Origin of the sequence: Streptomyces sp. CBMA123, assembly GCF_014596465.1 — a bacterium.
Taxonomy (GTDB): domain Bacteria; phylum Actinomycetota; class Actinomycetes; order Streptomycetales; family Streptomycetaceae; genus Kitasatospora.
This window is the reverse complement of sequence record NZ_MECK01000179.1, coordinates 1-56266: the sequence shown is the minus strand read 5'-3', so window position 1 is coordinate 56266 and position 56266 is coordinate 1. Positions and strand designations below refer to the sequence as shown.

General features: G+C 72.6%; 51 protein-coding genes, 1 pseudogene and 1 riboswitch (1 of these 53 cut by a window edge). Of the genes and pseudogenes, 19 read left to right on the top strand and 33 right to left on the bottom strand.

All coding sequences use genetic code 11. The features are described from left to right. From cydD to sigJ, 11 genes are all read right to left on the bottom strand, one after another. The coding region annotated (gene cydD, locus BG452_RS20850; protein WP_188305848.1) for a thiol reductant ABC exporter subunit CydD crosses the window boundary (this coding region is incomplete at its 3' end): on the bottom strand, positions 1–1321 show 1321 of its 2317 nt. 996 nt of the annotated region lie to the left of the window's left edge. Positions 1322–1325: 4 nt separating this feature from the next. Next, positions 1326–2363 carry a cytochrome d ubiquinol oxidase subunit II gene (cydB, locus tag BG452_RS20845; protein ID WP_188305847.1) on the bottom strand — a complete coding sequence of 346 codons (1038 nt, stop codon included), beginning with the start codon at positions 2361–2363 and terminating at the stop codon, positions 1326–1328. A gap of 24 nt (positions 2364–2387) precedes the next feature. Then, positions 2388–3932 (bottom strand): cytochrome ubiquinol oxidase subunit I, encoded by a 1545-nt coding sequence (locus tag BG452_RS20840; protein ID WP_188305846.1) that lies wholly within the window; start codon positions 3930–3932, stop codon positions 2388–2390. Positions 3933–4248: 316 nt separating this feature from the next. Beyond that, on the bottom strand, positions 4249–5610 hold the full coding sequence (locus tag BG452_RS47735; protein WP_317621153.1) for an EF-hand domain-containing protein: 1362 nt from the start codon (positions 5608–5610) through the stop codon (positions 4249–4251). Further along, positions 5603–6184: a Uma2 family endonuclease gene (locus tag BG452_RS20830; protein WP_317621152.1), complete on the bottom strand. Its 582-nt coding sequence runs from the start codon at positions 6182–6184 to the stop codon at positions 5603–5605. The genes BG452_RS47735 and BG452_RS20830 overlap by 8 nt, the downstream gene beginning before the upstream one ends. A gap of 259 nt (positions 6185–6443) precedes the next feature. After that, entirely contained in the window at positions 6444–7058 is a 615-nt protein-coding gene (locus tag BG452_RS20825) for a Uma2 family endonuclease (protein ID WP_317621151.1), read from the bottom strand. Positions 7059–7290: 232 nt separating this feature from the next. Next, the gene (locus tag BG452_RS47730) at positions 7291–8235 is read right to left on the bottom strand and encodes an LAETG motif-containing sortase-dependent surface protein (protein ID WP_188305845.1); all 945 of its coding nucleotides are present in this window, start codon (positions 8233–8235) and stop codon (positions 7291–7293) included. A gap of 175 nt (positions 8236–8410) precedes the next feature. Next, the gene (locus BG452_RS20815; RefSeq protein WP_317621150.1) at positions 8411–9922 is read right to left on the bottom strand and encodes a HAMP domain-containing sensor histidine kinase; all 1512 of its coding nucleotides are present in this window, start codon (positions 9920–9922) and stop codon (positions 8411–8413) included. 12 nt (positions 9923–9934) lie between these two features. After that, the gene (locus tag BG452_RS20810; protein WP_411292983.1) at positions 9935–10723 is read right to left on the bottom strand and encodes a response regulator transcription factor; all 789 of its coding nucleotides are present in this window, start codon (positions 10721–10723) and stop codon (positions 9935–9937) included. 349 nt (positions 10724–11072) lie between these two features. Then, a complete protein-coding gene (locus tag BG452_RS20805; protein ID WP_188305843.1) occupies positions 11073–11549 on the bottom strand; it encodes a carboxymuconolactone decarboxylase family protein in 477 nt (158 codons plus the stop codon). 158 nt (positions 11550–11707) lie between these two features. Next, complete coding sequence (gene sigJ, locus BG452_RS20800) at positions 11708–12598, bottom strand: RNA polymerase sigma factor SigJ (protein ID WP_188305842.1); 891 nt, start codon at positions 12596–12598, stop codon at positions 11708–11710. Between the two features lie 156 nt (positions 12599–12754). Between sigJ and BG452_RS20795 the strand changes: the two genes are divergently transcribed. Further along, positions 12755–13882 carry a nuclear transport factor 2 family protein gene (locus tag BG452_RS20795; protein ID WP_188305841.1) on the top strand — a complete coding sequence of 376 codons (1128 nt, stop codon included), beginning with the start codon at positions 12755–12757 and terminating at the stop codon, positions 13880–13882. A 47-nt stretch (positions 13883–13929) separates the two neighbouring features. On the opposite strand, the gene BG452_RS20790 is transcribed toward BG452_RS20795, so the two are convergent. Continuing rightward, positions 13930–14730 carry a GbsR/MarR family transcriptional regulator gene (locus BG452_RS20790; RefSeq protein WP_188305840.1) on the bottom strand — a complete coding sequence of 267 codons (801 nt, stop codon included), beginning with the start codon at positions 14728–14730 and terminating at the stop codon, positions 13930–13932. A 250-nt stretch (positions 14731–14980) separates the two neighbouring features. Between BG452_RS20790 and BG452_RS20785 the strand changes: the two genes are divergently transcribed. After that, positions 14981–15874 carry an alpha/beta fold hydrolase gene (locus BG452_RS20785; protein WP_223242501.1) on the top strand — a complete coding sequence of 298 codons (894 nt, stop codon included), beginning with the start codon at positions 14981–14983 and terminating at the stop codon, positions 15872–15874. Positions 15875–16049: 175 nt separating this feature from the next. Here BG452_RS20785 and BG452_RS20780 read toward each other — a convergent pair whose 3' ends face one another. Beyond that, a complete protein-coding gene (locus BG452_RS20780) occupies positions 16050–17759 on the bottom strand; it encodes a proline--tRNA ligase (RefSeq protein WP_188305839.1) in 1710 nt (569 codons plus the stop codon). 98 nt (positions 17760–17857) lie between these two features. Here BG452_RS20780 and BG452_RS20775 point away from each other — a divergent pair, with 98 nt between their 5' ends. Further along, a complete protein-coding gene (locus BG452_RS20775; protein ID WP_188305838.1) occupies positions 17858–18166 on the top strand; it encodes a hypothetical protein in 309 nt (102 codons plus the stop codon). Positions 18167–18271: 105 nt separating this feature from the next. Here BG452_RS20775 and BG452_RS20770 read toward each other — a convergent pair whose 3' ends face one another. The 3 genes from BG452_RS20770 to BG452_RS20760 form a co-directional block, all read right to left on the bottom strand. Further along, positions 18272–19234, bottom strand: coding sequence for a DUF2690 domain-containing protein (locus BG452_RS20770; protein ID WP_223242500.1), 963 nt, complete (start codon positions 19232–19234; stop codon positions 18272–18274). 496 nt (positions 19235–19730) lie between these two features. Beyond that, a complete protein-coding gene (locus tag BG452_RS20765) occupies positions 19731–20153 on the bottom strand; it encodes a hypothetical protein (protein ID WP_188305836.1) in 423 nt (140 codons plus the stop codon). 133 nt (positions 20154–20286) lie between these two features. Continuing rightward, entirely contained in the window at positions 20287–20430 is a 144-nt protein-coding gene (locus tag BG452_RS20760) for a hypothetical protein (protein ID WP_188305835.1), read from the bottom strand. Positions 20431–20489: 59 nt separating this feature from the next. On the opposite strand from BG452_RS20760, the gene BG452_RS20755 reads away from it, so the two are divergent. Next, positions 20490–20867, top strand: coding sequence for a nuclear transport factor 2 family protein (locus BG452_RS20755; RefSeq protein ID WP_188305834.1), 378 nt, complete (start codon positions 20490–20492; stop codon positions 20865–20867). Positions 20868–20984: 117 nt separating this feature from the next. Here BG452_RS20755 and BG452_RS20750 read toward each other — a convergent pair whose 3' ends face one another. The 5 genes from BG452_RS20750 to hisC all read right to left on the bottom strand — a co-directional run bounded on the left by BG452_RS20750 (position 20985) and on the right by hisC (position 26445). Further along, positions 20985–21611 carry a DUF5666 domain-containing protein gene (locus BG452_RS20750; RefSeq protein WP_188305833.1) on the bottom strand — a complete coding sequence of 209 codons (627 nt, stop codon included), beginning with the start codon at positions 21609–21611 and terminating at the stop codon, positions 20985–20987. A 13-nt stretch (positions 21612–21624) separates the two neighbouring features. Continuing rightward, complete coding sequence (locus BG452_RS20745) at positions 21625–22836, bottom strand: ABC transporter permease (RefSeq protein ID WP_188305832.1); 1212 nt, start codon at positions 22834–22836, stop codon at positions 21625–21627. Next, positions 22833–23630, bottom strand: a complete 798-nt coding sequence (locus tag BG452_RS20740) for an ABC transporter ATP-binding protein (protein ID WP_188305831.1) — start codon at positions 23628–23630, stop codon at positions 22833–22835. The genes BG452_RS20745 and BG452_RS20740 overlap by 4 nt, the downstream gene beginning before the upstream one ends. Before the next feature lie 2 nt (positions 23631–23632). Continuing rightward, positions 23633–25009, bottom strand: a complete 1377-nt coding sequence (locus BG452_RS20735) for an efflux RND transporter periplasmic adaptor subunit (RefSeq protein ID WP_188305830.1) — start codon at positions 25007–25009, stop codon at positions 23633–23635. Positions 25010–25359: 350 nt separating this feature from the next. Beyond that, positions 25360–26445: a histidinol-phosphate transaminase gene (gene hisC, locus BG452_RS20730; protein WP_188305829.1), complete on the bottom strand. Its 1086-nt coding sequence runs from the start codon at positions 26443–26445 to the stop codon at positions 25360–25362. Between the two features lie 355 nt (positions 26446–26800). Here hisC and BG452_RS20725 point away from each other — a divergent pair, with 355 nt between their 5' ends. From BG452_RS20725 to BG452_RS20715, 3 genes are all read left to right on the top strand, one after another. Continuing rightward, entirely contained in the window at positions 26801–27958 is a 1158-nt protein-coding gene (locus BG452_RS20725; protein WP_188305828.1) for a LacI family DNA-binding transcriptional regulator, read from the top strand. A 264-nt stretch (positions 27959–28222) separates the two neighbouring features. Next, complete coding sequence (locus BG452_RS20720) at positions 28223–29626, top strand: metallophosphoesterase (protein WP_411292982.1); 1404 nt, start codon at positions 28223–28225, stop codon at positions 29624–29626. A 281-nt stretch (positions 29627–29907) separates the two neighbouring features. Beyond that, the gene (locus BG452_RS20715) at positions 29908–30750 is read left to right on the top strand and encodes a hypothetical protein (RefSeq protein ID WP_188305827.1); all 843 of its coding nucleotides are present in this window, start codon (positions 29908–29910) and stop codon (positions 30748–30750) included. A 75-nt stretch (positions 30751–30825) separates the two neighbouring features. Here the strand turns inward: BG452_RS20715 and BG452_RS20710 are convergent, their stop codons facing one another. Further along, positions 30826–31785, bottom strand: a complete 960-nt coding sequence (locus BG452_RS20710) for a LysR family transcriptional regulator (protein WP_188305826.1) — start codon at positions 31783–31785, stop codon at positions 30826–30828. A gap of 143 nt (positions 31786–31928) precedes the next feature. Here BG452_RS20710 and BG452_RS20705 point away from each other — a divergent pair, with 143 nt between their 5' ends. Further along, positions 31929–32324, top strand: a complete 396-nt coding sequence (locus tag BG452_RS20705) for a VOC family protein (RefSeq protein WP_188305825.1) — start codon at positions 31929–31931, stop codon at positions 32322–32324. Positions 32325–32436: 112 nt separating this feature from the next. Here the strand turns inward: BG452_RS20705 and thiC are convergent, their stop codons facing one another. The 4 genes from thiC to BG452_RS20685 all read right to left on the bottom strand — a co-directional run bounded on the left by thiC (position 32437) and on the right by BG452_RS20685 (position 35948). Continuing rightward, positions 32437–34251 carry a phosphomethylpyrimidine synthase ThiC gene (gene thiC / locus BG452_RS20700; protein WP_188305824.1) on the bottom strand — a complete coding sequence of 605 codons (1815 nt, stop codon included), beginning with the start codon at positions 34249–34251 and terminating at the stop codon, positions 32437–32439. Next, a riboswitch (TPP riboswitch) is annotated at positions 34246–34382 on the bottom strand. (Overlaps the previous gene by 6 nt.) 167 nt (positions 34383–34549) lie before the next feature. Continuing rightward, positions 34550–34750, bottom strand: a complete 201-nt coding sequence (locus BG452_RS20695) for a DUF5326 family protein (RefSeq protein WP_188305823.1) — start codon at positions 34748–34750, stop codon at positions 34550–34552. Between the two features lie 181 nt (positions 34751–34931). After that, positions 34932–35600 carry a thiaminase II gene (gene tenA / locus BG452_RS20690; RefSeq protein WP_188305822.1) on the bottom strand — a complete coding sequence of 223 codons (669 nt, stop codon included), beginning with the start codon at positions 35598–35600 and terminating at the stop codon, positions 34932–34934. A gap of 30 nt (positions 35601–35630) precedes the next feature. Beyond that, positions 35631–35948: a cupin domain-containing protein gene (locus tag BG452_RS20685; protein ID WP_188305821.1), complete on the bottom strand. Its 318-nt coding sequence runs from the start codon at positions 35946–35948 to the stop codon at positions 35631–35633. A gap of 199 nt (positions 35949–36147) precedes the next feature. On the opposite strand from BG452_RS20685, the gene BG452_RS20680 reads away from it, so the two are divergent. After that, complete coding sequence (locus tag BG452_RS20680) at positions 36148–36528, top strand: phage holin family protein (protein ID WP_188305820.1); 381 nt, start codon at positions 36148–36150, stop codon at positions 36526–36528. A 92-nt stretch (positions 36529–36620) separates the two neighbouring features. On the opposite strand, the gene BG452_RS20675 is transcribed toward BG452_RS20680, so the two are convergent. Then, positions 36621–37043 carry an SsgA family sporulation/cell division regulator gene (locus tag BG452_RS20675; protein ID WP_411292981.1) on the bottom strand — a complete coding sequence of 141 codons (423 nt, stop codon included), beginning with the start codon at positions 37041–37043 and terminating at the stop codon, positions 36621–36623. A 431-nt stretch (positions 37044–37474) separates the two neighbouring features. On the opposite strand from BG452_RS20675, the gene BG452_RS20670 reads away from it, so the two are divergent. Further along, on the top strand, positions 37475–38044 hold the full coding sequence (locus BG452_RS20670) for an NUDIX domain-containing protein (protein ID WP_188305819.1): 570 nt from the start codon (positions 37475–37477) through the stop codon (positions 38042–38044). Positions 38045–38067: 23 nt separating this feature from the next. Here BG452_RS20670 and BG452_RS20665 read toward each other — a convergent pair whose 3' ends face one another. The 4 genes from BG452_RS20665 to pdhA all read right to left on the bottom strand — a co-directional run bounded on the left by BG452_RS20665 (position 38068) and on the right by pdhA (position 43571). After that, entirely contained in the window at positions 38068–39753 is a 1686-nt protein-coding gene (locus BG452_RS20665; protein ID WP_317621149.1) for a globin domain-containing protein, read from the bottom strand. Positions 39754–39997: 244 nt separating this feature from the next. Beyond that, positions 39998–41380 carry a dihydrolipoamide acetyltransferase family protein gene (locus BG452_RS20660; protein WP_188305851.1) on the bottom strand — a complete coding sequence of 461 codons (1383 nt, stop codon included), beginning with the start codon at positions 41378–41380 and terminating at the stop codon, positions 39998–40000. 5 nt (positions 41381–41385) lie between these two features. Next, on the bottom strand, positions 41386–42432 hold the full coding sequence (locus BG452_RS20655) for an alpha-ketoacid dehydrogenase subunit beta (protein WP_188305818.1): 1047 nt from the start codon (positions 42430–42432) through the stop codon (positions 41386–41388). Then, a complete protein-coding gene (gene pdhA / locus BG452_RS20650) occupies positions 42432–43571 on the bottom strand; it encodes a pyruvate dehydrogenase (acetyl-transferring) E1 component subunit alpha (protein ID WP_411292980.1) in 1140 nt (379 codons plus the stop codon). Before pdhA ends, BG452_RS20655 begins: the two co-directional genes overlap by 1 nt. Positions 43572–43735: 164 nt before the next feature. On the opposite strand from pdhA, the gene BG452_RS20645 reads away from it, so the two are divergent. After that, positions 43736–44182 carry an Lrp/AsnC family transcriptional regulator gene (locus tag BG452_RS20645; protein WP_188305817.1) on the top strand — a complete coding sequence of 149 codons (447 nt, stop codon included), beginning with the start codon at positions 43736–43738 and terminating at the stop codon, positions 44180–44182. A gap of 55 nt (positions 44183–44237) precedes the next feature. On the opposite strand, the gene BG452_RS20640 is transcribed toward BG452_RS20645, so the two are convergent. Then, positions 44238–44822 carry a TetR/AcrR family transcriptional regulator gene (locus BG452_RS20640; RefSeq protein ID WP_188305816.1) on the bottom strand — a complete coding sequence of 195 codons (585 nt, stop codon included), beginning with the start codon at positions 44820–44822 and terminating at the stop codon, positions 44238–44240. Positions 44823–45008: 186 nt separating this feature from the next. Here BG452_RS20640 and BG452_RS20635 point away from each other — a divergent pair, with 186 nt between their 5' ends. From BG452_RS20635 to BG452_RS20625, 3 genes are all read left to right on the top strand, one after another. Next, positions 45009–46277, top strand: coding sequence for a glycosyltransferase family 39 protein (locus BG452_RS20635; RefSeq protein WP_188305815.1), 1269 nt, complete (start codon positions 45009–45011; stop codon positions 46275–46277). A 168-nt stretch (positions 46278–46445) separates the two neighbouring features. Then, entirely contained in the window at positions 46446–48146 is a 1701-nt protein-coding gene (gene paaN, locus BG452_RS20630; RefSeq protein WP_188305814.1) for a phenylacetic acid degradation protein PaaN, read from the top strand. 167 nt (positions 48147–48313) lie between these two features. Beyond that, a complete protein-coding gene (locus BG452_RS20625) occupies positions 48314–49810 on the top strand; it encodes an FAD-dependent monooxygenase (protein WP_188305813.1) in 1497 nt (498 codons plus the stop codon). Between the two features lie 74 nt (positions 49811–49884). Here the strand turns inward: BG452_RS20625 and BG452_RS20620 are convergent, their stop codons facing one another. Beyond that, entirely contained in the window at positions 49885–50451 is a 567-nt protein-coding gene (locus tag BG452_RS20620) for a CGNR zinc finger domain-containing protein (RefSeq protein ID WP_188305812.1), read from the bottom strand. Between the two features lie 260 nt (positions 50452–50711). On the opposite strand from BG452_RS20620, the gene BG452_RS20615 reads away from it, so the two are divergent. From BG452_RS20615 to BG452_RS20595, 5 genes and pseudogenes are all read left to right on the top strand, one after another. Further along, on the top strand, positions 50712–52889 hold the full coding sequence (locus BG452_RS20615) for a protease pro-enzyme activation domain-containing protein (protein WP_188305811.1): 2178 nt from the start codon (positions 50712–50714) through the stop codon (positions 52887–52889). A 301-nt stretch (positions 52890–53190) separates the two neighbouring features. Then, a complete protein-coding gene (locus BG452_RS20610; protein ID WP_188305810.1) occupies positions 53191–54228 on the top strand; it encodes a hypothetical protein in 1038 nt (345 codons plus the stop codon). 184 nt (positions 54229–54412) lie between these two features. Then, positions 54413–54883 carry a VOC family protein gene (locus BG452_RS20605; protein ID WP_188305809.1) on the top strand — a complete coding sequence of 157 codons (471 nt, stop codon included), beginning with the start codon at positions 54413–54415 and terminating at the stop codon, positions 54881–54883. A gap of 3 nt (positions 54884–54886) precedes the next feature. Further along, complete coding sequence (locus BG452_RS20600; RefSeq protein WP_317621148.1) at positions 54887–55834, top strand: pyridoxamine 5'-phosphate oxidase family protein; 948 nt, start codon at positions 54887–54889, stop codon at positions 55832–55834. 245 nt (positions 55835–56079) lie between these two features. Then, positions 56080–56266, top strand: a pseudogene (locus BG452_RS20595) (hypothetical protein); the annotation flags it as partial.

Below are 56266 nucleotides of genomic sequence, written 5' to 3'. Positions count from 1 at the left end.
CGGGCCGGTGCAGCCGCAGGTTGTCGCCGATCGTCCCGGCGAACAGGTGGGGGTGCTGGGGCACCCAGGCGATCTGCCGCCGCCAGCTGTCCGGCTCCAGTTCGGCGAGGTCGTACCCGCGCCCGTCGGCGGCGGTGATCCGGACGGTGCCGGCCTCGGGGGCGGTGAGGCCGAGCAGGACGGACAGCAGGGTGGACTTGCCGGCCCCGCTCGGGCCGGTGAGGGCGGTGCTGGAGCCGGGGCGCAGGGTGAGCGCGGCGCCGTCCAGGGCGGGCCGGGCCCGGCCGGGGTGGCGGACGGTCAGGCCTTCGGCGGTGATCACGGCGCCGGTGAGGTCGGGGGCCGGGAGCGTCCCGGCGGCGGGCAGCGGGGTCTCCAGCACCTGGAAGATCTCGTCGGCGGCGGTGAGGCCCTCGACGCTGGAGTGGTAGAGCGCGCCGACCTGGCGGATCGGGAGGTACACCTCGGGGGCGAGGATCAGGATCAGCAGCCCGGTCTCCAGGTCGAGGGTGCCGTCGACCAGCCGGAAGCCGATGGTGACCGCGACCAGGGCGACGGACAGGGTGGAGAGCAGTTCCAGGGCGAAGGAGGAGATGAAGGCGATCCGCAGGGTGCGCAGGGTGGCCTTGCGGTAGTCGGCGGTGATCCGGGCGATGGTGGCGGCCTGGGCGCGGGCCCGGTTGAACACCTTGAGGGTGGGCAGGCCGGCGACGACGTCCAGGAAGTGGTGGGAGAGCCGGGAGAGGGTGTTCCACTGCCGGTCCATCCGGGACTGGGTGGCCATCCCGATCAGCACCATGAACAGCGGGATCAGCGGCAGCGTCCCGGCGATGATCGCGGCGGAGGTGAGGTCGGCGCCGACGATCCGCAGCAGCACGATCACCGGGACGACCACGGCGAGGGCGAGTTGCGGCAGGTAGCGGGCGAAGTAGTCGTCGAGGGCGTCGACGCCGCGGGTGGCGAGGGTGGTGAGTTCGCCGGTGCGCCGGCCCGCCAGGTAGGACGGGCCGAGCGCGGTGGCGTGGTCGAGCAGCCGGCGCCGCAGGGTGGACTTCACCCGGGCGACGGACCGGTGCGCGGTGAGTTCGGTGAGCCAGCCGACCAGCCCGCGGCCGACGGCGGTCAGGGCGAGCAGCACCAGCGGGGTGGTCAGTTCGCCGAGTCCGGCGCCGCGCTGGAAGGCGCGGACCACGATCTCGGCGATCAGGCTCGCCTGGGCGACCACCAGGGCCGCGCCCGCCCCGCCGAGCAGGACGGATCCGGCGAGGAAGGCACGGGTGGTGCGGGCGTGTCCGAGGAGTCGGGGGTCGACCGGCTTCACGGCGTCAGGCCTGGTCGGCCGGGGCGGCGGGCTGGGGGCCGGGGGTGTGCCCGGGGATGTGCTGCACCCCGATCCGCTTGCGGAACACCCAGTACGTCCAGCCCTGGTAGAGCAGCACCAGCGGGGTGAACACGGCGGCCACGATGGTCATCAGCTTGAGCGTGTACGGCGAGGACGCCGCGTTGGTGACGGTCAGGCTCCAGTCCGGGTTGAGCGTGGACGGCATGACGTTCGGGAAGAGCGCCAGAAAGAGCATCGCGACCGCGGCCACAATGGTCGCCCCGGAGAGGATGAACGCCCAGCCCTCGCGGCCGAGTTGGTTGGCCACCAGGGCGCCGGCCAGGGCCAGCACCGCGATCACCAGGGCGGCCAGGCTGCGGCCGTTGCCACTGTCCGCCTGGGTCCAGGCCAGGAAGGCGAGGGCGAGGACGGCGGCGGCCAGTCCGGCTTGGAGGGCGGCCCGGCGGGCCCGTTGGCGGATCTCGCCGACGGTCTTGAGTGCCGCGAACACCGCGCCGTGGAAGGTGAACAGGCTGAGCGTCACCAGGCCGCCGAGCAGCGCGTACGGGTTGAGCAGGTCGGCGAGGCCGCCGACGTAGTTCTTCTGCGCGTCGATGTCCACGCCGCGGACGATGTTGGCGAAGGCCACGCCCCACAGGAAGGCCGGGAGCAGGGAGGTCCAGAAGATGGCCTCCTCCCAGTTGCGCTGCCAGCGGGCGCCGTCGCGCTTGGCCCGGTACTCGAAGGCCACGCCGCGCACGATCAGGCAGACCAGGATGACCAGCAGCGGGATGTAGAAGCCGCTGAAGAGGGTCGCGTACCAGTCCGGGAAGGCGGCGAAGGTGGCGCCGCCGGCGGTGAGCAGCCAGACCTCGTTGCCGTCCCAGACCGGGCCGATGGTGTTGATCAGCACCCGGCGCTCGGCGGTGTTCCGGGCGAGCGGCTTGGTGAGGATGCCGATCCCGAAGTCGAAGCCCTCCAGGAAGAAGTAGCCGATCCACAGGACCGCGATCAGCACGAACCAGACGTCGTGGAGTTGCATGACCCTTGGTCTCCTTTCCGTGGCTCAGTACGCGAAGGCGAGCGGTTTGTCGGCGTCCTCGTCCTCGGACGGGCCGCGCAGCGAGGGGTCCTTGGCCGGGGGCCGCTCGGTCACCACCGGGCCGGCCTTGGCGTACTTGACCAGCAGCCGGACCTCGACGACGGCGAGGATCGCGTACAGCGTGGTGAAGGTGGCCAGGGCGCCGATCTGGGTGCCGACGCCGACGTTGGGGGAGACGGCGCTGGCGGTGGTCATCAGGCCGAAGACGGCCCAGGGCTGGCGGCCCATCTCGGTGAAGATCCAGCCGAAGCTGTTGGCGATCAACGGGAAGCCCATGGTCAGGATGCCGATCCGCCAGCTCCACTTGGTGAGCAGCGGGCCCATCTCCCGGGTCGGGGTGAGCATCAGCCGGGGCACCTCGGTCTCGCCGGTGCGGAACTCGGGGCGCAGGAGGAACTTCCGGCGGGTGGTCCAGAGGCCGATCAGGGCGGCGACGAAGGAGGTCATCCCGAAGCCGATCATGAAGCGGAAGCCCCAGTAGGTCACGAAGACGCTCGGGATGTAGTCCTTGGGGTCGCCGCCGTGGGCGGCGGCCTCGGCGGCCGCGGTGTCGTTGATGCCGGGGACGGACGAGCTGAAGTCGCTGTGGGCGAGGAAGGAGAGTATCCCGGGGACCTCCAGCTCGACCGAGTTGTGGCCCTTGCTGACGTCGCCGACCGCGAAGATCGAGAACGGCGCGGGCGACTGGGTGTCCCACAGTGCTTCGGCGGCGGCCATCTTCATCGGCTGCTGCTCGAACATGACCTTGCCGAGGGTGTCGCCGCTGAGCGCGGTGCCGGCGCCGAAGACCACGGCGAGCACCAGGCCGAGCCGCAGCGAGGTGCGCATCACGGCGGTCTTCGCGGGGTCGGCGGTCTCGGGCCGGCGCTTGGCCTTCCAGAGGTGGAAGGAGGCGATGCCGACCATGAAGGCGGCGCCGGTGAGGAAGGCCGCGGTCAGGGTGTGGAAGACGACGGTGAGGGTGGTGTTCTGGAACAGCACCTCGGCGATGTCGGTGAGCTGCGCTTTGCCGGTGGCCGGGTCGATCGCGTAGCCGGCCGGGTGCTGCATCCAGGAGTTGGCGGCCAGGATGAAGTAGGCGGAGAGCACGGTGCCCAGCGAGACCATCCACATGCAGGCGCAGTGGATCTTCTTCGGCAGCTTGTCCCAGCCGAAGATCCACAGGCCGATGAAGGTGGACTCGAAGAAGAAGGCGATCAGCGCCTCCATCGCGAGCGGGGCGCCGAAGACGTCACCGACGAAGCGGGAGTAGTCGGACCAGTTCATGCCGAACTGGAATTCCTGCACGATTCCGGTGACGACACCCATCGCGATGTTGATGAGGAAGAGCTTTCCCCAGAACTTCGTCGCGTGGAAGTACTTCTCCTTGTTCGTACGCACCCAGGCGGTCTCCAGCCCGGCCACGATCGCGGCCAGGCTGATGGTGAGCGGTACGAAGAGGAAGTGGTAGACGGTGGTGACTCCGAATTGCCATCGCGCGATCGTCTCGTGAGCGATTGCCAGTTCCACGTCGCCCTCTCTCCAACCCGGCCCCTCGACGGGGCTCTTCCGGACAAACTTCATCTGTAGCCGTAGACCGTTGCTCAACCACGCAAGCTTGTCCGCTTGTGAACGTGAACACGTTCACAAGCACAGTATCCACCATCCTTACGGGGGAACCGCAGGTGGGGTCGTGTTGACATGGGGTGACGGTGCGCACAGTCTGCGGGGCGCACGGGGGCACGACAAAGATCCCGGCCGGGCGACGGGGGCCGGGATCTTGGCCGAAGCGGCGCTTGACAGGCGCCGCGGCCGGTTGACTACGGGCCGGTGCTCCTCCGGTCGGCTACGGCCGGCCGAGCAACTGGGCGCCCGAGGTGGAGTCGGCGCGGGCCGTGAAGAACTCGGTGAAGCCGCGCAGGAACTCCTCCAGCGTGATCCGCCCGTCCCCGTCCGTGTCCAACTGGCGGAACCCGTCAGACAGTTCCACCGGGTGCACCCGCGGACCGCCGAACACCGCGCGGTACTCGTCGAACTCCAGGAAGCCGCTCCCGTCGGTGTCCGCCGCGGTGAACACCGCCCGCAGCGCGGGCAGCAGCCCCCGCTCCAGGTACGCCTCGTCCCGGTCACAGCCCGCCAGGGTCGCCGCCGTGAACTCCTCCCGGCTGACCTTGCCGTCCCCGTTGGCATCCATCACCGCGCGCAGCTGCTCCCACCAGCCGTCGAAGGCCCCGTACACCCGGGCCTCGGCGGCCTCGTCCAACTCCAGCTGCCAGCACACGTTGTGCGCCATCGCCCGCAGGTCGTGCACGGTGATGAAGCCGTCCCCGGTCTGGTCCAGCACCTCGCGGAAGAACCGGTCCACCCGGGAACCGCGGGCGTCCCGGCGCTGCGGGCGCAGCCGGGACGGCCGGGCCCGCTCCTCCGGGGAGCGGTAGCGCATCCGCTCCGGCAGCCGCGGCACGACCAGTCCGGCACCCCGGTGCAGCACGACGGACAGCAGCGCGCCCCACCTCGTCCGGGCCAGCCCGAACCGTTCCCGCACCACCGGCGGCAGGTCCGCCACCGTCAGCTCCCGGATCACCCGGGCGACCAGCGCCCGGACGACCCGCCAGCCGGCGTCCCCGAGGAACCACAGCCGACGCGGCCGGGGAGCCTCGCGCAGGATGTCGTTCAGCAGGTAGCGGGCCGCGTCGTTGAACTCCAGCTTCCGGGCGTACCGGGCGAAGTAGCCCGGCAAGTCGGCCGCGGTCTCGGGGAGTTCCTCCTCCGGCAGCTCGAAGACGGCGATTGTCTCCCTGAACTCCCGGTACGCCAGCTCCAGTTGCCCGGCGTCGTAGCCGTCCCCGCCGAGCCGCCGCATGGCGACCACGCACTCGAACAGCGTCAGCAGCACCCACGCCCTGGTCGCCGGCTCGCGGGCGTCGTACGGCTTCCCGTCCGGCATCGTCCCGCTGATCCGCTTGTGCGCCCGGTCCAGCCGCGCGACCTCGCGCCGCAGCGCCTCCCCGTCCTGGTAGAACAGCCGCCGCCCGCTCCCCAGGGTGTGCTCGACCCGCCGCCACGGATGCGCCCGGTACGTCGAGTGCTCGTGCATCCCGGCCCCCACCGCCGGATCCGCCGCCTGGAGGACCAGCAACCGCCAGGCGACCAGGGAGATGCGCCACTCGGAGAGGTCGCGTTTGAACGAGACGGCGGGGTCAGCCACGTCGCTCACCGGTGATCTCGGGACCGATCACGAAGCCCTTGGCGGGGCCTTCCGGGATCACGGCCTCCTTGCCGTACGGGATCCGGGTCGACGAAGCATAGGCACGGCGCTCCCGGTCCGGGCTGGTGAGGATGGTGACGGCGCCGCCGTCGTCGTGGTCGTCGATGATCACGTAGACCGGGATGCCGGCAGCAGCGTAGGCACGACGCTTGAGAACATGGTCGCGCTTGCGGGCCTCGGCACCTGGTGAGACGGTCTCGACGACCATCGATACCCCAGAGGCCAACACCCCCACGCCTTCGGGGTGCTCGATTTCGTCGACGTCGTCCGGAGCCACGAAGACGTCCGGGATGAACACCTTGAGATCGGCGATCACGTTACCGTCCTGCGCCGGCCCGTAGCCGGTTCCGCTCAGATGAGCGTACAGAGCCCGGCCCAGCCGCCGGTTGACACTGAAGTGGCGAACCCCGCCGGTGGGTGACAACGTGATCGTCCCCTCGATGATCTCCGCGCGGAAGCCCTCGGGCACATCCATGGACTTCCATGCCTGCCACAGCTGCTGGTCCAGGTTCACGACGGTCTCCTCGACAACGAGTGCGCTCACGAGACACCTCTTTCCCGTCCAGTGTGGGATCAGCCCGTGCGAGCTCGCACAAGCAACGGCTGCACGGTCGCACACGACCGAGGGGCCGACCGGGTGAACGGCGCCAGGTTCACCCGATCGAGGCGTTTGGCGCCCGGAAACGCCGAGCCGCAGGGCGGGCCGGGAGCGGGCTTGCCCTGCGGTGGCGGGGTGAGTTGGCCGGGGTGACGGTGACCGACGGCTCGGCGGGTCAGAGCCGGGGCTCACCGGTGATGTCGGGGCCGATCACGAAGCCCTTGGCGGGGCCCTCCGGGATCACGGCCTCCTTGCCGTACGGGATCCGGGCCGAGGAGAGGTACTCCCGCCGGTCGGGGGCGGGGCTGGACAGGATGGTCACGATGCCGCCCTCGTCGTAGTCGTCGATGATCACGTACACCGGAATGGCGGCGGCGGCGTAGGCGCAGCGTTTGAGGACATGGTCACGCGTACGGGCCTTGGCGCCCGGCGAGACGGTCTCGACGACCAGCGGGATTCCGGATGCCAGCAGCCCCCACCCGTCCGGATGTTCGATCTCCTCGTCGTCCTCGGGTGTCACATACACGTCCGGAATGAACACCTTGAGCCCGTGGATGACGTTGCAGTCGGTTCCCGGTGCCCACCCGGACCCTTGGAGGTAGCCGACAAGGGCCGCGAGCAGCCGCCTGTTGATGCGAGCGTGGCGACTGTTGCCGGTGGGTGACACCGTCAGGCTCTCCTCGTCGATGATCTCCACGCGGTAGCCCTCGAACTCGTCCGAGGACTTCCACATCTCCCACAGCACCTGGTCACGGTCCACGACGGTCACCTCAGCAACGAGTGCGCTCACGAGACACCTCTTTCCCGTCCAGTGTGGTCAGCCCGTGCGAGCTCGCACAAGCAGCGGCTGCACGGTCGCACACGACCGGAGGGTCGGCCGGGTGAACGACTGGAGATTCACCCGATCGGGGCGTTTGCCGCCCGGGAAAGCGAAACCGCAGGGCAGGCCGGGGGCCTGCCCTGCGGTGGCGGGGTGCGGTGGGGTTCGCGTCCTCCTCCCGAGCGGGCGCGAACCGGGTGGGTCAGGAGGTGGAGCGGCCCGGCTTGCGGCGGGAGACGTAGAGGGCGGCGGCGCCGAGGCTGAGGGCGGCGGCGGAGCCGAGGGCGAGGTAGGGGGTGGCCGGGTTGGAGCCGGTCTCGGCGAGTTCGGTGGCCGAGCCGGTGGTGGCGGCCTTGGTGCCGGTGGTCGCGGCGGTTCCGGTGGTCGAAGTCTTCGCCGTGGTGGCCGACTTGTCCGTGGTGGTAGTCGTGGCGACGGTGGTGTCGGCGACCGGGGTGACGGTGACCGGCTGCTCGGCGGGCTTGTCCGCCGGCTGCTCGGCGGGCTTGTCCGCCGGCTTCTCCGCGGGCTTGTCCGCCGGCTTCTCGGCCGGCTGCTCGGCGGCGGCCTTGGCGTCGGCGAGCGCCTTGTCGGCGGTGGCCTTGGCGGCGGCCCGCTCCGTGACGCGCTCCTGGGCCTCGGTCACCCGGGTGAGCGCGGTGATCCGGGCGTCGTCCAGGTCTCGGTTGGCCTTCTTCACCGCTTCCTCGGCCCGGGTCTTCGCCGAGCGGGCGGCGTTGGCCTCGTCCATCGCCTTCGTCAGCTGCTGGCGGGCCTTCTCGCGGTCCGCCTCCGACGCCTTGTCGTACGCGGTCATGGCCTTGTGGACCTCGTCGTCGGCGGCGGTCGCCGCCTCGGTGGCCTTGGCGGCAGCGGCCTGGGCCGCCTTGAACGTGGCGGTGAGGTCTGCCGGGGGCGTGTAGGCCTCGAACCTGGCCTTCTCCTCGGCCGCGTAGGCCTTGGCCTCCTGGTACGCCGTGGCCGCGTCGGCGGCCGCCTTCTCCAGGGCGGCGATCGATCCGGTGTCGTTCCGGGTCTGCGCCGCCGGGGCCGACTCCGCGAAGGCGGGTGCCGCGGAGAGCAGGGCTGCGGGCGAGATCACGGCGGCGACGAGGGCGGCCGAGACCAGCGAGCGGCGGAGTTTCACAATGACCCCTTTCGGGTCGAAAAGGAAAGCAAAGACCGTTGCAAGGGCGTCTCTTGACGCTCCGACAGCGCCGATCATAGGCACACGGATTCTTAACCCTCCATGCCGACTTCCGGCAGGGAAAGGGGGGTCGGAATTGCTTGGTTCGCTGCGGAATTGACGAGTCGACAAAGACTCAGGAAACCCGGTCGCCGTTCGTGGGCAGTTCGACCCGGAACGTGGCGCCGGCGCCCGGGGCGGTGTCCAGGGTGAGGGTGCCGCCGTGGGCGCGGGTGAGGGCGGTGGCGATGGCGAGGCCGAGTCCGCCGCCGCCGCCGTTGTCGCGGCTGCGGGAGGCGTCGACCCGGTAGAAGCGGTCGAAGACCCGCTGGGCCTGTTCCTCGGTGAGGCCCGGGCCGGCGTCGGCGACCTCCAGCAGGCAGATCCCGCCGGGCCCGCCGCCGACGCCTATCCGCACCGGGGTGCCGGGCGGGGTGTGCTTGACGGCGTTGCCGACCAGGTTGGTGACCACCTGACGCAGCCGTGCCTCGTCGCCCAGGACGGGCGCCGCACCGGGTGCGCCGGTGCCGGCCGGGCCGGTGAGGGCGACCGGGCGGCTCGGGTCGAGGGCGGTGAGGTCGTGCAGGGCGTCGGCGGCGAGGGTGCGCAGGTCCATCGGGGCGAGGTCGAGCGGGCGTTCCTCGTCGAGCCGGGCGAGCACCAGCAGGTCCTCGACGAGGGTGCCCATCCGGACGGCCTCGCTCTCGATCCGGGTCATGGTCCGCTTGACGTCGGCCTCGGTGGGCAGCGCGCCCATCCGGTACAGCTCGGCGAAGCCCCGGATGCCGGCCAGTGGGGTGCGCAGTTCGTGGGAGGCGTCGGCGACGAAGCGCCGCATCCGGGCCTCGGATTCGGCGCGGGCCGCGAAGGCGGCCTCGATCTGGGTGAGCATGCCGTTGAGCGCGACCGACAGCCGTCCGACCTCGGTACCGGGGGAGAGTTCCGGCATCCGGTGCGACAGTTCGCCGGCGGCGATCCGCGCGGCGCCTTCCTCGATCCGCCGCAGCGGCCGCAGTCCGGCCCGGACGGCGAAGAAGCCGAGTGCGGCGATCAGCAGCAGGACGCCGCCGCCGATCGCCAGGAAGGAGGTGCTCAGCCGGCCGACGGTGGCGTCGATGTCCTCGCGGGAGACGGCGACCATGACGTAGGTCGGGTTGGTGACGGGTGAGGTGAACGCGCCGGTCCCGGGGGTGGGGGTGCGCGGCGCCTGGATCGGCAGCACCAGGACCCGCCAGCTGTGGCTGTCGCGCTGGTCGGGCAGGTCGAAGGGGGTGTCGGGGGCGGTCTGGGTGGGGTCCAGGCCGGCCAGTTGGGGTGCCGGGTCGCTGTCCGAGACGGGCTGGCGCAGGACCGTCTGGACCTTGCCGTCCGCGGACAGCCACTGCACCAGGTACTGGCTGGGCAGGCTGATCCGGCGCCCGGAGACGACCGGCTTGCCGGTGCCCGGCGCGCTCACCTGCATCGGCGCCTTGCGTGACAACGGCACGCCGTAGCGCTGGAGTTGCTCGTCCAGCTGCTCGACTAGCTGGTTCCGTACGGCGCCCAGTACGAAGGTGTCGCTGACCACGAGCCCGGTGGTCACCAGCACGAGCGCGAGGACCAGGAGCCGCGCGCGCAGTGACAGCCGGGAGGTGAAGCGGGTGAACACGGGCTGGTCCGGTCAGCCCTGCGGGGGGCGGCGCAGCGCGTAGCCGATGCCGCGCACGGTGTGGATCAGCTTGGGGCCGTGGGCGGGACCGGAGTCGAGCTTGCGGCGCAGGTACGAGATGTAGGACTCGACGATGGAGAGGTCGCCGCCGAAGTCGTAGGCCCAGACGTGGTCGAGGATCTGCGCCTTGGAGACCACCCGGCCGACGTTGGCCAGCAGGTAGTGGAGCAGCTTGAACTCGGTCGGGGAGAGCGCGACGGGGGTGCCGGCCCGGGTGACCTCGTGGGCGATCGGGTCGAGGCTGAGGTCGGCCACCACCAGGCGGCCGTCCTCGGCGGGCCCGCCGGCCCGGCGCAGGATTGCCCGGATCCGGGCGATCAGCTCCTCCAGGCTGAACGGCTTGGTGACGTAGTCGTCCGCGCCCGCGGCCAGGCCCTGGACCTTGTCGCCGACGCCGTCCTTGGCGGTGAGGAACAGCACCGGCAGGTGGTCGCCGGGGTGTCCGTGCGCAGGGCCGGCGATCTGGCCCCGGCTGGTGCGCTCGCGCAGCTTCTCGACGACGGTGAAGCCGTCGAGGTCGGGCAGCATCACGTCGAGGACCACGAGGTCGGGCCGCTCGACGGCGATCAGCTCCAGCGCCTCGGTGCCGCTGGCGGCGGAGGCCACCCGGAAACCGGAGAACCGCAGCGAGGCGGCGAGCAGTTCGCGGATGTTCGGCTCGTCGTCCACGACGAGGAGGAATGCCTCGCCCTGGCCCCCGGCCACGGCGGGGCCGCCTGGTGTGGTGACAGTGCCTTGCACGGGGGTTTCGCCTCCCGGTCGGACGATGACGTTCAGCATGAGGCTAGCCCCCGGAGGCTACGCGGCATGGATGAATGTTGGATTAACACCTTAACGGTCGGTTTTTGGGCGCCAAGCCCCGAGGGGTGGGGCTCGGTGGTGTGCGTACGGGCCGCTCGACGCCCGCGGCGGCGCGGGGACGGCCGGGCGGGATTCCGTCCGGCCGTCCCTGCGTCTCGGACCGGCTGTCCCCGTGCCCCGGACCGGCCGTCCCCGTGCCCCGGACCGGCCGTCCCCGTGCCCCGGACCGGCCATCCCCGTGCCCCGGACCAGGCGGTTCCCGCGCCGCAGGCCGGGTGGGCCGGCCCGCTCAGTGCTGGGCGAACTGCCCCGGCCGGTAGTCGCCGGCGGGCTGGCGGACCATGACGTTGCCGCGGTTGAACGCGTTGATCAGCGCGATCACGCAGACCAGCGCCGCGAGCTGCTCCTCGTCGTAGTACTTGGCCGCGTTCGCCCAGGCCTCGTCCGTCACCCCGCCCCCGTCGGCCAGCCGGCTGCCCTGCTCGGCCAGTTCCAGGGCGGCCCGCTCGGCGTCGGTGAAGACGGTGGCCTCGCGCCAGGCCGACACCAGGTTCAGCCGGGTCGCCTCCTCCCCCGCGTGCACGGCGTCCTTGAAGTGCATGTCGACGCAGAAACCGCAGCCGTTGATCTGGCTGGCGCGCAGCCGCACCAGCTCCTGGGTGGCGTACGGCAGCGTCGAGTCCGCCAGCGGCTTGTGGGCGGCGATGAGGTGCTTGTAGACCTGGCTCATGACCGGGCTGGCGAAGGCGTTCAGTCGGGCTTCCATCGGGTGCTCCTTCGGGGTCTCTGCTTGGTTTGCTTCGTTTGCTTCGTTTGCTTTGTTTGCTTTGTTTGCTTCGGCGGCGTCGGCTGCTTCGTTGTGCCGTACTGCCCTCCACGACAGGGCGGCCGGGCGTTCTGTGACAGCCCCGGGCATGACCTGCGTCACCCGTTCCACGGACGCAGCTTCTCGGGATTGCGCACCACCCAGATGTGGGTGATCCGGCCCTCCGCGATCCGGAAGGCGATCACGGTGTCGGTGACGCCGTCCTGCTCGACGACCAGCCCGGGCAGGCCACTGACGGTGCACTCCCGCAGCGTCCGGCCGGGCGTGAGCCGGGTGGATTCGGCGTAGGCGCGGGCGATCCACTCGCCACCCGTGAGCGGCTCCAGCAGGGCGCCAGCCAGGCCACCGCCGTCGGCGATCACGGTGGCCTCGGGGTCGAGGAGGTCCATCAGCGACCTGACGTCCTTCGCCTCCCAGGCCCGCTTGAACTCCCGGACAAGGCCGGCCTGCACGCCGGTCGGCGTCACCGGGGCCCGCGCCGCCCGGATCCGGCGGCGGGCCGAGGAGGCCAGCTGGCGGCAGGCCGCCGCCGAACGGCCGACGATCGCGGCCACCTCGGCGAACGGGTACCGGAAGACGTCGTGGAGGATGAACGCCACGCGTTCGGCCGGCGTCATGGACTCCAGGACGACGAGGAAGGCCATGTTCACCGACTCGTCGAGGGTGATCCGGTCCGCCGGGTCCGCCGCCGCGCCGTCGGCCCCGTCCCGGTGCTCGGGCAGCGGCTCGGGGAGCCACTCGCCCACGTAGCGCTCCCGCCGGGCCCGGGCGGAGCCGAGCTGGTTGAGGCAGATCCGGCTGGCGACCGTGGTCAGCCAGCCGCCGAGGGAGACGACGGCGTCCCGCTGCTCCGCCGACATCGCGTACCAGCGGGCGTAGGTCTCCTGCACGACGTCCTCGGCGTCGGCGAGGGAGCCGAGCATCCGGTAGGCCACGTTGGTCAGTTGGCGCCGCTCATTCATGATCACGCTCAGGTCGTCGTCGTCCATCGTCCGCCTCCGGTGCCGCCCTCGTGCTCCTACGACTCCTACGACTCCTATGACCGGACAGCGGGCCGGAATGTGACGTCCGCCCCGCACCTCACCTTCCGGCGCGCCGCGCTGTCGTACCCGGCAGACGGCACCGAACGGTATGGAGGAACCACCGTGAACGACTTCCGGACGACCACCGACCTGGTCGAGATCCAGGCCCTGCAGAGCGAGTTCACCGATGCGGTGATGATGCGCGACGAAGCCCGCCTCGCCGGGCTGTTCACCCAGGACGGCGTGCTGCGGATACCCGACGTCCCGGTCGAACTGGTCGGCCCGGAGCAGATCCGCACCGGGCGCCGGACGCTCCGGGAGCTGTGGGACTTCTTCGCGCGGACCACCCACCCCGACTCGATCCGGATCGACGGCGACACCGCGACCGGACGCGCCCCCCTGCCCGAACCGGCCCGGCTGCCGGACGGCCGCGAGGGGCTCGACTACGCCATCTCCCAGGACCGTTACCGGCGGACGGCGGGCGGCTGGCGGTTCGCCGCGCGGGTCTACGAGGTCCGGTACGCCGACACCAGCCCGCTGGGCGGCTCGGCGCCGCGCACCGGGGCCGGCGACGCGTCCACCACCCCGGCGGACGCGGGGTCCACCGCCTCGACGGCTACCGGGTTCGACGCCCGGGCGGAGGCGGGATTCTCCGCCCCGGCCGACGCCGACCTCCTGGGGCGGACGGCCGCCGCCCTGGCCGAGCGCGGCTTCACCGTCGAGCTCCTCGCCGACGCCGCCGCCGCGCGGGCCCGGGTGCGGGAGCTGGTCCCGGCGGACGCCACCGTGTTCACCGCGGCCAGCGAGACGCTCCGGCTGTCCGGCATCGACGAGGACCTCAACGACGACAGCCGCTACCGGTCCGTCAGGTCCCGGGTGATGGCGCTGGACCGGACCACCGAGGCGGACGACATCCGGCGCCTGCTCGCCGCCCCCGACGTCGCCGTGGGCAGCGTCGCCGCCGTCACCGAGACCGGCTCCCTGGTGATCGCCTCGGCCAGCGGCAGCCAGCTGCCCGGCAACGCCGGTGGCGCCGGAGAGGCGATCTGGGTCGTCGGCGCCCAGAAGGTGGTCCCGGACCTGCCCGCCGCCCTGCGCCGGCTGGAGGAGTACGTCCTCCCGCTGGAGGACACCCGCTCCCGGGCCACCTACGGCCAGCCCAGCGCCGTCAACCAGCTGCTGGTGCTCAACGCGCCGACCCGCTTCTCCCGGGGCACCGTGCTGCTGCTGCGGGAGGCCGTCGGGTACTGAGCGGCGGACGGATGCGCGGGAAGTCGGCCGGGCCGACTTCCCGCGCGTCAGCCGGTGCCCTCAGCCTTGTCGCCCCCCTCAGCCTCCTCAGCCTTGTCGGCCTCCTCGGCCTCCTCGGCCTCCGCCATCCCCTCGGTCTCCGGCTTCGCGTGGAGGACTTCGCGGCCCTGCTCGGCGGCGCGGGCGATCGACTCGGAGACGAAGTCCAGGAAGCGGGCGATGTTCTCCAGCCGCCCGCCGGCCGGGGTGCCGACGCCGAGGACGCCGGCGCCCTGGCGGGTGGTGTCGACGAGCTGGGCGGTGACCTGGGCGCTGACCATCATGGACCGGTACCAGATGTCGTCGTCCACGAAGTAGCGCTCGCGGCGGCGCTCGTCCCGCTCCCGGGTCACCATGCCCTGGCTCTCCAGGAAGGCGATCGCCTTGGAGATGGTCGCCGGGCTGACCTGGAGGCGCTCGACCAGTTCGGCGGCGGTGAGGCTGCCCGCGTCGGTGATGTAGAGGCAGGCGAGTACCCGGGACGCCATCTTGGGCATGCCCGACTGCATCATGCCGTTGGTGAAGACCTCCTCGTACGCGCGCACCGCCTCGGCGTCCCGGCCGTGCGGCTGCGGGGTGGTGTCCGGCCCCTGGGGCGCGGACTGCCGCCGGCGCTGGGCCCGGTGCCCGGTGGCGCGGTGGGCGAGGTCGGCGCGGTAGGCGGCGGGGCCGCCGTTGCGCATCACCTCGCGCGTGACGGTCGAGGTCGGCCGGTCGAGGCGCCGGGCGATCTCCGCGTAGGCGAGGTCGTCGGCCAGCCCCAGCGCGATCTGCTGGCGTTCCTGCTGGGTGAGCCTGCCGCCGGGCATCGCGGCCTCCTTCGGAATCCGTGGTCAGTGCGCGCAGGATAGCGTTCACCTCCAATCCATTGCAACGAAGAGCGCAGAGTTCGTTGCATTCCTTGCAGCGCCGTTGCAATGATTTCTCGTCATCTACCTGCGACTATACGGATTCATCGCAGCAGAGTCGTTGCTAGATCAGTGAACGCAACGTAGCTTTTCCCTCGTCAGAAAGCAGCGGGCCGACAGGGGACCCGCCGGTCGAGAAGGAGAAGCAACCATGAAGCCGCGCGCCACCACCACCATCCCGGCCGCCACCGCCGCCGTCGCCCCCACTGTCACCCCGGCCGTCGCCCCCACCGTCGACGTCCCCGCCAGCGACGTCCCCGCCTGGAGCGGCATGCTGCGGGTCGACGACACCGCCCTGGCTGTCACCGACACCGGCGGCACCGGCACCGCCGTGGTCTACCTCAACGGCGGCTTCGCCGACCAGTCGCACTGGCGGCGCGTGATCGCCGACCTCGGCGACGGCTACCGGCACATCACCTTCGACGAGCGCGCCCGCGGCAAGTCCGCCACCTCCTCCGACTACTCCTTCGAGGCCGCCGTACGGGACCTCGACGCCGTCCTCGACGCCCGCGGCGTCCAGCGGGCCGTCCTGGTCGGCTGGTCCTACGGCGCGATGATCTCCGTGCACTACGCCGCCCGCCGCCCCGAGCGCGTCCTGGGCGCGGTCCCCGTGGACGGCGCGATGCCCGTCGAGCCCCTCGACGACGCCGCCAAGGCGAAGATCCGCGGCCTCTTCCGCCGTCTCAGCCCGCTCTTCCCGCTGTGCCGGCGCCTCGGCATGGCCGCCCGGATGAGCGCGCTCCAGCACGCCGAGGTCAACCTCGAACTCATCGACCTGTCCGCCCCCGCCGCCTTCCTCCCCGTCCTCGACCAGGTCACCGTCCCCATCCGCTACGTCCTCGCCACCGGCGGCAACCTCGGCGCCGACGCGAAGACCATGGAGGGCCTGCGCGCCGTCATGGCCGACGTCGCCGCCCACAACCCGCACATCCGGATCGCCGCCAAGACCCCCAGCAACCACTCCAAGATCCTTCGCAACGACCACCGGGCCGTGGCCGCCACCATCCGCGAACTCGCCGACACCCAAGCCCACCAGGCGGTTTGAGTCGCGCGGCGCCGCCCACCCCGGCCCCGACCACGCCTCCCCGGCCACCCCGACCTGGTCGCCCGAATCCGGCGCCTTCACCGGCCCGGCCGGACCGGACCGAGCGCGCCGACCGAGCGGAACGTGCGCGCCGCGGGCGTCGACGTTCCCTGGCGCGGCCCGCCGGGCCGGGCGGCTACCTGCCGGCGGTCAGCAGCTCGCGGACGTGCTCGACCGCCTCCGCCAGCGGGACGGACCGGGTCTCGCCGGTGGCCCGGGCGGTCAGCTCCACCAGGCCGTCGGCCAGCCCGCGGGCGCCGACCGTGACCCGGTACGGGATGCCGATCAGCTCGACGTCACGGAACTTCACGCCGGGCCGCTCGTCCCGGTCGTCCAGCAGCACGTCGACCCGCTCGGCCCGCAGCTGCCGGTAGAGCGCCTCGGCGGCTCCGGCCACCCTCTCGTCCTTCGTCCCGAGGACGACGACGGCCACCTCGAAGGGGGCGACCGCGACAGGCCAGACGATGCCCTTGTCGTCGTGGTGGGTCTCCACGACGGCGGCCAACGCCCGCTCCACGCCGATCCCGTAGCTGCCCATGACCGGGACGACCCGCTCGCCGTCCCGGCCGGACACGGCGACGCCGAGGGCCTCGGTGTACTTGCGGCCCAGCTTGAAGATGTGGCCCACCTCGATGGTGACCGCCACGTCCAGCGGCGCACCGCAGCGGGGGCAGGGCTCCCCCGCGGTGACCTCCCGCAGGTCGGCCCAGCGCCGCACGGCGACGTCCCGCTCGACGGACACTCCGCGCAGGTGCACCCCGTCCGTGTTGGCGCCGGTGGTCAGGTCGGTGCGGCCGCGCAGCGCCTCGTCGGCGAGCACCGGCAGGTCGGCGGGGACGCCGACCGCGCCCAGACTGCCGGGGGAGGCGCCGAGCGCCGCCCGGATCTCCTCGGCGGTGGCCGGGCGGACGGCGGTGGCGGCGAGTGCGTCGATCAGCTTCTGCTCGACCAGGCTGTGGTCGCCGCGGACCAGGACCAGGGTCAACTGCCCGTCCACCACGTACACCAGCGTCTTGACCTGCCGCTCGGCCGGCACCCCGTGCAGCCGCGCCAACTCCTCGATGGTGCGGGCCCGCGGGGTGTCGAACCGCTCGGGCGCGTCGGGGCCGAGGCCGTCCGCCACGGCGGGCAGCGCGGACGTCGCCTTCTCGGTGTTCGCGGCGTAGTCGCAGCCGGGGCAGCGGACCACCAGGTCCTCGCCGGCCGCCGAGGCGGCCATGAACTCCACCGACTCGCTGCCGCCCATCGTCCCGCTGGACGCCTGGACGGCGATGGCGGGCAGCCCGAGCCGGGCGAAGATCCGCTCGTACGCGGCCCGGTGCAGCCGGAACGAACGGTCGAGGCCGGCCTCGTCCACGTCGAAGCTGTACGAGTCCTTCATGGTGAACTCGCGCACCCGCAGCAGCCCGCTCTTGGGGCGGGGCTCGTCCCGGAACTTGGTCTGGAACTGGTACCACATCTGCGGCAGGTCCCGGTACGACCGCAGCTCCTGCGACAGCACGGTGAAGATCTCCTCGTGCGTCACCCCGAGCGCCAGGTCGGCACCCTTGCGGTCCTTGAGCCGGAACATCTCCTCACCGATGGACTCCCACCGGCCGCTGCGCTGCCAGATCTCCGCGGGGTGCATGGTGGGCAGCACGAACTCCTGGGAGCCGATCGCGGCCATCTCCTCGCGGATGATGCCGATGATCTTGGCCCGCACCCGCACCGCCAGCGGCAGCAACGAGTAGTGCCCGGCCATCAACTGCCGGATGAACCCCCCTCGCACCAGCAGCCGGTGGCTCACCGCGTCCGCGTCGGCCGGGTCCTCCCGGAGGGTGGGTACGTACAGCTGGGACCAACGCATGGGCCGGACACCGTCCTCTCGATCTCCGCGGCGGGGATCCGGAGTCTAGTGGCGGCCCGCCCGCCGGGTCGCGCCGTTTTGGGCGGGATGATGAGCCCATGAACGAGATGCCGGTGCGAGTGCCGGTCGAGGAGTTGCGCAGGTCGTTCGAGGTGCTGATGCGGCGCGTCGAGGCCTCGGCGGGCGACGGGGTTGTGCTGGAGCGGGACTACTTCTGGACGGTGGCGCCAGGCGCGACGGCCGAGGTGAACCGCCAGCCCGGCGCCGATGATCTGACGATCGGGCAGGTCTCGGAGTCCTGGGCGCAACTCCGGGCCCTGCTCGCCGACGAGGACCGCGCCGTCGGCCACCACCTGGTCTGGCTCGCCGACGTCCTGCGCGCGATCGGCCTGGAGCACCCGGCGTAGCCGCGTACGCCGGGCGGGGTGACGGCGGCGTGGCCGACGGGGCCGCCCCACCCGGGCCGGCATGCCGGGCAGGCCCGCGTACGCCGGGCCCGGCTCTCTCCGCGCTCAGCGCCCCGGGCCCGCCGGACTGGCGGTGGCGCCGGGGCCCGAGGGCGGCGCGCTGAGCAGCTCCGGCGCCACCGGCGCGGTCGCGGGATCGGCGATCACCTGGGTGCACCCCCGGTTCGCCGACTGCTCACCGCACACCTGCAGGCCGGCATCGGAGGCGGAGGCGTCGACCATCGGCGAGTACGCGTCGTACCCCCAGTGCACCAGAGCCGTCTGGTGGCCGCCCCGCGCGGTGGTGATCGAGGCGGAGTCGCCCGGGGTGGCACCGGTGAGCTTCGCCCAGGCGGCCCGGCAGCGCGCGCTGTAGCGCACGTGGATGGTCATCCGCTGGACATCGGCGGTGATCAACGTGACGGCGTCGTCGCCGCAGCCGGTGGCCTTCGGATCGAGCCCAGAGCAGGAGACCCCCATGCAGCCGCCCGCGGCGGACGGGGCCACCGTGGCCGACGGTGCGGTCGTGGCTGCGGGGACCGTCGTCGGTCCGGCCTGCGCCGCCTCCGACGAGCGGCCGGGCCACAGTGCGAACCCCAGCCCCACCGCCGCCGCGATGGTCACCACCACCAGTGCCAGGTAGCCGAGTTGGCGCCGCTTGCGCGCCGATCCGCCCGCCCGGCCGTCGCGGGCCTCCCCGCCCTCCGCGTCGTCGGCGGCATCGTCCGCGTCAGCTCCTTCCTGCGCATCACCCGCACCGCCCGCTCCCCGGGACATCGCCGCCTCGAACACCGGCCGCACCGACTCCAGGTCCGTCCTCGACACCTCCGCCAGCCGGGACAGCGCCTCCTCCGTCACCAGCCGTTCGCCGTTGAGCCACCGCTGCCACGAGGACTTGCTGTGGAGCGTCCTCGTCGCCAGCTCGACCAGACTCAGCCCGCTGCGGTCCTTCATCCTCCGGAGCACCTCGACGAGTTCCCGCTCCTCCGCGGACAACCCCTCGGGCAAACGCCTCCAGTGACCGGCCATGTGCTCCCCCCTCAGCAGCATCTGACCTGTGCACAAGGGCAGTTGAACACCCAATGGCCAGCAGACTACCTGTCCCGGACAACGCCGTCAGCGGCTTCCGCCACGCCGGATGCCCTGAGCCGCGGCGAGCGGGCACGGAGCCATCCACCATCCGCCACGTCATCGCCACGCCAAGGCCGGCAGAGAAGACCCCTTCCACTCACAGCCGGCTTCGGGCCCGGGCCGCTGGGCGAGCCGGCCCATCAGGTCGGACAGGACACGCCACCGCATCGGGCCCCGAATGATCCGCCAGAGCTTCGCAGCACTCTCCTTCAGAGCTCGCCCTTCATTGGCGGGCCGGCCGCTCGGCGCGCGCGGCCGGCCCGTAAACCCGCGCACCTGGCGGCGGTCGGCATGCCCGCTACGCCCTTGCGTGGAGCAAGGGGCCGCCGGGCGAAGAACGTTGGCGCAGGAAGTCGGCGGAGCAGACTTCCTGCGCTGGGGGGGCGTCCGGGGGTTACGGCTTGGGGAAGGCGGCGGTCACGGCCTTGGTGCGGGTGAGGATGGCGATCGGGAGGATCGCGAGGGCGGAGAGGCCCTGCAGGACGGCGTACCAGGCCGGGCAGATGCCGGGGATCAGGTCGACGCCGAGGACGGCGAACGGCATCACGGTGGAGACGGTCCGGATCCGGTCGAGGGCCTTGTGGTCGCCGCCGGCGGCGCGGGTGGTGAGGCGGAGGAGCACCGGGGCGAGGGCGGGGAAGATGACGCCGCGGATCCACATGAACGGGGTGGTGCCGTGGCCGGCGGCGGCCATCACGGCGAGGGTCGCGAGGGTGATCAGGCCGATGGCCCCGAAGAGCGTGACGCACCTCTTCGCCGTGGCAAAGGCCTCGCTGGTACGGGAGTTGCCGAGGTTCTCCGTCGCGGTGATCGCCATTGTTCTGTCCTCCGTGTCGTGGTGAGAACGAATCTACGGAGGGGGAGGTCGGCCCGACACCCGTCTGGCCCCACACCTGGGGTGGGGCCAGACCCACCCCCCGCGGGGAGCGGGAGGCCGCCGGAACGATCCGTCAGAAGGCGGCGGTCAGGTGGTCGAACTCGCCGGCCTTGGCGCCCCGGTGGAGCCCGGGCTCCACCTTCCCACCGGTATCGCCGGAGCTGCTGAAGGACGACTTCTGCCCTGCGGGGCCGGTGCTGTGACCGGGACGGTTCACCGTGACCGGAAGGCGGCTCGTGGGACGAGCGGACGCGAAACGGCTGGTATTACTGGGGTATGCAGGAAGAGACCGCACGCTCCGCGATCGACACGTTCATCTCCGCGTTCAACGCCTCGGACGACAGCTATGTGACGGCCCTGCTCTCCCAGGCCCTGACCTCGGACGTGGTCTTCTGGGGACCGTTGGGTCGCAGCGAAGGAATCGCGGCGGTCGAGCGGTTCGTGCTGGACATCCGGCACCACCCGGCGGGGCCCGGCACGATGGTGCGCTGCTCGGCGGTGGACATGCCTGACGAATGGGCCCGGTACCAGTGGGTCTTCACCACGCCTGACGGAGGCCCCCGCCTGGCGGGAACGGACGTCGTCCATCTGCGACGGAGCCTCATCGACCAGTTCATCGTCTTCGCGGGGGAGATCGAGCCGTCCGCCTCCTGAGTCGTCCTGCTGCCGCTGTGGTCTGGTACGAGCTGGACTCCGCCCTCGACGGCGACTGAACACGCGGAGGCCCTCGCCTGGGAAGGCGAGGGCCTCGCGGGCGTCCGACGGTTCGGGTCAGCCGCCGGACGGGTTCCTGGGTGCGCCGCCACCGCCGCCGAAGCCACCGCCACCGCCGAAGCCGCCGGCGGCGCCCTCGACGAGCTGGCTGGCGTTGTAGCCGCCGTTGGAGTCCGGTGTGCCGACGACGGTGACGCTCTGACCGGGCTGGAGGTCGGCGACCTTGCCCTCCTTGTTGAGCTGGACCTTGGTGGAGTCGGCCGTGGTGACCTTGACGGTGTTGCCGTTGGCGTCGGTCAGGTACACCGTCGTCCCGTCGACGGCCTTGACCGTCCCGCGCGTGAAGCCGGCCTGTCCACCACCCTGGCCGCCGCCCTGCCCCTGGCCCTGGCCCTGACCCTGACCACCGCGCCGGCCGCCCGCCTGCCCGCCGCCGTACCCGCCCCCCGCAGAGGCACCTGCGGCGGTCGCGGGCCGAGCGGCGGACTTCGCGCCGGAGGAGGAGGTCCCGTTGCCCTGCTGGTACCAGACCCCGCCCGCGAACGCCACGGTCGCGATCACTCCGCCCGTGAGGACCAGCGAGAGCCAGGGCAGCTTCCGCCGGGGCGGCGCGGCCAGTTCCGCGCTCACGTCGCGTGCGTCCGGCGGGGTGGACAGCAGGGCGACCTGTTCGTCGTGCTCCATCGAAGAAGTGCTCCTACTCATGCCGGAGGGCGTCGATCGGCCGCAGTGAGGCGGCCCGGTTGGCGGGGTAGCTGCCGAAGAACAGTCCGATGGCGACGGCGATGCCGAACGCGCCGAGCACCGAGGCGGGGATCACCACCGGCTTGATGCCGACGATGCTGAAGTGCGAGCCGACGATCCCGGCGGCCACGCCCAACCCCGCGCCGATCACCGACAGCAGGGTCGACTCGGTGAGGAACTGCCCGAGGATCACGGCCCGGGGGGCGCCGAGCGCCTTGCGGATGCCGATCTCGCGGGTCCGCTCGGTCACCGTCACCAGCATGATGTTGGTGATCCCGATCCCGCCGACGAGCAGCGAGATCGCCGCGACCGCGCCGAGCAGCACGGTGAAGGTCTTGGTCGTGCTCTCCCGAGCCGTCAGCAGGGACGCCTGGTTGGTGATCCGGAAGTCGGCCTTGGTCGGGTCGGCGATGGCGTGGGTGCCGAGCAGCACCCGGGTGATGTCGGACTGCGCCGCCGTCGTGGTGTCGGCGGAGGAGGCCTGCACCAGGATCTGGTTGACCGGTCCGAATCCGGTGAACGCGTTCTGCACGGTCGGCAGCGGTGCGATCACCACGTCATCGGGGTCGGTGAACCCGCTGCCGCCCTTGGCGGCGAGCACGCCCACCACCGTGAACGGTGTCCCACCGAGCACGATCTTCTTCCCGACCGGGTCCTCGGTGTCGAACAGCTGCTTGGCGGTCGTGGCGCCGAGCACCGCGACCTTGCGGGAGCCGAGCACGTCGTCATCGGTGAAGTACTCGCCGTGGGAGACCTTCTGGTTGGAGGTCTCGAAGTAGGCGGGGTACGTCCCGACGATCGAACCGGGGCTGTACGAGACGTTCCCGTACAGCGCCGTCCCGCTCGTCGTCACCACCGGCGCCACGGACTTGATCGCCGAGGAGTCGGCGTCGCTCGCCAGCGCCTTGGCGTCGGCGACCGTCAGCTTCTTCACCGACGACGTGGCCCGCGCGCCACCGGACGCCGAACCGGCGCTGACCGTCAGCGAGTTGGTCCCGAGCGAGGTGATCGAGTCCTTCACCGCCTGGGACGAGCCGTTGCCCACCGCCAGCAACAGGATCACCGAGGCGACGCCGATCAGCACCCCCAGCATGGTGAGCGCCGAGCGCACCTTGTTGGCGGCCAGGCCGCCGACCGCGAAGCGGAGTGTCTGCCAGAGGATCATGCGGGCACCCCCGGCATCGCGGGCGGCGGCCCGTCCACCGGCGCCTGCCGGACGTCGCTGACGATCTGTCCGTCGACCAGCCGCAGCACCCGCTTGGCGTGCCGGGCGACCTCGTCCTCGTGGGTGATCAGCACGACCGTACGGCCGGTGGCGTTGAGCCCGTCGATCAGGCCCAGCACGTCCTCCGTCGAGCGGCTGTCCAGGTTCCCGGTCGGCTCGTCCGCGAGCAGCATCGCCGGGGCCGTGACCAGCGCCCGCGCCACCGCGACGCGCTGCTGCTGGCCACCGGAGAGCTGGTTGGGCTTGTGCCCGGACCGCTCGCCGAGGCCGACCAGCGACAGCGCGGCCAGCGCCCGCCGCCGGCGTTCCGCCGCCCGGACGCCCGCGTAGGCGAGCGGCAGCTCGACCTGGGCGAGGGCGGTGGTGCGGGGGACGAGGTTGAAGGACTGGAAGACGAAGCCGATCTTGCGGTTGCGGACCAGGGCGAGCTGCTGCTCGTCCAGGTGGCCGACGTCGGTGCCGTCCAGCAGGTAGCGGCCGGAGGTGGGGACGTCGAGGCAGCCGAGGATGTTCATCAGGGTGGACTTGCCGGAGCCCGAACTGCCCATCACGGCAACGTAGTCGCCCTGCTCGATGTCCAGGTCGACGCCCGCCGGTTCGTCCGTCCCGGGCCGGGACGGGCCGCGCAGGGCGTGCACGGTGGCGTCGCCGTGCCCGTACGACTTGGTGAGCCGGCTGATCCGGATCACCGGTACGGGGTGCGCGGGGACGCGGTTGTCGATGACGTGCTGCATGCTCAGCCCTTACCGCCCCGGCCGCTGCCGCCACCGGCACCGCCGCCACCGGGGATCCCGACCGCGCCGCCGTTGCCGCCCCGGCCACCGCCGCCGCCCAGGCCCGGGAAGGACCCGCTCGGGAAGCCGTTGTTGCCGCTGGTGGTGGGGAGTTCGACCTTGTCGCCCTGGTTGAGTCCGGAGACCACCTGCACCGTGCTGTCGCCCTCGACGCCCACGCCGACGTCGACCCGCGCGGTGGTCCCGTCCTCGTGCACCACCGTCGCGGTGCGCGAGGCCCCGGTGCCGGACAGCGCCGAGGTCGGCAGCGAGAGCGCGTTGTCGGCCTCGCCGGTGATCACCTGGACGGTGGCGCTGAGGCCGGTGCGCAGGGTGCTGGTGTCCCCGTTGAGCTGCAGGGTGGCCGCGTACTGGACGGCGGAGCCGCCGGCCGCGCCGCTTCCGCTGCTCGACGGCAGCGAACTGACCGACAGGACGGTCGCGTTGAGCTTGGTGTCGGACTGGGCGTTCAGCGTGACGGTGGCCGCCTCGCCCTTCTTCAGCTTGAGCGAGTCCAGCTCGGAGAAGTTGGCGGTGACCTGCATCCCGGTCGGGTTGGTCAGCACGATGAAGCCGCTCGGGGTGCCCGAACCCGCGCTCGACCCGGAGGACTTGGCCGAGGAAGCGGAGGAGGCCGAGGAGCCCGAGGCCGAGGCGCCCACCGTGTCCCCGACCTTCGCCGAGACCGAGGCGACCGTCCCGTCCACCGAGGCGGTGAGCGTCGTACCGGTCAGCGCCGCCTGGGCGTTGGTGAGGTTGGTCTGCGCGGTCGCGACCTGCTGCTGGGCCTGGGCCACCGCCGCGTCGTCGACCTTGGTGGTGGTGATGGTGGTGGTCTGCGGGGCGGGCGTACTGCTCCCGCCCGCCCCGTGACCCCCACCGCCCCCGCCGCCGCTGTTCGACGGAGGGGTGGTGGCGCCGGGCAGGGGTTCGGTGGTCGTCGTGGTGACCCCGGCCTGCGCCTTGGTGAGGTTGGCATTCGCGGTGGTGAGCGCCGCCTGGGCGGCGTCCACCTGCTGCTGGGCCGCCGTGGTGTCGACCGTCGCCAGCACCTGGCCCTTCTTGACGGCGTCCCCCACCGCGACCTTGACGGCGGTGAGCCGCCCGCCGGTGGCGAAGTCCTGGGCCGCGTCGGTCGGGGAGGCCAGTGTGCCGGTTCCGGACACGGTGGCCAGGACCGTCCCCTTGGTCACGGTCGCCGTACGGGCGGCCGGCTTGGCGGCGGCCGTGCCGCCGCTGCCGTCGACCGTGGCGTACACCAGGGCCGCACCGCCCAGCAGAGCCACGCCGAGCGCTGAGTTGACGAGGACGGCACCTCGCCGCCGTGGGAGCACCTTCATGGCGCACAGCTTCGCCGGGTGCTCTTGCGCTGCCCTGGGCACCGGCTGGGAGGAGACTGACCGGCCGGATCCGGGCATTCCGCCCGAACCGCCCACCCCGCGCGGGCAGCTTGGCCGGTGCCTGGGCGGACGTTGGCCGAACTCCCAGCGCTCTCCCAGCGATCCCCGGTCATCCGGGAGGGTTTCCTCAGAAAACCACTCCCGTCCCCCAGCCCCCGGGCACCGGAACGCCGCAGGGGCGCACCCCTCACGGAGGGCGCCCCTGCGAACGGAAAGAACGGGAACGGCAGGAAGAACAGGAACAATCGGAAGAACGGAGAGAACGGAAAGAACGGGAAGCCCGACGGACCTCAGCCCTCGATCTCCTTGCGGAAGGCCTCCGCCACCGCCAGGAAGATCGAGTTGCCCTCGGCCTCGCCGATCGAGATCCGCACGCCCTCCGGGAACGGCCGGACGATCACCCCGGCCTCGCCGCAGGCCGCGGCGAAGTCCGCCGAGCGCTCGCCGAGCCCGAGCCAGACGAAGTTGGCCTGCGAGTCCGGGACGTCCCAGCCCTGGGCGCGCAGCCCGGAGACGACCCGGTCGCGCTCCCCGACCAGCGCCTCCACCCGCACCAGCAGCGCCTCCTCGGCGCGCAGCGAGGCAACGGCGGCGTCCTGGGCGAGCTGGCTGACGCCGAACGGGACGGCGGTCTTGCGCAGGGCGGCCGCGACCGGCTCGTGGGCGATCGCGAAGCCGACCCGCAGGCCGGCCAGGCCGTACGCCTTGGAGAAGGTGCGCAGCACGCAGACGTTGGGGCGGTCGCGGTAGAGGTCGATGCCGTTGGGCACCTCGGGGTCGCGGATGAACTCGATGTACGCCTCGTCGACGACGATCAGGACGTCGCCGGGGACGGCGTCCAGGAAGCGCTCCAGCTCGGCGCGGTGGATCACGTTGCCGGTGGGGTTGTTGGGGTTGCAGACGAAGATCAGCCGGGTGTCGGGGGTGACGGCGGCGAGCATCGCGTCCAGGTCGTGGTCGCCGTTGGCCTTGAGCGGGACGGGCACGGGCGTGGCGCCGGCGATCTGGGTGATGATCGGGTAGGCCTCGAAGGAGCGCCAGGCGAAGATCACCTCGTCGCCCGGGCCGGCGGTGGCCAGCACCAGCGACTGGGCGACGCCGACCGAGCCGGTGCCGAGGGCGATGTGCTCGGTGGGCACGCCGAAGCGCTCGGCGAGGACGGCGGTCAGCTCGCTGACGCCCATGTCCGGGTAGCGGTTGAACGAGCCGGCCGCCGCGACCGCCGCCTCCAGGACGCCGGGCAGCGGGTCGTTCGGGTTCTCGTTCGAGGACAGCTTGTAGGCGTCGGCGCCGGCCGGCTTGCCGGGCTTGTAGGTGGGGATGCCGTCCAGGCTCGGGCGCAGGCGCGGGCCCTGCGCTGAGGTACCACTGCTCACGGTCGTACTCCTTCGTGTCTCTGCCGGTCGGCCCGCCCTCGTACGGTCGGGATCGCCGCCGCACCCCGGGACCCGGCTGCGCCCCCGGGATCGCGGGGCGCGCCCGGACCACCCCGGTCGGGTGTCTTGCACGATACCGACCACCCTCACCCGTAGGAGTGAGATGCCCGGACGGGTGACAGGCGCAGATCAGCCATTCTGCCCGGTTCCTTTGGCACATGTCAGAGGTAAGTCGGCTGGTTTCAGGAGGGTATCGAAGGGGCGCACCCGGGATCACTCTTGGAGAAACGTATCTCCGAAGGCTCCCGATGCGCCGGTCACAGACCCTTGGCAGGAGCCATACGATCGGTCCGCCATGACAGCAGCAGCCAACCAGAGCGGTCGGCGGCCCACCACCTCACGGCGTCTGGAGCGGGCCGGCATCCGGGATGTGGCAGCAGCCGCCGGAGTGTCGATCACCACCGTCTCCGATGCGCTGAACGGAAAGGGCCGCCTACCCGACGAGACCCGCAGCCGGGTGCGCGAGGTCGCCGAGCGCCTCGGCTACCGCCCCTCGGCGGCCGCCCGCACCCTGCGCACCGGACGGTCCGGCCTGATCGGACTGACCGTCACGACGTACGGCGAAGAACCCTTCACCTTCACCGAGTTCGCGTACTTCGCCGAGATGGCCCGGGCCGCCACCAGCGCCGCCCTCGGCCGCGGCTACGCGCTGGTGGTGCTGCCCGCCTCCTCCCGCCACGATGTCTGGGGCAACATCGCCCTGGACGGCACCGTGGTGATCGACCCGCCCGACCAGGACCCCCTGGTCAGCGAGCTGTACCGGTCCGGCGTGCCGGTGGTCAGCGACGGCAAGCCCGGCAACTGCCCGGTCACCGCCTGGGTCGACAACGACCACGAGGCCGCCGTGCTCGGCATCCTCGACCACCTCTCCGAAGCGGGCGCCCGCCGGATCGGCCTGCTCACCGGAACCAGCACCGACACCTACACCCGGCTCTCCACCGAGGCCTACCTCGGCTGGTGCGCCAAGGTCGGCCAGGAGCCGGTGTACGAGGCCTACCCGGCCCACGACCCGGCCGCCGGAGCCGTCGCCGCCGACCGGCTGCTCGCCCGCCCGGACCGCCCGGACGCCGTGTACGGCCTGTTCGACCCCAACGGCACCGACCTGCTCGCCGCCGCCCGCCGGTACGGCCTGCGGGTGCCCGACGACCTGCTGCTGGTCTGCTGCAGCGAGAGCGACGTCTACGCGACCACCGAACCGCCGATCACCACCCTCTCGCTCAAGCCGCGCAAGATCGGCACCACCGTCGTCAACCTGCTCATCGACGCCATCGAGGGAGTCGACTCCGGGACGGGCGTGGACATCGCCCGGCTCTTCCCACCGCGCTTCCGCACCGCCGGCACCGGGCCGCCGCCCGGCACCCTGATGCCGACCGAGCTGATCGTCCGCGCCTCCTCCCAGCGACGGAGCCCGCGCACCACCGTCAGCCCGCCCCGGCCGCCGGGCGAGGTGTAGGGGGCGGGTGAGGCCCGGACCTCACCCGCCCCGCGCGGAAAGCCCGCGCCACGCCCCCCCGGAAGCCCTCCGGGAAGCCCGGGACACCCCCCCGAGAGGCCCCCGGAGGCCCCCTGAGAAGCCCCCACCACGGCGGCGAGACCCCACGAGACCCTACCGAGCCGGGACAAAACGGACCTTGCGGGACCGCCCGGCTGACGCTCCGGAGGATTGGATACCCACCAGGTGACGACGGCGGGAGAGTGGTCTTCCTATGATGGGCGAATGACACCCGAGGACCGCTTCCCCGGACCTGAGCACCCCCACTCAGGCCCCCGCCACCAGCCGGACCTCGACGTGCTGCCGTACGGCACCTACTACGAACCCGAGCCCGCCCCGGGCTACCAGAACACCCCGTACGAAGCGGAGACCTACAGCGGCTACGGCGGCGCCCGCTACCTGGAGCAGCACTGGCCCGACGGCCAGGGACACGGACACACCGTGCACGCCCAGGCGGTCGGCACCGACCAGGGGCCGGCCGACCAGTCACCGCTGTTCTCCCCCCAGGGCCAGGGACAGGGCCATGGACAGGGCCAGGCACAGGGCCAGGGACAGGGCGGTTACGAGGGCGGCTACGACGCCCAGGACCACCCCGGCTACGACGCCCAGGACCACTCCGGGTACGAGTCCCAGGAGCACCCCGGCTACGAGCCCACCCTGCCCGACCAGCCCTCCCCGGCCCTCCAGCTCACCGAGCAGCACCCGGGGCAGCTCACCGACCAGCTCGCCGACCGCGACGACCCGCCGACCATCGAACTCGGTCCGCCGCTGCCCGACCCCGCCGCGCCGACCTACCCGTACCCGGCCCCCGGCCCCGGCGAGCCGCCCGGCCCGGTCTACGTCGTCGGCGACGTGCACGGCTACCTCGAGGAACTGCGCACCGAACTGCACCACCAGGGCCTGATCGACGCCGACGGCCACTGGTCGGCCGGCCGCGCCCGGATCTGGTTCCTCGGCGACTTCACCGACCGCGGCCCGGACGGCATCGGCGTCATCGACCTGGTCATGCAGCTCGCCGCCGAGGCCGCCGCCGCCGGTGGCTACTGCCGCGCCCTGATGGGCAATCACGAACTGCTCTTCCTCGGCGCCGCCAGGTACGGCGACGAGCCCGTCCAGTCCACCGCGGGCACCGCCTCCTTCCTCGCCGCCTGGCGGCTCAACGGCGGCCAGCAGAACGACCTGGACCGGCTGGAGGCCCACCACATCAGCTGGCTCTCCCGGCTGCCCGCCATGGGCCTGGAGGACGGGCACCTGCTGCTGCACTCCGACACCACCGCGTACCTGGAGTACGGCGAGTCCATCCCCGACGTCAACGACGCGGTGCACAGCCTGCTCGCCGACGGCAGCGTGGACGAGTGGTGGGACTGCTTCCGCCGCTTCACCAAGCGCTTCGCCTTCCGCGGCGACGCCGGGCCGACGGCCGTCCACGAGCTGCTCGACACCTTCGGCGGCTCCCGGATCGTGCACGGGCACAGCCCGATCCCGTACCTCACCGGCGCGGTGCACGCGGACGACGGGCAGCCGCCGCACATCCCGGGGCCGTACGTGTACGCGGACGACCTGGCGGTGGCGATGGACGGCGGGGTCACCATGGAGGGCCGGCTGCTGGTCGCGCGGCTGCCGATCTGACCTTCGGTCAATTCGGGACCGGCGCCGGAGCAGTTCGGGACCGTCACTGGAACAGTTGTTCCCGGCGCGCACGCCCCTGCACGCGCGCGGCCCGGGGCGCGAAATTCCGGAAACCGACTGTCAGCACGGCCGCACCCGCCCCTACCATGAGGCACACCACACCCGGCCGCCCGTCCGGCGGCCCGCCTCCGCGCCCGCCCCGGCGCCCTGAGGGTGTCCCGCGTCCCCGATGCGGTCCCGCCTCCTCGCCGCCGACCGGGGTCCGCATGAACGGGGTCCCCATGTCCAACCCCCCACCGCTGCTCGCCGAGGACCGCCCGGAGTACGAGCGCCTCCTCGGCGAAGCCCTGCGCGACCGCACCGTCCTCACCGCCCTGCGCGCCCCTGGCGCGCTCACCACCGACCAGCTCCGCGTCCTCGCCCTGCGCGACGCCGACCGCATCAACACCGCGGCCGCCACCGAGTACGCCCACTACACCGCGCTGCGCGAGAGCCTGCGCGCCACACCCCCGCCGCCCGCCGACGTCGAACCGTACGCCCCCGGACTGCTCAGCCAGCTGCGCTCCGCCAACGGCGGCGCCGGGCTGTTCCCCGTCCTCACCGTGCTCACCCCGATCCTCGCCTGGGCCGCCGCACTCGTCCTCCTGCTGGTCGGCTACCTGCTGCGCGCCACCGACTCGGGCCTCACCCTCGGCCGCTCGATGGTCACCGCCGGCTGGGTCGCGCTCGCCGCCGGCGTCGCCGCCATGGCCGTCGGCATCATCGGCCTGCTGCTCACCGCCATACGCGACGGCGCCGCCGCCGTCCCGGCCGGCACCGACCCCGAGCTCGTCGCCGAACTCACCGCCGCCCGCACCGAATGGCGCACCGCCCTGCGCGAACGCGGCCTGCTGCCGTACCTCCACGCCCAGCTGCCCGCCGTCCCCGGCCGCCCGGCCCCCGGCTTCACCAGCCCGGACTTCACCAGCCCCGGCTACAGCCCGCCGGCCTTCACCAGCCCCGGCCCCGACGGCATCACCGACCCCGAGGGCCGCACCTCCCGCCCCGCCGCCTTCACCCCGCCCGACTTCACCGGCCCGGGCTACACCCCGCCCGACTTCACCGGCCCGGACGACGTCGGCTGAGCCGCCCCCGGGGACGACGCCCCGGGACTGCCGCCGCGCAGCCGGATCCGGGACCGCTGCCAGGCAGCCGGCTCCTCAGAACCCGGTCGCCGGCCGGGGCGTGTACGGCGCCTCCGGGGCCGCGCGTTCCTCCCCGTCCAGCCGGACGTCCACCGCGGCCGCCACCTCGGCCGCCGCGCGGATGAACTCGCGGACGCGCTCGGTGGTGTTGGCCGGGAGCCAGACCGGGCCGCGCCGGATCGGCGGGGCGTCGTGGATGGGGACGTAGGCGAGGTCGGGGCGGGGGTAGTAGTGGCGGCAGTGCTGGCCGACGGGAAGGACTCCGCGGCCCATCGCGACCAGGCTGAGCATCTCGGAGAACGTGCTGCCCGAGGGGCCCTTGGGGACGGGGCGGCCGGACGGGGTGCGGTCGGGGGTGCGGTCCCGCTTGAAGCCGATCGAGGTCATGGACGGGTACTGGACCACCGGGTGGTCGCCGAGCACTTCGAGCGACACCGACTCCTCGGCGGCCAGCGGGTGCCCGGCCGGCACCGCCAGGGCGCGCTGCTCGGTGAGCAGGACCGGGCCGAGCGCCATGCCGTCGAAGGGGTGGGAGGCGACCAGCACGTCGATCGAGCCGTCCTCCAGGCTGGAACGGGAGTTGGAGAGCTGCACCTCCCGGACGTCCACCCGGCAGTCCGGGTGCCGCTCGCCGAACAGCGCGACCGCCCTGAGCAGCACCGGCGCCGTCCACTCCCCGAGGAACGCGACCCGCAGCTCACCGGTCACCCCCCGGCCGGCGTCCACCGCCCGGCGCACCGCCTCCTCCATCGCGGCCACCACCGGGGCGAGGTCCCCGGCCAGCTGCCGCCCGACCGGGGTGAGCCGGACGGACCGGCTGGTGCGCTCGAACAGCGGGGCGCCGATCCGGCGTTCCAGCCGCTGGACCACCTGACTGACCCGGCCGGTGCTCAGGCCCAGCCGCTCCGCGGTCCGGCCGAAGTGTAGTTCCCCGGCGAGCGCGAGGAAGACCTCGGTCTCCAGCCGCTCCAGCATGCCGCCCCCTCGAACCACGCACCGTTCCCGCATCGTTTAGTCCTGCTCAACGATCGTACGGTGATCCGCCATTGATGATCGCTCCGGGTCGGAGGATCGTTGACCCCGTCACCAGCGAACCCACACCACCGGAGCCGATCACCATGCGCGTCGTCGCCCTCGACCACCTGGTCCTCAACGTCGCCGACATCGAGCGGTCGCTCGCCTTCTACACCGGCCTCCTCGGCCTGGAGCCGGTCCGGGTCGACGAGTGGCGGGCCGGCAAGGTCTCCTTCCCCTCCGTCCGGGTCAGCCCCGAGACGATCATCGACCTGTTCCACCGCCCCCGCCACGAGTCCAACGTCGACCACATCTGCCTCACCGTCGAACCCCTCGACTGGCAGGAGGTCGTCGACTCGGGCGTCTTCACCGTCCTCGACGGCCCCGGCCCCCGCTACGGCGCCCGCGGCACCGCCACCTCCCTCTACGTCCAGGACCCGGACGGCAACACCGTCGAACTCCGCTGGTACCCCCAGGACGCCGCCGACGCCACCAGCTGAAACGGCGCGGTGCCCGCCCCGGCCCCACGGGGGAGGCCCGGGGCGGGCACCGGACGGCGGACCACGGAGCGCCGTCCCGAGTCGATCGGGACGGCGCTCGGCCGCGGGTGAGTCAGTCGGCCAGGGGGAGGTAGACCCGGTTGCCCTGGGCGGCGAACTCGGCGGACTTCTCCGCCATGCCGGCCAGCGCCTCGGCGTCGAAGTCGCCGGTGACGGCCGTGGAGCCGTCGCCGTGCTCGTCGCGGATCTTCTGGGAGATCTTCATCGAGCAGAACTTCGGGCCGCACATCGAGCAGAAGTGGGCCGTCTTGGCGGGTTCGGCGGGGAGGGTCTCGTCGTGGAAGGCGCGGGCGGTCTCCGGGTCGAGGGCCAGGTTGAACTGGTCCTCCCAGCGGAACTCGAAGCGGGCGTCGGAGAGGGCGTCGTCCCAGGCCTGGGCGCCGGGGTGGCCCTTGGCGAGGTCGGCGGCGTGGGCGGCGATCTTGTAGGTGATCACGCCGGTCTTGACGTCGTCCCGGTTGGGCAGGCCCAGGTGCTCCTTGGGCGTGACGTAGCAGAGCATCGCGGTGCCCCACCAGGCGATCATGGCGGCGCCGATGCCCGAGGTGATGTGGTCGTAGCCGGGGGCGACGTCGGTGGTGAGGGGGCCGAGGGTGTAGAACGGCGCCTCGTCGCAGATCTCCTTCTGGAGATCCATGTTCTCCTTGATCTTGTTCATCGGGACGTGGCCCGGGCCCTCGATCATCACCTGGACGTCGCGCTCGCGGGCGATCCGGCCGAGCTCGCCGAGGGTCTGCAGTTCGGCGAACTGCGCCTCGTCGTTGGCGTCGGCGATGGAGCCGGGGCGCAGGCCGTCACCGAGCGAGAAGGTGACGTCGTAGGTGGCGAGGATGTCGCAGAGTTCCTCGAAGTTGGTGTAGAGGAAGTTCTCCTGGTGGTGTGCCAGGCACCAGGCCGCCATGATCGAGCCGCCGCGCGAGACGATGCCGGTCTTGCGGCGCGCGGTGAGCGGGACGTACCGCAGCAGCACGCCGGCGTGGACGGTCATGTAGTCGACGCCCTGCTCGCACTGCTCGATGACGGTGTCGCGGTAGACCTCCCAACTGAGCTCCTCGGCCTTGCCGTCGACCTTCTCCAGGGCCTGGTAGAGCGGCACGGTGCCGATCGGCACGGGGGAGTTGCGCAGGATCCACTCGCGGGTGGTGTGGATGTTGCGGCCGGTGGAGAGGTCCATGACGGTGTCGGCGCCCCAGCGGGTGGCCCAGGTCATCTTCTCCACCTCCTCCTCGATCGAGGAGGTGACGGCGGAGTTGCCGATGTTGGCGTTGATCTTCACCAGGAAGTTGGTGCCGATGATGGCCGGCTCGACCTCGGGGTGGTTCACGTTGACCGGGATGACGGCCCGGCCGCGGGCCACCTCGTCGCGCACGAACTCGGGCTCCAGGCCTTCGCGCAGGGCCACGAACTCCATCTCCGGCGTGACCACGCCCCGCTTGGCGTAGGCGAGTTGGGTGACGGCGACGCCGCCGCGGCCGCGCAGCGGGCGGCGCGGGCGGCCGGGGAAGACGGCGTCCAGGTTGCGCAGGTCGCCGCCGCGCGGGGAGGTGTGCTTGATCCCGTCGTCCTCGGGGCGCGCCTCGCGGCCGTCGTACTCCTCGACGTCGCCGCGCTGGCGGATCCAGGCGTCGCGCAGGGCGGGCAGGCCGCGCCGCACGTCGGGCTCGTACGCCGGGTCGGTGTACGGGCCGGAGGTGTCGTACAGCGGGACGGTCCGGCCGTTGGTGAGCTGCACCTCGCGGTACGGGACCCGCAGGTCGGGGCGGGATCCGTCGCGGTAGGCCTTGCGCCAGGCCGGGGTGGGGTACCCGGTGCGCTCGCTGCTGGGGGCGCTCTGGGCAGGCTGCGGCTGTGCTTCGAACGTGGTCATCTGACCTCTACTCCCTACGCCGGCATTACCCGGTCCAGGTTCCTGCGGTCGACGCAGCCGTCGGTCCGTCCGTCGACGGTCCCGGTCAGCGTCCTCTCAGCCCGGTGCTCCGAGCTCCCGCGTCGCAGGCGGTGTTGCCTGCACATGACGCCCAACACGGTAGCGAGCCGATCGCCGCAGGTCCAGACGCTCTCCGGACGGAACCGTCGGGGAACGGGCCGCGGATACGCCGAGGCCCGGCCCCCGCGGACGGGGTGCCGGGCCTTCGGAAGTGCTCCGCGCGGCGGGCGGAGCGGGGTCAGCTCTTGGCGGCCTTCTTGACCAGGATCACCACGGCGGCGGCGATGCCGACGACCACCAGCAGCTTGATCACGATGCTCAGCAGGGCGCCGACCACACCGAACACGAAGGCGATGATGTTCCAGGCCAGTACCAGGACCAGCACCGGGATGACGATGTTGCGCACCCAGGAGGGCAGCGACTTCCAGAGCTCAGCCATGTCGGTTCCTCTTCTCCCCTCGGGCCGGCTGCCGTCCGGTGGCCGCATCCCGCTTGCTTCCGATGCTTCGATCGTACGGGGGCGCAGGCGCCGGAACGAGGGCCGGCGGCCCGGAGAGAACCCCTAGATCACCCCGATCCGCACCCCCGGGAAGACCCCCGAGAAACGGCGGGGGGCGGGGTCAGACCGGCCAGCGCTCCCCGCGCCAGGCGGCGTCCCAGAACATCCACTCGTAGCGCGAGGTGGTCCCGAAGTGCTCGACCACCCGGCGCCGTTCGGCCGCCGACAGCTCCTCGCCGAGCCGGTCGGTGAGCGCCAGCACCCGGCGCACCACGGCCTGGAAGGCCTCGTCGCCGTAGGTGGCGATCCACTTGGCGTACAGCGGGTCGGGGGAGCCCTGGGCGAGCAGCGCCTCGCCGACCCGGGCGTAGATCCAGTAGCAGGGCAGCACCGCGCCGAGCGCCTCGGCGAAGGACCCGCCGTAGACGGTGGCCAGCAGGTAGCTGGTGTAGGCCCGGGTGGTGGGCAGCACCGGTTCGGCGGCGGCCTGTTCGGCGGTGCCGCCGAAGGCGGTCAGGAACTCGGCGTGCATGCCCTGCTCGGCGGCGAGCGCGCCGACCGCGTCGTCGGCGAAGGCCCGGACGTCGGCCTCGCCGGGCGCCTTGGCGGCGCAGACGGCGAGCGCGCGGGCGTAGTCGCGCAGGTAGTGGGAGTCCTGGACGACGAAGTGGCGGAAGGCCTCGCGCGGCAGGGTGCCGTCGGTGAGGCCGCCGATGAAGGGGTGGGCGAGGATCTCGGCGTAGATCGGCTCGATCGACGTCCAGAGCTCGTCGGTGAGGCTGCGGGTCATGCGACCGACCCTACGACGCGTGCGGCGCGCTCAGTCCTCCGGCGGGGAGAACACCACCAGGACCCGCAGGTCCTCGGTGATGTGGTGGAAGCGGTGCGGGGTGCCGGCCGGGACGTACACCACGGTGCCGCGTGCGACGGTGGTGGTCTCGGCGCCGACGGTCAGCTCGGCGCGGCCGCTGATCACCTGGTAGATCTCGTCCTGGTCGTGGGCGGTCTGGGTGTCGGTGTCGCCGGGGGAGAGCGCGTACAGGCCGGCGGACATCCGGGGTTCGCGCAGGAACCGCAGGTACGCGCCGTCATTGGCCGCCCGCTCGGCGTCCAGTTCGTCCAGCCGGAACATCTTCACCGCTGCCGTCCTCCTTCACCCGTCACGCCCGGCGAACCCGCCGCACCCGTCACACTCGCCGCACCCGTCACACCGGGCCGGACCCGCCGCACCCGTCCTTCGGGCCCGTTCCGTCCACCTCCCGGACCAGGGGCATTCAACACCAGCTCCTCCTAGGGGAGCTTCCCCCGGGCCGGGGCGCCTGTCAGGCTTGGGCGGCATGAAGGGTTTCGTCATCAAAACACTGATCAACGCGGCGGCCATCTGGGTCGCCGCCTGGATCGTCAGCGGCATCCAACTCGCCGAGGGCAAGGCCGACTGGCAGCACAAGACGCTGACGGTGCTCGGCGTCGCCGTCGTCTTCGGGCTCATCAACTGGCTGATCAAGCCGGTGGTCAAGCTGTTCTCGTTCCCGTTGTTCATCCTCACGCTGGGCCTGATCACCTTCGTGATCAACGCTCTGATGCTGCTGCTCACCTCCTGGGCGTCGACCAGGCTGGAACTGGACTTCCACGTGGTCAACTTCGGTTCCGCGCTGGTCGGTTCGCTGATCATCAGCCTGGTCTCCTGGGGCCTGCACCTGGCCCTGGACGACGACTGACACCGTCGTGCGCGGTGTCGCACGCGGACGCGAAAGGGGTCCGTACCCGGGTGGTCCACCGGGTACGGGCCCCTTCGTCGCACCCCGGGCGCTCACCCCGCGTCGCACCCTCGCAGGATGTCCGCGAGTTGGGCGTCGAGCTCCCGGCCGATGAGTTCCTGGCCCATCGGGACCAGCCGGTCGGTGCGCGCCAGGAAGGCGAGCAGCGGGGGCGTCGGGGCGCTCAGCAGCGCGTCCCCGTGGGGGGAGTGCAGCGCGATGCGGACCTCCGAGAGCTCCTCGCCGACCGGGTGGATGTGCACGTCGCCCTCGCCGGACGGGCCGCTGAGGCCGTCCAGCAGCAGCTCGCGCGCGAACACCCAGGTGACCGGGGCGTCGCCGGGCAGGTGGAAGGTGCACCGGATCGCGTACGGATCGCCGGCCTCGTACGCCAGGTCCACCACGATGCTGAAGGACAGGTCGGGCGAGACCACGAGGTTCATCACCAGGTGTCCCTGGACTGTGCTGTGCTGCATGGCGCCTGTGCCTCTCTTCTGTCCGGCCTCGGTGTGGAGATGAGGGTTCCACCGGCGGCCGGGCATGCTTTCGACGGTTTTATGCAAGCAATCCACGTTCGCTCCTCATCGTCCACGTTTGGGCGTGTGGTGGACAAGGGGTGCTTTTTCAAAGGGTGAACGAGGGGGATCATCAGGCCCGGCAAGGAGCGCGCGGAGACGGAACGGGGGGTTCAGAAGCCGAACGGTGAACGTCGGAGCGCGACCGACCGGCCCATCGCCCCCACCTCCTGGCGGAGTTGGCGGGCGACCGGCCGGCCGGTCGGTCTGCGCCCGATGGTCGACCATGGAAGCACAGCGAGGCCCCGAACGGACGCACCGACCGGGTCGGCGTTTCGACCCCGGCCCCGCGCGGGAGACTCCCGCACAACGCTCCAGCCCCGGAGGTCGCCATGGGCCCCGACAACCGAACCCCGCCGCCGCGCCCGGTGGTCAAACGGACCGCGCGGGCGATCCTGCTGGAGCTGGACCCGGACGACCCGCACGGCCCGGCCTCGATCGTGCTGATCCGGCGGGTCCGGCCCGGGGCACCGCACCCGTACTGGATCACCCCGGGCGGCGGGGTCGAGCGCGAGGACCGCACGGTGGTCGAGGCGCTGCACCGCGAGGTGGACGAGGAACTCGGCGGCAAGGTGGTGGACGTGGTGCCCGCCTTCGTCGACACCATCAGCCACAACCTCCCCCACCCTCCGGGCGGGGGGACCCCCATGGACGACGGCACCCTGCTGCACCCGCACGGGGTCAAGGTGCAGCACTTCTTCGTCTGCCGGCTGGCCTCGATGGACCTCAGCCGGCGGCACGGGCCCGAGGTGACGGACCCGAACGGCGAGTACGAGGTGGTCCGGCTGCCGTTCACCCGCGAGGGCGTGACCTCGGTGAACGTCGTCCCGCCCCGGCTGCGGGCGTACCTCGCGGCCAACATCGAGGGCATCCGCGCGCTCCTCGCGCCCGACCTCGGCTGATTCCCCCGTCCCTGGCCCGGCCGCTATCCCGCCGCCAGTTCGCCGACCAGGTCGTGCCGGATCCGCTCGGCCGGCAGGCCCGCCCGCAGCAGCACCCCGACCCCCCGCCGGACCATCGCGGGCGGGCCGCTGAGCACCGCCTCCCGCCCATCCCACGGGCCGAACCGGCCCACCACCTCGGGCAGTTCACCGGTCAGCACGCCCTCGGCCGGACCGGTGCCGGACAGCACGGGCCGTACGGTCAGCCAGGGCAGCCGCCCGGCCAGCTCGCGCAGCGCGTCCAGCTCGTACAGGCCGTCGGCGCGGCGGGCCCCGTAGAACACCTCGACGCTGCCCCCGGACGGGCCGTGCTCGGCCGCCTCCTCGACCAGGGCACGGATCGGCGCGATGCCGGTGCCGCCGCCGAGGCAGAGCAGGTCGGTGCCGGCGGTGTGGTCGACGGTCATCGAGCCGGTCGCCGGGCCCAGCCGCAGCACGTCCCCGGGGGCGGCCCGGTGCACCAGCGCGTTGCTCACCCAGCCCGCCTGGACGGCCTTGACGTGGAAGGACAGCAGCCCGTCCGGGCGGGGCGCGGAGGCGAAGGAGTAGTGCCGCCAGACCCGCGGCCACCAGGGCGTCTCCAGGCTGCAGTACTGCCCGGCCCGGAACGGGTAGGCCTGGTCCGGGCGGACGGTGAGCACCGCGACGTCCCGGGTGCGGTGCTCGTGCCCGACCACCTCGCCCTGCCACCAGGGCGGCGAGGTGCGGGCGGCCTCCTCGGCAGCCTCGATCATGAGGGTGGAGATCAGCCGGTAGGCGCGGCGCCAGGCCAGTTCGGTCTCGGCGTCCCAGCGGCCGCCCGCGTACCGGGCCAGCGCCTGCACCAGGCACTCCCCCACCGGGGCGTAGTGGCCGGTCAGGGTGCCGTAGCGGCGGTGGCCGCGGCCGAGCGCGCTCAGCCGGGTGCGCAGCGCCGCCGGGTCCTCGGCGCCGCGGGCCGCGGCCAGCAGGGCGCGGAACAGCCGGTCGCGCTGGACGTCCATGGCGGCGGGGAAGAGCGAGCGGACCTCGGGGTGGTGCAGGAAGAGCAGGGCGTAGAAGTGCGCGGTGGCCCGGTCGGCGACCGGCTCGACCACCGCGAGGCTGGCCCGGATCAGCTCGATGTCCCGTGCGGTGAGCGGGAGTTCGACTCCGGATGCGGCGGCGATCGGCACCACGGTCGGCTGCGGGCCGGGGACCGGCGCGGCGGACGGTAGCGCCGGGTGCGGCCGGGCGGCTGGCTGCGCCGCCCAGGCGTCGCTCCAACTGTCGCCGGGGCCAGCCCAGTTGAGGCTCGGGGCATCGGCGAACAGCGGCTGGAAGGAGGGCGCGGTGCCGGTGGTCGAGGGCGGCGCCGGGTAGCTGGGCGCGGGGACGGCCGGCGGCTCGGTGGGCGGGGGCGGCACGACCGGCGGCAGGCCCGGTGGCACGACCGGCGAGAGAACCGGCGGCAGGTCGGGCGGGTCCAGCGGCATCGGCGGCCGTACGGGCTCCGCGCCGGCCGTCACGACCGGCGCGGCCACGACCGCCGCAACGGACCCGACCGGCGCGTCAGGCGCGGCCGGCCGGACCGGACCGGTCGGGAAGTCGTCCGCCGCCGGCACCGGCGGGGCCGCCGGCAGGCCCGGCACGGAGGCGGCCTGCGCCGAGCCGTGCCCGGTGCGGATCAGGAGTGTTCTGCGGGACTTCACCGCAGCGTTTCGAGTACCCAAGAGAATCGTTTCGCCTCCGGCCGACCTGCGCCACCACCTGGCTGGTCTCTGCTGATGCCTAGGCAGCGTGGCACGCCCGAACTGCTCATCCGACAAATCACGCGAAGCCCGGACGGCCGGCCCGGGAACGCGCTACTCTCACTCGATCGGTGGTCGCCCTGAGTGCCGAGCAGCACACCCAGGGCGACCCCGCCCTGCTCGGAGCGGTCCCGCTCCGGCCCGCTCACAGCTGCCGCAGCAGCATTCCCGGCTGTTCGACGCAGTCCGCCACGAACCGCAGGAACCCGCCCGCCGTCCCGCCGTCGCAGACCCGGTGGTCGAAGGTGAACGACAGCTGGGTCACCTCGCGCACCGCCAACTCCCCACCGTGCACCCAGGGTTTGGCCACGATCCGGCCGACCCCGAGCATCGCCGCCTCGGGGTGGTTGAGGATCGGGGTGGAGCCGTCCACGCCGAACACCCCGTAGTTGTTCAACGTGAAGGTGCCGCCGGTCAGTTCGGACAGGGTGAGCGATCCACTGCGCGCCGCCTCGGTCAACCGGCCCAGCTCCTCGCCGAGTTGCTCGGTGCTGCGGGTGTGGGCGTCCCGGACCACCGGGACGACCAGTCCGCGTTCCCCCTGCGCCGCGAAGCCCAGGTGCACCGCCGAATGCCGGATGATGCCCGAACCGTCCTCGGTCACACTGGAGTTGAGCTCGGGGAAGCGCGCCAGCGCCACCGTGCAGATCCGGGCGAGCAGCGCCAGCACGCTCACCTTCGGCCCCGGCGAGGCGTTCAACTGCCGCCGCAGTGCCATCAGTTCGGTGGCGTCCGCGTCCACCCAGCAGGTCGCGGCGGGAATCTCCCGATGGCTGCGGCTGAGCTTCTCGGCCACCGCCTTGCGCAGCCCGCGCAGCGGGACGACGCCGTCCTCCCCGGCCGGCACAAGACCCGGGACAGCACCCGCGACATCACCCGGAACCGTAGCCGCACCCACCGGAGCGGCCACCTTGGCCGCGACCGCCCGTTCGACGTCCGCCCGCATGATCAGCCCGTCCGGCCCGCTCCCGGCGAGCGCGGTCAGGTCGACCCCCTGCTCCCGGGCCAGCCGCCGCACCAACGGCGAGATCACCGGCACCACGACCGGAGCCGCAGGAGCGACGGGCTCAGCAGGCGCGACAGGCACAGCAGGCACAACAGGCACAGCAGGAGCGACAGCGACCGCCGCCGGAGCGGCAGCCGGAGCGGAAACACCCACCCGACGCCGCCGCCCGCCCTTGCTCTCGGCGACCCCGTATCCGACCAACGGCCGCTCGACCTCCGCCGACAGCGCGGTCGGAACCTCGGCAGCACCCCCCGAGGACCCCCCCGAGGAACCCTCCGAAGCCACCGCGACCGTCACCAACGGCGCGCCCACGGCGATCTCCTCGCCCTCCGCGCCGTACCGCGCGGTGACCACCCCGCCGTACGGGCAGGGCACCTCCACCACGGCCTTGGCCGTCTCCACCTCCACCACCGGCTGGTCGACCGCGATCACCTCGCCGACCTCGACCATCCAGCGCACCACCTCCGCCCCGGTGAGTCCCTCACCGAGGTCGGGCAGCCGGAACTCCCGTACGACGGGCATCATCCTCAGTCCTCCCACTGCAGCCGGGCGACCGCGTCCAGGATCCGGTCCACTCCGGGCAGGTGGTGGTGCTCCAGCATCGGCGGCGGGTACGGGATGTCGAAGCCGGTGACCCGCAGGACGGGCGCGGCCAGGTGGTGGAAGCAGCGCTCGGTGATCCGGGCGGCGATCTCCGCGCCGGTGCCGCCGAAGCCGCTCGCCTCGTGCACCACCACGGCCCGCCCGAGCGAGCGCACCAGCCGGGTGACGGTCTCGTCGTCGAAGGGCACCAGGGTGCGCAGGTCGAGCACCGCGAGGTCCCAGCCCTCGGCCTGCGCCGCCTCGGCCGCCTCCAGGCAGACCGGCAGCGAGGGGCCGTAGGTGATCAGCACGGCGGAGGTGCCGGTGCGCCGCAGGACGGCCTTCCCGATCGGCTCGACCGGCGCCGTCGGGTCGAACCCGGCCTTGCCCCAGTAGAGCCGCTTGGGCTCCAGGAAGACCACCGGGTCGTCGGAGGCGATCGAGGCGCGCAGCAGCCCGTAGGCGTCGGCGACCGTCCCGGGGGTGACCACGTGCAGGCCGGGGGTGCTGGCGTAGTAGGCCTCGGAGGCGTCGCTGTGGTGCTCGACGCCGCCGATGCCGCCGCCGTACGGGATGCGCACGGTGATCGGCAGCGGGAGCTTGCCGGCCGTGCGGTTGCGCATCTTGGCGACGTGCGAGAACAGCTGCTCCAGCGCCGGGTAGGCGAAGGCGTCGAACTGCATCTCGACCACCGGGCGCAGCCCGTACATCGCCATGCCGATCGCGGTGCCGAGGATGCCGGCCTCGGCGAGCGGGGTGTCCAGGCAGCGGTCGGGGCCGAACTCGGCGGTGAGCCCGTCGGTGATCCGGAAGACGCCGCCGAGCGCGCCGACGTCCTCGCCGAGCACATGGACGGTCGGGTCCTCCCGCAGGGCGTCCCGCAGCGCGGAGTTGAGTGCCTGCGCCATCGACGCGGTGCGGACAGCAGAGGTGTGCCGCGCAGCAGCGCCGCCAAGGGTGGGGGTGGGCGACGGGTGGGAGGCGGTGGACATCAGTGCTGCACCTCGGCTTCGGCGGCCAGCTCGGCTGCCAACTGGGCTGCCTGTTCCCGCAGTTGCGGGGTCGGCTCGGCGTAGACATGGGCGAACAGGGCCATCGGGTCCAGCTCCGGGTCGGCGTGGAACTCGGCCCGCATCCGGGCTGCCAGTGCCTCGGCCTCGTCGGCCGCCCGCTGGACCGACTCGTCATCCAGGATGCCCAGTTCGCGCAGGGCGCGGTCCATCAGCAGGATCGGGTCGTGCTCCCGCCAGGCGTCCACCTCGGGCTCGGTGCGGTAACGGGTGGCGTCGTCGGCGTTGGTGTGGGCCTCGATCCGGTAGGTCAGCGCCTCGACCAGGGTCGGGCCGTCGCCGCCGCGGGCGCGCTCGACCGCCTCGGTGAGCACCGAGTGCACGGCGGGCGCGTCGTTGCCGTCGACCAGCCGGCCCGGCATGCCGTAGCCGACGGCCTTGTGGGCGAGGCTGGGCGCGGCGGACTGCGCGCTGAGCGGGACGGAGATCGCGTAGCCGTTGTTCTGCACCAGGAAGACGACCGGCGCCCGCAGCACGGCGGCGAAGTTCAGCGCCTCGTGGAAGTCGCCCTCGCTGGTGCCGCCGTCGCCGAGCAGGGCGAGGGCGACCACCGGCTCGCCGCGCAGCCGGGCGGCGTGGGCCAGTCCGACGGCGTGCGGGGCCTGGGTGCCGAGCGGGGTGCAGAGCGGGGCGGTCCGGCTGGCGCGGGGGTCGTAGCCGGTGTGGGCGTCGCCGCGCAGCAGGGTCAGCGCCTCCAGCGGGTCGACGCCGCGGGAGACCACCGCGAGGGTGTCGCGGTAGCTGGGGAACAGCCAGTCGTCCTCGCCGAGCACCAGGGCGGCGGCGACCTGGCAGGCCTCCTGCCCGGTGGAGGCCGGGTAGACGGCGAGCCGGCCCTGCTTGGTCAGGGTGGTGGCCTGCTGGTTGTAGCGGCGGCCGACGACGAGTCGCCGGTAGAGCTCGCGCAGCAGCGCCGGGTCGTACTTCTCCAGCGCGGGGGTGCCGAGCACCCGGACGGGGGAGACGTCCGGGAGGAGCGGGGCCGGATCGGTGCGCGGGGCGGTCGCCCCGGGCATCCAGCCGGGCACTCCGGTGTGGTGTCTGTGGTCGAGAACGGTCATCTCGGGGCACCTCCATGGGTGGCGGGGGCTCCCTACCGATTGTTCGGTCGTCTGTTCATCTTGACCAGAAGCGTGACAAGGTGGTGGACATTCGGCCCGGGTGGCGGTCGACTGGTGGCAGTGTGTCCAATCGGCGAGGGTGGGGGGTCATGTCGGCTGAACAGATGTCCAGACTCGATCGGGTCGACCGGTCGATCCTGCGGCTGCTGCAGCAGGACGGCCGCGCCTCGATCCGCTCGGTGGCCGAGCGGGTGCACGTGTCCCGGGCCAATGCGTACGCCCGGATCTCCAGGATGGTCGAGGACGGCATCATCCGCGGCTTCACCGCCCGGGTGGACCACGAACGGGCAGGTCAGGGCGCGTCCGCGTACATCACGCTGAAGATCGTGCAGAACTCCTGGCGCACCGTGCGGGAGCAGTTGCTGGCACTGCCCGGGGTCGCCCACATCGCCCTGGTCGGCGGGGACTTCGACGTCCTGCTGCTGGTGCACACGGCCGACAACCACGCCCTGCGGGAGCTGGTGCTCAACCGCATCCAGTCCATCCCGCAGGTGCTCGGCACCCAGACCATGCTGGTGTTCGAGGAGACCGACCAGGTCCCCCCGGACTAGCCGCCCCCGGCCCGGCCGCCCGCCGGACCGACCGCCCGCCCGCCGGACCGACCGCCTACCGGGCCCGCAACCCGTCGAAGGCCAGGTGCACCACGGCGTCCGCGACCCCGTCGGCCGCCTTCAGCCCCGGCCGGTACCACTCCACGATCGAGTTGATCATCCCGAACAGCAGCCGGGTGGCCAGCCGCGGCTCCACGTCCCCGCGCAGCGCGCCGTCCGCGACGGCCGCCCGCACCAGCTCCGCCACCTGGTGGTCGAAGTCCCGCCGACGCTCCAGCGCCCACAGCTCGGTGGCCGTGTTGCCGCGCACCCGCAGCAGCAGCGTCACGTACGGCAGCTCCGCCAGCAGCACCTCCGCGGTGCGCCGCACCACGTGCTCCAGCCGCTCCACCGCCGGGCCGGTCACCGCGGCCGGCTCGGCCAGGATCGCGAACAGCCCGTCCAGCGCCCGCCCGACGGCCAGCCGCAGCAGCTCCTCCTTGCCGCGGACGTGGTGGTAGATCGAGGACTTGGAGATCCCCGCCGCCCGGGAGAGATCCTCCATCGAGGTGCCGTCGTATCCGCGCTCGTTGAACACGTCGACGGTCACCGCGAGCAGTGACTCGACGGTGTAGGCGGTGCGCGTGGTGTGATCGGCCATCCTCCGAGTATCCCCGGCCGCCCCACGGCATACGCGATCGGGTCCGCCCGCCCACGGCGTACGCGATCGGGTCCGCCCGCCCACGGCGTACGCGATCGGGTCCAGCTGGTCCACACCAGCCGCGGAGGCCAGGCCCTAGACTCGGCGGACGATCGTCCACGTCCAGCAGCCTGGGGTTCGCAGCTGATGAACGCAATACCGGCAGTCTCCTCCGACGTGCCCGACCAGCGCAGCGGGGAGCCGGCGGGCGCCCCGCGCACCTGGCAGGAGCGCGCCCGGGCACTGGTGGTGCGGTTCGGCCCGGCCGTGTGGTGCTACGCGGTGCTCAAGCTGGTCGGCTTCACCGTCTTCATGAAGCTGCTCTCCTTCGCCGGCGACTACGCCAAGAAGCCGGCCCGGTTCGGCGGCGGCGCCAACCCCTGGGACGTGCCGGCCAGCTGGGACGGCTGGTGGTACCAGCAGGTCGCCCAGTTCGGCTACCACCCGGCGCTGATCCCGATCCCGGGCGGCCAGCCCGGCTTCACCATCGAGCAGAACTCGGCCGCCTTCTTCCCGCTCTACCCCGGCATGATGCGGCTGACCTCGGACGTCACCGGCCTCGGCCTGTACGGCGCCGGGATGCTGGTCTCGGTGCTGGCCTCGCTGTTCGCCGCCGCCGGGATCTACGCCGTGGTGGAGAAGCTGTCCGGCCACGCGAAGGCGGGCGTGATCGCGGCCGGGATCTGGGCGATCGCCCCGGGTTCGGGCGCCGAGTGGGCGATCTACTCGGACTCGCTGTTCGTCGCGCTGGCCGCCTGGGCCTGCTACTTCGTGATGACCAAGCAGTGGGTCGCGGCCGGGGCGGTCACCCTGGTCGCCGGGCTCAACCGGCCGACCGCGGCGGCGCTGATCGGCGCCGTCGGCCTGGCCGCGCTGGTCGAGCTGTACCGCCGGGAGAGCGGCGTGCTGCGCCCGCTGGCCGCGATGCTGCTGGCCCCGCTGGGCCTGCTCGGCTACGTGGCCTGGGTGGGCTGGCGGACCGGCGAGTGGGGCGGCTACTTCCGGATCCAGCACGACGCCTGGCTGCACTACTTCGACGGCGGCCAGGGCACCTGGCAGGCGATCCGCGGGGTACTGCTGGGCCGCAGCGACTACCCGTTCGCCTTCCCGGTGCCGGATCTGCTGGCCACCCTGATCGTGTTCAGCCTGCCGGTGCTGATCGTGCTGCTGGTGCGGCTGCGCCCGCCGCTGGTGCTGACCGCCTACACCCTGGCCACGATCGTCTCGGTGCTCGGCAGCCTGGGCATCTTCGGCAACGTCTCGCGCTACCTGCTGCCGGCGTTCCCGCTGTTCATCGCGCTGGCGGTGGGGATGCGCAAGCTCAGCTGGCCGGTGCTGGCGACGGTACTGGGGACGGGCGCGATCGCCTCGGGCTGGTACGCCGGGTACGTGATCTTCGAGCTCGGCGTGCCGTAGACCAGCACTCCGAAGCCCGCAGAGGGGCGCGTCCACCGAGGACGCGCCCCCTTTCGTTTTCCGCGCCCCCTCGCCCCGGCCGGAATCCGTTCCCTGCACCCTCTTGAGCCGACCGATCGTTCGGTTACCCTGTGACGTGTCCCGTCCTCCCCCCTGAGGAGCGCACAGATGTCCGCAGCGGTCACCCACCCCTTCGTCGGCGAGCTGGTCGAGCGCCACCAGGCCACCCTGGACGCCGCGCTCGCCGCCGCCGCGAAGCGCGACTACTGGTCCCCGTACCCCGAGTTCCCGAAGGCCTACGGCGAGAGCGGCCCGGCGGACGGCAAGGCCGCGTTCGACGCGCTGCTCGGCAAGCCCTTCGTCCTCGACGGCCACCCCGGCGACGGCGACCAGGTCGGCGGCGAGGCCTCCCCGTACGGCATCGAGCTGGGCATCACGTACCCGCACGCCGCGCCGGACGCGCTGATCGCCGCGCTGAGCGCCGCCCGGCCCGGCTGGGCCGCCGCCTCGCCGCTGCAGCGCGCCGCCGTCTGCCTGGAGATCCTGCACCGGATCAACGCCCGCTCGCACGAGTTCGCCCAGGCCGTCATGCACACCACCGGCCAGGCCTACGGCATGGCCTTCCAAGCCGGCGGCCCGCACGCCCAGGACCGCGGCCTGGAGGCCGTCACCTACGCGTACGCCGAGCAGACCCGGCTGCCCGAGCAGGCCGGCTGGACCAAGCCCCAGGGCAAGCGCGAGCCGCTGGTCATGACCAAGCAGTTCACCGTCGTCCCGCGCGGCCTCGCCCTGCTGATCGGCTGCAACACCTTCCCCACCTGGAACGGCTACCCCGGCCTGTTCGCCTCGCTGGCCACCGGCAACCCGGTGCTGGTCAAGCCGCACCCGAGGGCCGTGCTGCCGCTCGCGCTGACCGTCGCGATCGCCCGCGAGGTGCTCGCCGAAGCCGGCTTCGACGCCAACCTGGTCTGCCTGGCCGCCGAGCACGAGGGCGGCACCGTCGCCCAGACGCTCGCCGTACGGCCCGAGATCAAGATGATCGACTACACCGGCTCCACCACCTTCGGCGACTGGCTGGAGGAGCACGCGAAGCAGGCCCAGGTCTACACCGAGAAGGCCGGCGTGAACGCGGTGGTGATCGACTCCACCGACGACTACAAGGGCATGCTGGGCAACCTGGCCTTCGCACTCTCCCTCTACACCGGCCAGATGTGCACCACCCCGCAGAACCTGCTGATCCCGCGCGGCGGCATCGGCACCGACCAGGGCGACAAGTCCTTCGACCAGGTGGTCGCCGACCTCGCCGCCGCCATCGAGGGCCTGCTCTCCGACGACGCCCGGGCCGCCGCCATCCTCGGCGCCGTGGTCAACCCGGGCGTGCTGCAGCGCTCGGCCGCCGCGGCCGGCGGCGAGTACGGCGAACTCGCCCTCGCCCCGCGCGCGGTGGTCTCGCCGGACTTCCCCGGCGCCACGCTCCGCACCCCGGCGCTGGTCAAGCTGGACGCCGACAAGCCGGACGACCGCTCGGTGTTCCGCACCGAGTGCTTCGGCCCGGTCTCCTTCGCCGTCGCCGTCGAGTCCGCCGCCGCCGCCGTGGAGCTGCTGCGCACCACGGTCCGCGAGAAGGGCGCCATGACGGCCTCCGGCTACACCACCTCCCCCGAGGTGGAGGCCCTGCTGGTCGAGGCCGCGCTGGACTCCGGCGTCTCGCTGTCGCTCAACCTCACCGGCGGCGTCTACCCCAACCAGACCGCCGCCTTCTCCGACCTGCACGGCACCGGCGCCAACCCGGCCGCCAACTCGGCCTACTGCGACGGCGCCTTCGTCGCCAACCGGTTCCGCACGGTGGAGATCCGCCGCCACGGCTGAGCCGGCCCGACCGGGCCCGCCGGCCCCCCGAAACCCCCGTGTCCCCCGGCGGCCGACGGCCACCGGGGGACCGGCGGTTCACAGCTCCACCCGCGCCCGCGATGATGGAGGCTGGGAGAGCGCCGGAAACGGCGTCCAACCGCCCTCCGAACAACGGGAGCTGATACATGGCCGTGAAGCCGACGACCGAAACCGACGTGATCATCGTCGGCGCCGGACCGACCGGACTGCTGCTGGCCGGCGACCTCGCCGCCGCCGGGGTCGGCGTCACCGTCCTGGAGAAGCGCACCACCGAGTCCAATCTGACCCGGGCCTTCGCCGTGCACGCCCGCACCCTGGAACTGCTGGACGCCCGGGGCCTGGCCGAGGAACTCATCGCCACCGGCCGCCCGCTCAGCGGGCTGAGGATGCTGAACAAGGTCGGCATCGACCTCAGCACCCTGCCCAGCCGCTTCCCGTTCGTGCTGATCACCCCGCAGTACAACGTCGAACGGGTGCTCCAGGAGCGCGCCGAGCGGGCCGGCGCCACCGTCCTGCGCGGCGCCGAGGTCACCGGGCTGCGCCAGGACGCCGAGGGCGTCACCCTGGAGACCGGCGACGGGCAGGAGCACCGGGCCCGCTACGCGGTCGGCACCGACGGCGTCCGCTCCGCCGTCCGCGAGCTGCTCGGCATCCCCTTCCCCGGCGAGTCCGTGGTCGACTCGGTGATCCTGGCCGACGTCCGGCTGGAGCGGGAGCCCGCCGACGCGATCGCCGTGGGCGCCAACAAGAGCGGCTTCTCCTTCGTCGCCCCGTTCGGCGACGGCTGGTACCGGGTGATCGCCTGGGACCGCAACGAGCAGTACCCGGACGGCGCCACCCCCACCCCCGAGCAGCTCACCGCGATCGTCCGGGCCACCCAGGGCGAGGACTACGGCCTGCACGACGTGCGGTGGAGCTCCACCTTCCACAGCGACGAGCGCCAGGCCCCCAACTACCGCTCCGGCCGGGTCTTCCTGGCCGGCGACGCCGCCCACTGCCACTCCCCGGCCGGCGGCCAGGGCATGAACACCGGCCTCCAGGACGCCGCCAACCTCTCCTGGAAGCTCGCCGCCGCCCTCCGGGGCCGGGCCACCGACGCGCTGCTGGACACCTACCAGACCGAGCGGCACCCGGTCGGCAAGGCGGTGCTGCGCACCTCCGGCGCCCTGATCCGGATCGCCCTCGCCGAGTCCGCCCCCACCCGCGCCCTGCGCGGGGCGCTCACCGCGATCGGCGGCCACCTGGACCTGCTCACCGAGCGCGGCGCCCGGATGGTCTCCGGCATCGAGATCTCCTACCCGGCCCCCAAGGGCGCCCACCCGCAGGTCGGCAAGCGCGTCCCGGACCTGCGGCTGACCGCCCTCAGCAAGCCCGCGGACGGCGAGACGGCCGGCCCCGAGCGGCTCTACGAGGCGCTACGCGCCGGGAAGTTCGTGCTGGTCAGCAATGACGAGCTGACCGCCACCGCGCCCTGGGCGGACCGCCTGGTCTCGGCCGCCCCGGCCGACCCGCACGGCAAGCTGGCCGACACCGTGCTGCTGATCCGCCCGGACGGCTACGTCGCCTGGGGCGCCGTCGACCCCGGCCAGGGCGAACTGCGCGAGGCCCTCACCAACTGGCTGGGCGCCCCCGCCGAGGGCTGACCGGCCCGCCCGTCCCCGCGCTCCGGAAGGGGCGCGGGGACGGCCCGTCCGCCGACCTTTCGTTCGGTCATCGGTTAACCCCGCGCCTTCACGTAGTGCCGCGCCGCCTTCGCCCGATTCCCGCAGACCGCCATCCGGCACCACCGCCGGCGACCGTTCTGCGAGGCGTCGAAGAAATGCAGAATGCACGCCTCGTGTGCGCACTGCTTCACCCGGTGGGCGCCTTGCCCGAGCAGCCCGAGGAAGTCGTCCGCCGCCAGCCAGGGCGCCAGCCACTCCGGCCGGTCGGCCTCGATCCGGTCCTCGGCCCCGCCCGGCCCGGCCGTCCGCCGGATCCGCCCGTACGCCAGGACCGCGTCCAGCCCGGCCCGCCCGGCCTCGCTCAACTCGCCCTGCTCGCGGGCCTCCTGGGCGGCCAGCAGGATCGCCTCACGGGTCTGCCGGATCGCCGCCAGCCCGGCCTCGTCGGCCGTGCAGCGGCCGCTCAGCCCGTTGGAGGAGAGCCAGATCCCGTACTGCTCGACGTCGGTGAGCGCGTCGTTGACGGGCGTGCCGGACCAGCGGGTGTTCAGCAGGTCGAGCGCCGTCGGCTCGCCGAGCAGCGGCCGGTGGTCCCTCGGGTCCGGTGTCACGTCAGTCATGGCCCTCCCTCGGCTCGGTCCGATTCTACGTCCGGCCCCGGCACGGCGAATTGGTATGGACCGTCGCCGTAATTCCGGCCATTCACTGTATGGAATCCCCGGCTTTCCACGCCTCCACAGTTGACTGTTTTTTAGCAACGAATTACCCGACCATGATCCACCGCGCCGATCCGCTCTGACATGTTCTAGCCAGCGTTCCCGAACCCCTCGGAGCGCCTTGCCCCTTGCCGGCTCCCCACAGCCGGCCGGAGGAGGATCCGTTGCGCCCCCGTTCCCTCGCCCTCGCCGCGGCGATAGCCGTCCTGCCGCTGACCGCCGTCTCGCTCGGCGTCTCCACCGCGCAGGCCGCCACCCCCCACGCGGCCCCGCGCGTCGCCCTGCCGAACACCGTGAACCCCGCGGTGGCCCACTCGGAGAAGAAGGGTGACGTCCCGGCCGAGCAGCAGATCTCGGTGGCCGTCAGCCTGAAGCTGCGCAACACCGACCAGCTGGACCGCTTCCTCACCGCCGTCACCACGCCCGGCACGCCGGAGTTCGGCAAGTACCTGACGCCGGAGCAGTTCAGCGCCCGGTTCGCGCCCACCCAGCAGTCCGTCGACCAGGTCAAGGCCTACCTGGCCACCCAGGGCCTGACCGTCGGCGACGTCAGCGCCAACCGCCAGGTGGTCAACGCCCACGGCACCGCCGCGCAGATCTCGCAGGCCTTCGGCACCCACGAGAGCTCCTACCTGGACCCGCAGCTGAACCGCGCGTTCTTCGCCAACGACGCCGCCGCCTCGATCCCCGCCGAACTGGCCTCCGTGGTCCAGGGCCTGAGCGGTCTTGACAACCACGCGGTGCGCAAGGGCCGGATCGCCAAGCCGAACTCGGTGGCGCCGAACGCCGCCACCGCCACCCCGACCGGCATGACCCCGGCCCAGTACCAGGGCGCCTACAACCTGGACAAGACCGGCGCCGACGGCACCGGCACCACGGTCGCCCTCTGGGAGTTCGACGGCTACAAGTCCTCGGACCTGACCACCTACGACGCCCAGTACGGCCTGACCGGCCCGGCCGTCTCCACCGTCTCGGTGGACGGCGCCGGCTACGACTCCTCGCCCGGCCAGGGCGAGGGCGAGGTCGAGCTGGACAGCGAGATCGTCCGCGGCGCGGCCCCCAAGGCCACCCAGCTGCTCTACGAGGCGCCCAACAGCGACCAGGGCGAGATCGACATGGCCAACAAGATCGTGGCCGACGACAAGGTCTCGGTCATCTCGATCTCCTGGGGCACCTGCGAGCCGGACACCACCGCCTCCTCGATGACGGCCGTCGACAACGCCTTCAAGCAGGCCGCCGCCGAGGGCATCTCCGTCTTCTCCGCCTCCGGCGACGACGGCTCGAAGGACTGCACCCGCTCGGCCAGCGGTGCGAGCGTCACCTCGGTCGACTTCCCGGCCTCCAGCCCGCACCAGACCGGGGTCGGCGGCACCAAGCTCCAGGTCACCGGCGGCAACGGCTACTCCTCGGAGAGCGCCTGGAGCACCGCCGGCGGCGGCGTCTCCACCGTGTTCGGCAAGCCGAGCTGGCAGACCGGCACCGGCATCAGCGGCACCATGCGCACCGTCCCGGACGTCGCCTCCAACGCCGACCCGCAGAGCGGCTTCGCGATCTACAGCGGCGGCGCCTGGGACGTCTACGGCGGCACCAGCGCGGCCGCGCCGCTGTGGGCCGGCTACGCCGCCCAGTTCAACCAGAAGGCCAAGGCCGCCGGGCAGCCCGCCCTCGGCGAGGCGAGCCCGCGGCTGTACGCGGTCGCGAACGGCGCCGGCTACGGCAGCGCCTTCCACGACGTGACCAGCGGCGCCAACCAGGACTACTCCGCCAAGACCGGCTACGACCAGGTCACCGGCTGGGGCAGCCCGGTCGCCGACGCCCTGACCACCGCCCTGCTCGGCGGCAGCACCGGCACCGGCGGCGGCACCACCCCGCCGCCCGCCACCGGCTGCACCGCCGCCCAGCTGATCGGCAACGGCGGCTTCGAGACCGGCACGGCCGCGCCCTGGACGGCCAGCTCCGGCGTGATCGACAACGGCACCTCCGAGCCCGCCCACAGCGGCAGCTGGAAGGCCTACCTGGACGGCTACGGCAGCACCCACACCGACACCCTGTCGCAGACCGTCTCGGTCCCGGCCGGCTGCGCCTCCGCGACCCTCACCTTCGCGCTGCACATCGACACCGCGGAGACCGGTGGCACCGCGTACGACAAGCTGACCCTGAAGGCCGGCAGCACCACGCTGAAGACCTGGTCCAACGCGGACGCGGCCGCCGGCTACGTGCAGCAGACCCTGGACCTGACCTCCTTCGCCGGCCAGAGCGTGACGCTCACGTTCACCGGCACCGAGGACGGCTCCAACCAGACCAGCTTCGTGATCGACGACGTCGCGCTGAACGTCAAGTGATCACCGGCCGGTAGCACCACCCAGTCCCCCGCCGGGGCGGCGCCGCGAAGGCCCGCCCCGGCGGTGTCCGTTCCGCCCGGTTCGCACCCCTCCCCCGAGGGGCGCGTTCCGGCCGTGTTTCCGGACTGTTTCAAGATCGATAACCATCCGGTTCACCTGTCGTGACCACTGTCATACGCGCGACTGATGACGTAGCCTCTCGACCGTGCATAGGGTTCCCCAAAGCTCGGTGAAGCCGCTGGCGGCGCGCCCCGGCGCCGGAGCGGCGCCACCGAAGTCACCTGGCGGGGAGGGTCACCGCATGGCCGCACAGCAACCTCAGGACCCCGCGCGGCTGCGGCTGGTCGGATCGCGTACGGAGCGCCCCGACCCGCCCGTCCCGACGCCCACCTCGAACCCTCTTCCGGCCCCGGCGGCCCCCGCACCCTCCGCCGGCCGCCCCACCTCGGCCGGAGGCTTCGCGGACGCCCTGCACCAGGCGATCGAGGCCAGCGGCCTCAGCCTGGACCGGATCCGCGCCGCCCTCGCCCAACGTGGCGTCAGGGTCAGTGTCACGACGCTGAGTTACTGGCGCCGCGGCCGCAGCCAGCCCGAGCGGGCCAGCTCGCTGCGCGCCGTCCACCTGCTGGAGGAACTGCTCGGCCTGCCGCACAGCGCGCTCTCCTCGCTGCTCGGCCCGCCCCGCCCGCGCGGCCGCTGGGCCGCCGCCGCCAACACCCTCCACCTCGGGCTGGAGGACGTCTGGCCGGGCGAGCTGGAGATCGCCTCGATCTTCGCCGAGCTGGACGCCCCGCCGGCCGGCGAGCTGGAGCGGCTCAGCATCCACGACTCGTACTACGTGGATGCCGAGCGGCGCGCCAACCTGCTGCGGATGCGCCAGGTGGTGCGCGCCACGGTCGGCGGCGTCGGCCGCTGCCTGGTCGTGCACAAGGCCGACGAGGAGGCCACCGGCTGCCCGGAGATCACCTCGGTGCGGCACGGCCGGCTCGGCCGGGTCCGCCGCCGCCCGGAGGTCGGGCTGACCGTCGCCGAGCTGATGCTGGACCGCCCGCTCGGACTCGGCGACAGCACGGTCTTCGAGTACGAGGTGGAGATCCCGCCGGGCGGCCCGACCATGGAGTACAGCCGCCGCTTCGCCACCACGGTGCGCGAGTACGTGCTCCAGGTGCACTTCGACCCGGCGGCCGTCCCGGTGCACTGCGAGCGCTACGACCGCGAGCCGGGCGCCGACGTCGACCACCGCCGCGAGCAGCTGTGGATCGGCGCCTCGGCGAGCGCCCACGTCCTGGCCCCGGACCAGCAGCCGGGCCACATCGGCATCCGCTGGGAATGGCCGTAACGCCACCCCTCCCCCCGAAGCTCCAGGAGCCCCGTCGGACCACCAGGTCCGGCGGGGCTCCCGCGTTTACCTAACCCCTACGGTCCAGAGTACTGGTTGACGCCTCATCACCTAACCCCTAATCTCTTGAGCATCGGTTAGGCAGCAGCCTCGCCGGAAGCCCCAGCCCCGGGAGTGACCAGGCATGTCCAGCACCACCGCGCTCCGCGCCCTGCAGACCGGCCACGTGGGCCTGAACGTCACCGACCTCAGCCGCTCGACCGACTTCTACCGCGCCGTCCTCGGCCTCCAGCTCACCCACCAGGGCACCGACCCCGAGCGCCGCTACGCCATGCTCGGCCGCGACGGCCGCCTGGTGCTCACCCTCTGGCAGCAGAGCGCCGGCACCTTCTCCACCGCCACCCCCGGCCTGCACCACCTCTCCTTCGAGGTGGAGAGCCTCGACGAGGTCCGCGCCACCGAGGAGCTGCTGCGCGGACTGGGCGCCGAGTTCGCCTACGACGGCGTCGTCCCGCACGGCGAGGGCTCCGCCTCCGGCGGCATCTTCTTCAGCGACCCGGACGGCATCCGGCTGGAGGTCTACACCCGCACCGGAGTGGACGCGACCGACACCGAAGCCCCCCACACCGATGCCCCGACCTGCGGCTTCTTCTAGGACGTGTCCGACACGCCCCAGACCGACCCGGAGCACACCATGATCACCACCCGCACCCCCTACCACCCCGGCGAGCGGACCGCCCAGGCCCGCGCCGGAGTGACCGACCGCGCCGACCACGCCGGCCGGTCGATCCGCGACACCGTCCCGGCGGTGGCCGCCCGCTTCCTGACCGAGCGGCGGATGCTGGTGGCCGGCGCCGCCGACCGGGACGGCCGGGTCTGGGCCACCCAGCTCTCCGGCCCGGCCGGCTTCCTCCAGGCCCCCGACGAGCGCACCATGACGGTCGCCGCCCACCCGGCCGAGGCCGATCCGCTGGCCGAGGCGCTGGCCCGCCCGGCCCAGCTCGGCACCATCGCCCTGGACCCGGCCGGCCGCCGCCGGATGCGGCTCAACGGCCGCTCGACCCCGGACGGCCGGGGCGGGCTGGTGGTCCACGCCGAGGAGGTGGTGTCCAACTGCCCGAAGTACATCCAGCGCCGTACCCCGTTGGACCGCCCGGGCGCCGGCGCGCCCCGCACGGTCGCCTCGGGCCCGGTGCTCTCCACCGCGCAGCGGCTGGCCGCGGCCACCGCCGACACCTTCTTCATCGCCACCGCCGGCCCGGACGGCCGGGTGGACGCCTCGCACCGCGGCGGCTTCCCCGGCTTCCTGGAGGCGGTGGCGCCGGACCGGCTGCGCTGGCCCGAGTACCGGGGCAACAGCATGTTCCTGACCCTCGGGAACCTGGAGCTGGACCCACGGGCCGGGCTGCTGCTGCCCGACTGGGAGACCGGCGGGGCGCTGCTGGTCACCGGCGAGGCCCGCACCGACTGGTCCGAGGAGGCCCGACGGTCCGCCCCCGGTGCCGAGCGGATGGTCGAACTGACCGTCACCGGCGTCCGTGAACTCGCCGACGCCACCCCGCTCACCTGGACCGATCCCGAGTACTCACCCGCCAATCCGCGCTGACCCAGACTCAGCGTCCGCACCCGCCCCAGGGTCCGTCGTCGAACTCCCCCAGTCGGGCCCTGCGGCCCGGAGGCACCTCCCGGCCGAAGGCTGGGGGAGGGTCCTCACCCGTCCGGCGCAATCCGCCGCGCCGCAGCCCGCCCGCACTGGGACTTTGGCCCCATGACACGCGGTCTGTCCGGGAAGGCCACTCCTGTCCCGCCGTCAGGCGCCGACCGGGACGGACCGCAGGAAAGAGGCGGAGCATGACCCTGACCGACCCGCTGTCCCCGCTGATGGAGTTCGACGAGGTCGAACCGGAGGAGGACTGCATATGCGGGGGCTGTCGCGCCCGCCGCCGCGCCCGGCTGCACGCCGCCCCGGTCCACGAAGGCGGTCACGCCGCGGCCCGCTCCGTCCGCCGCCGGGCCGCCGTCCTGATGGCCGCCGTGG

What these genes read in the sequence shown, in the direction of transcription:
- BG452_RS20620 (WP_188305812.1), bottom strand. Translation starts at nt 50,451, where the DNA reads ATGACTGACGTGACACCGGACCCGAGGGACCACCGGCCGCTGCTCGGC.
- BG452_RS20745 (WP_188305832.1), bottom strand. Translation starts at nt 22,836, where the DNA reads ATGATCCTCTGGCAGACACTCCGCTTCGCGGTCGGCGGCCTGGCCGCC.
- BG452_RS20720 (WP_411292982.1), top strand. Translation starts at nt 28,223, where the DNA reads ATGACACCCGAGGACCGCTTCCCCGGACCTGAGCACCCCCACTCAGGC.
- BG452_RS20660 (WP_188305851.1), bottom strand. Translation starts at nt 41,380, where the DNA reads ATGCCCGTCGTACGGGAGTTCCGGCTGCCCGACCTCGGTGAGGGACTC.
- BG452_RS20765 (WP_188305836.1), bottom strand. Translation starts at nt 20,153, where the DNA reads ATGGCGATCACCGCGACGGAGAACCTCGGCAACTCCCGTACCAGCGAG.
- pdhA (WP_411292980.1), bottom strand. Translation starts at nt 43,571, where the DNA reads ATGACCGTTCTCGACCACAGACACCACACCGGAGTGCCCGGCTGGATG.
- BG452_RS20770 (WP_223242500.1), bottom strand. Translation starts at nt 19,234, where the DNA reads ATGGCCGGTCACTGGAGGCGTTTGCCCGAGGGGTTGTCCGCGGAGGAG.
- BG452_RS20705 (WP_188305825.1), top strand. Translation starts at nt 31,929, where the DNA reads ATGCGCGTCGTCGCCCTCGACCACCTGGTCCTCAACGTCGCCGACATC.
- BG452_RS20710 (WP_188305826.1), bottom strand. Translation starts at nt 31,785, where the DNA reads ATGCTGGAGCGGCTGGAGACCGAGGTCTTCCTCGCGCTCGCCGGGGAA.
- thiC (WP_188305824.1), bottom strand. Translation starts at nt 34,251, where the DNA reads ATGACCACGTTCGAAGCACAGCCGCAGCCTGCCCAGAGCGCCCCCAGC.
- BG452_RS20695 (WP_188305823.1), bottom strand. Translation starts at nt 34,750, where the DNA reads ATGGCTGAGCTCTGGAAGTCGCTGCCCTCCTGGGTGCGCAACATCGTC.
- BG452_RS20725 (WP_188305828.1), top strand. Translation starts at nt 26,801, where the DNA reads ATGACAGCAGCAGCCAACCAGAGCGGTCGGCGGCCCACCACCTCACGG.
- BG452_RS20640 (WP_188305816.1), bottom strand. Translation starts at nt 44,822, where the DNA reads ATGGCCGATCACACCACGCGCACCGCCTACACCGTCGAGTCACTGCTC.
- BG452_RS20750 (WP_188305833.1), bottom strand. Translation starts at nt 21,611, where the DNA reads ATGGAGCACGACGAACAGGTCGCCCTGCTGTCCACCCCGCCGGACGCA.
- BG452_RS20675 (WP_411292981.1), bottom strand. Translation starts at nt 37,043, where the DNA reads ATGCAGCACAGCACAGTCCAGGGACACCTGGTGATGAACCTCGTGGTC.
- BG452_RS20610 (WP_188305810.1), top strand. Translation starts at nt 53,191, where the DNA reads ATGGCCGCACAGCAACCTCAGGACCCCGCGCGGCTGCGGCTGGTCGGA.
- BG452_RS20635 (WP_188305815.1), top strand. Translation starts at nt 45,009, where the DNA reads ATGAACGCAATACCGGCAGTCTCCTCCGACGTGCCCGACCAGCGCAGC.
- paaN (WP_188305814.1), top strand. Translation starts at nt 46,446, where the DNA reads ATGTCCGCAGCGGTCACCCACCCCTTCGTCGGCGAGCTGGTCGAGCGC.
- BG452_RS20655 (WP_188305818.1), bottom strand. Translation starts at nt 42,432, where the DNA reads ATGTCCACCGCCTCCCACCCGTCGCCCACCCCCACCCTTGGCGGCGCT.
- BG452_RS20785 (WP_223242501.1), top strand. Translation starts at nt 14,981, where the DNA reads ATGAAGCCGCGCGCCACCACCACCATCCCGGCCGCCACCGCCGCCGTC.
- BG452_RS20625 (WP_188305813.1), top strand. Translation starts at nt 48,314, where the DNA reads ATGGCCGTGAAGCCGACGACCGAAACCGACGTGATCATCGTCGGCGCC.
- BG452_RS20755 (WP_188305834.1), top strand. Translation starts at nt 20,490, where the DNA reads ATGCAGGAAGAGACCGCACGCTCCGCGATCGACACGTTCATCTCCGCG.
- BG452_RS20775 (WP_188305838.1), top strand. Translation starts at nt 17,858, where the DNA reads ATGAACGAGATGCCGGTGCGAGTGCCGGTCGAGGAGTTGCGCAGGTCG.
- cydB (WP_188305847.1), bottom strand. Translation starts at nt 2,363, where the DNA reads ATGCAACTCCACGACGTCTGGTTCGTGCTGATCGCGGTCCTGTGGATC.
- BG452_RS20805 (WP_188305843.1), bottom strand. Translation starts at nt 11,549, where the DNA reads ATGGAAGCCCGACTGAACGCCTTCGCCAGCCCGGTCATGAGCCAGGTC.
- BG452_RS20740 (WP_188305831.1), bottom strand. Translation starts at nt 23,630, where the DNA reads ATGCAGCACGTCATCGACAACCGCGTCCCCGCGCACCCCGTACCGGTG.
- BG452_RS20715 (WP_188305827.1), top strand. Translation starts at nt 29,908, where the DNA reads ATGTCCAACCCCCCACCGCTGCTCGCCGAGGACCGCCCGGAGTACGAG.
- BG452_RS20670 (WP_188305819.1), top strand. Translation starts at nt 37,475, where the DNA reads ATGGGCCCCGACAACCGAACCCCGCCGCCGCGCCCGGTGGTCAAACGG.
- BG452_RS20680 (WP_188305820.1), top strand. Translation starts at nt 36,148, where the DNA reads ATGAAGGGTTTCGTCATCAAAACACTGATCAACGCGGCGGCCATCTGG.
- tenA (WP_188305822.1), bottom strand. Translation starts at nt 35,600, where the DNA reads ATGACCCGCAGCCTCACCGACGAGCTCTGGACGTCGATCGAGCCGATC.
- BG452_RS20780 (WP_188305839.1), bottom strand. Translation starts at nt 17,759, where the DNA reads ATGCGTTGGTCCCAGCTGTACGTACCCACCCTCCGGGAGGACCCGGCC.
- sigJ (WP_188305842.1), bottom strand. Translation starts at nt 12,598, where the DNA reads ATGGACGACGACGACCTGAGCGTGATCATGAATGAGCGGCGCCAACTG.
- BG452_RS20645 (WP_188305817.1), top strand. Translation starts at nt 43,736, where the DNA reads ATGTCCAGACTCGATCGGGTCGACCGGTCGATCCTGCGGCTGCTGCAG.
- BG452_RS20605 (WP_188305809.1), top strand. Translation starts at nt 54,413, where the DNA reads ATGTCCAGCACCACCGCGCTCCGCGCCCTGCAGACCGGCCACGTGGGC.
- BG452_RS20735 (WP_188305830.1), bottom strand. Translation starts at nt 25,009, where the DNA reads ATGAAGGTGCTCCCACGGCGGCGAGGTGCCGTCCTCGTCAACTCAGCG.
- BG452_RS20790 (WP_188305840.1), bottom strand. Translation starts at nt 14,730, where the DNA reads ATGCCCGGCGGCAGGCTCACCCAGCAGGAACGCCAGCAGATCGCGCTG.